We start from the raw sequence: 46,455 nt of genomic DNA on the forward strand, positions 1-46,455 counted from the left end.
GGATGATCGGGCGCTGCGGCATCGAGCTCCTCGCGGAGGGGATGGCGCCTGACATCTAGCTCGAATTGGTCATATCCCCGCCCCTGGATCCACTGTCCCGGAGGCGTGACGGCAGCACGCTCCCTAATCCTTTCGAGCAACGTGGCTAGGGTCGGCGCGGAAGAAGCACGCACATCCACATGGCCCATGATCACTCCATAGGGGAGAAGATGCATGTGGGAGTCGCACAATCCCGGAGTCGCAAGGCGGCCTGCCAGATCGATCACCTGCGTCGATGGGCCGATAAGAGGCTCCATGTCGGCGGCCGATCCCGTAGCCAAGACCTGCCCAGCCCAGAGGGCCATGGCTTCGGTCACCTGTTCTGAGATGCCGCAAAAGATGCGGCCGTTTGTGAGGACGATATCGGCTTTGGGCAGGATGGGCATGGACCACTCGCACGGCAAGGGCAGCTGCAGCAGCCGCTGCAGTTGAGGACGGGCGAGTTTGCATACCTTTTAGTCAATCAGCAAGGTCTCAGACGCCTTACGATAGGAAATTCTATCCTTGAAACTGTAGTTGTTTCGGGTCTAGCTTGATGTGTTAGCGACCAGATAAGGCGCAGGAATAGAGGGAGTCCGATGATACATTCAAAATCCATGGCCCGCTGGCTCGCGATGGGAGTCATCGCCGGCGTCACCGCCGTTTCCGCAGCGCCGGCATCTGCTCAAGCGACGCTCGATACGGTCAAGAAGCGCGGCAAAATTCTCTGCGGCGTGTCCCCGGTCGCTCCCGGCTTCTCCTATGCCGACGACAAAGGTGTCCGGCGCGGCTTCGACGTCGACATCTGCCGCGCCGTTTCAGCCGCAGTCTTCGCCGACCCTGAAAAGGTCGAATACGTTCCGCTGAACACCAATGTCCGCTTCCAGGCGGTTCAGTCGGGTGAGGTGGACATTCTATCCCGCCAGAACACCTGGAGCTTCTCGCGGGACGCGTCCCTTGGTCTCGATTTCGGGCCAGTCGTGTTCTATGACGGTCAAGGGTTGATGGCGCCAGCCAAACTCAACGTGAAGAGCGCCGGCGAGCTCGCCGATGCTGCGATCTGCCTTCTGCCCGGCACCACGACGCTCCAGAATCTCGAGGACTTCTTCCGTCCCAAGAACATCAAGTATGAATCCGTCGTGTTCGAGAACTCCGATGAGTGGCGGAACGCGTTCTTCAACGGGCGCTGCGATGCCATCACGACCGATCGTTCGGATCTAGCTTCCGTGCGCGCCATCGCCAACGATCCGTCGCAATACGTGGTCCTGCCCGAGACCATCTCGAAAGAGCCCCTCGCCCCGACCATTCGCCAGAACGATCCGAACTGGCGCGATATTCTGAACTGGTCGGTTTATGCTCTTATCGGCGCAGAGGAGAAGGGCGTTACCCAGGCCAATGTGGATGACTTTCTCAAGAGCGAGGACCCCGAGATCCAGCGCATGCTCGGCGTGAACGGCGATTTCGGCAAGATGCTGGGCCTCGACAACAAATGGGCCTACAACATCATCAAGTCGGTCGGAAACTACGCCGAAGTCTTCGATCGCAACCTCGGCCCGAAGACCCGGCTAGGCCTGACGCGCGGTCCGAACGAACTCTGGACCAAGGGCGGCCTGCTTTACGCGCCGCCGTTCCGGTAGTCTGAGATCAACGGGCGGCCATGCGGCCGCCCGTTCCACCCTCAGCATAGTCCGGAAAGGGACATCATGCGCGTCGATGCGTCGAGCGGGACGAGGCTCCTCTACAATCTTCGCTTCCGGGCGATCCTCTACCAGGTGCTCGCCGTCGGGAGCATCGTCCTTCTGGGACTTTACCTGTTTTCGAACGTATCCCAGAAGCTGGCAGAGCAGAACATCGCGACAGGCTTCGGTTACTTGAGCCGCGAAGCAGGCTTCGTCATCAGCCAGTCGTTGATAGACTACAAGCCCACTCATACCTACGGCCGCGCGATTCTGGTGGGCATCGTCAACACGGTTTGGGTATCGATCTGGAGCGTGGTGCTTGCTACCGTCATTGGCCTTTTCGTCGGCATCGCCCGTCTTTCACGAAATCCGCTGCTTGCCTTTCTGGCGTTTCTCTACGTCGAAGCACTGCGCAATGTGCCTCTCCTGCTCTATCTCTTCCTTTGGTATGCCCTGATCGTCACGGGCCTGCCGGCCGTGCGCGAAGCATGGGAAATCCTGCCGCACGTCTTCCTGAGCAACAGCGGCCTGACCGTGCCGTCCTTGGTGTGGACAAGCGCCCATACGATCATCCTCTTGGCGCTGGTTCTTGGAGGAGTTTTAGGAACCATTGTGCATCGCCGGGCAACGGCGGAGCGCATCAGGACCGGCAAGGTGCGGATGACCTGGCCGCTGGTCGTGTTGGCTCTTTTCCTCCCAGCCGTTCTCGCGATTTTGGTCGTGCAACCCGATCTTACGCTCAGCATCCCGGAGAAAGGGCGCTTCCGACTGACGGGCGGTTCTCAGCTCACCCCCGAATTCACCGCACTCCTCGTCGGCCTTGCTCTCTCGGCTTCGGCTGGCATCGCCGAAATCGTGCGAAGCGGCATTCTGTCGGTGCGCAAAGGGCAATGGGAGGCCGCACGCGCGTTGGGGCTGCGAGACAGGTCAACCATGCGCCTCGTCGTGCTGCCGCAGGCACTCCGCGTGATCATTCCGCCGCTCACCAGCAGCTATCTGAGCCTTTTCAAGAACTCGTCGCTTGCGATCGCCATCGGATATCCGGATCTCGTCATGGTGTCGAACACCACCATGAACCAGACGGGACAGGCGATTGAAGGAATCGCGATCTTCATGCTGGTCTATCTTGGCCTGTCGATCATGATTTCCATGTTCATGAACTGGTATAATAGCCGCGTCGCGCTGAAGGAGCGCTAGGCCATGACGACCGCAACCGACATTGCCGAAGCACAGCTGAAGATGCCGGTTCAGCGGGAGCCGGATGTGGAGCGTCGTCTGCTCCACCGCACCCTCAAGCCCCTCGTCGGGACTCCTGTCAATGCCTTCGTCACATTGGCTTGCCTTTGGGTCCTGTGGCTTGGCGTGAAGGGCGCTTACGGTTGGCTCGTAACCCGAGCCATTACCGAGGGTGGGGCCCAGGCCTGCAAGGTGGGCAACGGCGCTTGCTGGCCCTTCTACGAAGCGAAGCTTCGCTTCATGATCTTTGGCGTCTATCCTTATGACGAACATTGGCGTGTGGCGCTCGCGATGGTTTTGTTCCTTGGTGCTATCGGGGTCACGATGATCCCGCGATTCTGGAACAGAAATCTTTTCGTTCTCTGGGGAACAACGATCGTCGCCACGGCAATCCTGATCTGGGGCGGCGTCTTCGGCCTCCCCTATGTGCCGACAACGCAGTGGAGCGGCCTGCCCCTCTCCTTCCTGCTCTCGGCGGTCGGACTCGCCTTCGGCTTCCCTCTAGGGGTCGTTCTGGCCCTGGCGCGCTCCTCGAAGCTGCCCGCCATCCGCGTGATCGCCATCGTGTTCATCGAGGTGATTCGAGGTGTGCCCCTCATCAGCATCCTGTTCATGGCATCCGTCATGCTGCCGCTTTTCATGCCGAGCGGTATGACTGTGGACAAGCTGCTGCGGGCGCAGATCGCCATCATCATCTTCGCGGCCGCCTATATCGCAGAGGCGGTCCGTGGCGGCTTGCAGGCCATTCCCCGTGGTCAGCACGAGGCATCCAGCGCGATGGGCCTGCATTACTGGCAGTCCATGCGCCTTGTCGTTCTGCCGCAAGCTCTGAAGGTCGCCATTCCGCCGCTGGTAAACATTTCCATCGGCTTCTTCCAGGATACTACCCTTGTCACGATCATCGGCCTTCTGGATTTTCTATCCACCGTTCGCACAGCGATGACGGACCCGAACTGGGTCGGGATCGCCGTCATGGAGGGGTACGTTTTCGCGGCTGTCGTGTTCCTGATTTTCTCCTACGCGATGGGCGCCTATAGCCGGTTCCTGGAGCGACGCATGCGTCTTGGCCACGACTAGGTTGTCGGCAGAAGATTGATCAGGCGGCGCGAGCCGCCTGACGTTCCTTGGCGAGATCCATGGCTTGATAGGTCCAGTAGGTGAGCTGGGCTGCAGCAAGTCCGAAGAGGCCTCCGTTCCATACCAGCCCAAAGGGTTCGTAAAGGCGGTACCGGTCGCTTGTGCCGAGGATGCCTTCTGCGATGACGCGGCCTCCGATCGCCGTTGTGTTCATGCCACGTCCGCCGAAACCGAAGACGTACCAGACCCCTGGCCGGAGTTGCCCGATGAGCGGCATCAGGTGGCGCGCGTAGGCCATGAGACCCGACCATGCTGTCTCCAGGCGCACACCCTTGAGCTGGGGATAGGTGGAGATCATCGTTCTCTGCATCATGTCTGCGAGACGGCGTGGCTCCGTCGTCCGCGTCGTGATCCGCCCTCCCCAGAGAAGCCGCGCCCCCTCCTCGACAAGACGGTAGTAATCACCCGCACGACGGTTGTCGCTGATCGCCATTGGCGTGCGCACCGCCTCGGCGATCCTCTCCGGCGCCGCCTCCGTTAGAAGCACGTAAGTTGCAATCGGCAGGATGCTGCGGCGCAGGCGAGGGATCAGATCGTCCGTATAGCCGCCACCTGCCAGGATCACGTCGCGTGCCCTCACTTCACCACGTGCCGTCCTGACGACCTTTTCCGCGCCGTCGATCTCGCATCCGGTAACGCGGGAGCCCTCGAAGATCCTTCCATTCAGATCTTCGATTGCCGTTGCCAGAGACCGCGCGTAATTGAGGGGATGGAAGTGGAAGGAGGCAGGATCGTAGAGCGCCTGATAGTATTTCGGCGATCGCAGGACATCTCTTACGGCATCGGTAGGCATCACCTTGAGGTCGTACTCAAACTCCCTCTTCATCATCTCGCACTGCCGGGCAAGACCGTGGGGGTCATGATATCGGAGCACGCTCATCTTTCCGTAGACCCGCGTGTTATCGGTCATGCCAAGGCTGTCGATGTTGTCTTCAATGATACCTACACCCTCGATCGAAAGCCGATGCAGATCCTTCGCTCTCTGGGGCCCCACCATGCGGGTAATGTTGGCGTGACTTGTTGCATAGCCCGGCCCGACGAACCCGCCGTTGCGGCCCGATGCACCCCATCCAACCCGCTCGGCCTCCAGAACCACGACCGAACGGCCTGCTCGCGCCAGATCGAGAGCGGCCGACAGCGCTGCAAGCCCACCACCGATAACAGCAACATCGGCACTTATGGTGCCCTCAAGCGGGGAGCGTTGTGAAGAATCCGTGAGCGTACGTGTGTAGTAGGTATCTCCATAGCCGGTCATAAAGAGCCCCCAATCGTCCTCGTCTCCGCTGACCCTAGCGCATTCTCGGGAAAGAAAACCGCCTTTCAGCATAGAACACTACAGAATTGAACAGCAGGGACACATCCTTCTGAGAGGCTAGCATAACAGATGCCCATCTACGGCAACGTGCAGTTGGGCGCGTTGGACTGGACGGCAGTCTTTTCGGGAGGTGCCACGGGAGGCGATCCTTTTTACAGATTGTTCCGCCTCCCCTTCCATCGCCCGTATTTGCGGCGTAGCCTCCCGGAAAGGCAGCCTTGAACCGAGCACCGCGCGGCTCTTGCGGCTTCGACCGAAAGCAATGCGATCGGCGCGTGTGCCGAGGGCTTGGTTGTCTGCGAAAGCGCCGACGAGGAGGCAGGAACTTGAGCGAAGCACTTGGCACAGAAAAACTTGACCCAGAAGAGCTTGGCAGGATTGCGGAACAGCTTGCTGCCGAACACCGCGATGGAGTGAAATTCCACAGGTTTGATGAGATCGGCGGCCTGCCGGATGCTTACCGCGTCCAGGACGCCTACGTGGCGGCCACCATCTGCCACGATGCCTGTGCCGGCTACAAGATCGGCCTGACTTCCAAGCGCATGCAAAAGATGTGCGGCATCGATCAACCGATCTGCGGTACGATCTTCAGCCGCAACGTGTTCAGGAGCGGTGCCAGGTTGTCGATGGCCAGCTACGGCCGCCTCGGGCTCGAGTTCGAGATCTGCGTCCGTTTGGGCCGGGATCTGGATCCAGGCAGCGGGCCGTTCACGCCCGAGAAGGCCGGCGAAGCGGTCGATGCGGTTGCCGCAGCCATCGAACTCGTCGACGACCGTCATGCGGACTACAGCGCTCTCGACATCAACACGCTGGTTGCCGACAATTCCTGGAATGCCGGGGTCGTCTTGGGGGACTTCGCACCGCCCCCTGCCCGTTTGGACGATCTCGAAGGAATCGCCTACTGGAACGGCACAGAGCTTGCGCGCGGCCATGGGGCCGATGCGCTAGGCCATCCCTTCGTGCCGCTGGCATGGCTGGCCAACCATCTCGCCGCCCACGGACGCCGGCTACGCCGAGGCGACATCGTCATGACCGGCAGCATCGTGACAACGCAGTTTCCAACCGCTCCCTTCACCTACCGCTTCGATGTGGCTGGGCTCGGCAGCGTGGACATCAGCGGCAGCTAGGTTACGGCAGCGAACCCGGCATGCGTTGCTGGCTTGGTCATAGATCTGCTGTAATGACAGCCGATCCTAGGGCGCCACGGAGGCGACCATGGCCTGTGCAAGAGCCCTTCTGTCGGCGTGTATGGGCATTATCGCGTCGATACTCGCCTTCGGTGCAGAAGCCGAGCCAATCAGCCCCGAGAAGGTGCAAGCGGCACTTGAAAGGTGGCTGGCCGAGAGAGCCCCACTGGAGAAGGTCACCGGGATTGCCGCCTATCTCAGCCTTGGGGATCCCGGGCCGGCCATCGAGGCGTTCGCTGGCACCACAGGCCGAGCCCCCTCCGCCAGGCCCATCGGCCAGGACACCTTGTTCCAGATGGGCAGCACGTCGAAGTCGTTCACGGCCGCTGTGATCCTCAAGCTTGAGGCTGCCGACAAACTGTTGCTGGACGACACGATCGGCCGGTGGTTGCCGGAGTACCCTGCCTGGAAGGATGTCAGCATCCGACGCCTGCTGAACATGACCAGCGGGATTCCGAACTATTCCGAGACCGAGGCGATGTCACGCCTGTGGGCCGATGAACCCCATCGCGACCTCAGCACCGAGGAGCTTGTGAGGCTGGCATATCCCACCAGCAGCAACAGGCTCCCTGTGACAACAGGCTATCACTACTCCAACACCAACTACCTCTTGGCCAGCATGATTGCCGAGAAGGCAACCGGCAAGACATTCCAGGAACTGGTTCATGAGCTTGTGATCGAGCCATTTGGGTTGCACTCCACCTTCTACGAAAGCGGCACCTATCCTGAGGCCGTGATCCGGCGGCTGGCGCATGGCTACTTCGAGAACCCGGCCTGCACCGAATACCAGCCGAAGGATTGTACGGTGTCCTGGAACCTGCCTCTGATGGGCCGCGACATGCGTGCAATGAGTTCATCGTGGACCCAGGCCGCAGGCGGCGCCATCTCGAACGCCCGGGACGTCAGCCGCTGGATGCGCGCAGTCTTTTCAGGCCGGGTGGTGCCAGAAAAGCAGCAGGGCGAGTGGCTCCAGATGGTCTCAACCCGGACCGGAGAACCTATCGCCGGGTTGACGGCCGAGGATCCGCGCGGCTTCTCCCTTGGCCTGGCCCGTGCGATACTTGGGCCGGCGGGATCGCACTGGTTCTACGAGGGCGAGACGCTTGGCTACCGCACTCTCTACGTTTGGTTTGCAGAAGACGACATCTTGATCACAGTGCAGACCAACTCGCAGCCTGCCGACGGAATGGACCGGCTGCATGACGCGGTGACTGCAATCTACGAGGCGGTTCGACCACCTGCCTCGCCATGACCTTTCCGCCTGGATGCGATCTGGTGCCCCAAATATCGACCTGAGGAAGATCCAAGGATCCGCAATGAAGAAGGCTGGCATTCTGCATGACGGACGGACCGCGCAGCGCAGCGGTGCGCCTGCGAAATGCTCTTCTCCTCGGCATCTACGCTCCCCGCGCGCTGCTCTCGCCGTAACGATCCTTCTCACTGCATTCATCAGTTCCGCGCTCGCTCGCGCCCAAGGAGTAGGCTACCTGGTGCCGGCTCCCGCCACGGACAGTGTTCAAGCGGATCCGGAATATGGCTGCGACACCCCGGCCCTGCCCGTGATCTCCCTTGGCGTTCCAAGTAAGTACAGGCAGGACGATCCACGTCGCGCGACGCTCGATGAGTCTGCGAACGAGACCTACTCCAAGGCCGTGCAGCCACTGCGGGAGTATGGGAAGACTTTGGCGAAGATTGCGAACGCTTACGTAAAATCAAATCCGAAGAACCCCGCGGCAGCCGCTTGCGGGCTCACTTGGCTAAACCATTGGGCTGCGGCAGAGGCGATGACCGACATGCGCTCGCAACAGGCAAGCCTGAACCAGGGGCAGGCCGTTGCTGGTTTCGCGCTGGCTTATCTCCAAATCCGCAATGCTCCCGCTCTTGCGAAGGAGCAGAAAAAGCGCGTCGAGGATTGGCTGAAGGTGCTGGGCCGACAGGTTGCTGCCTCTATGGACAAGAACCGTGGAACGTCGGGCAAAAACAATCACCGTTATTGGAACGGCTTGAGTGCCATTGCGGCCGGTGTCGCGACCGGAGACAAATGGCTGATCGACTGGGGGGCCGACAGTGCCCGAATTGGCATCTCGCAGATCGCACCGGATGGGACCCTGCCGCTGGAGCTCAAGCGCGCGCAACGCGCTCGCGATTATCATACCTTCGCCACTGAGCCTCTGATCGCTATCGCCGAGTTGGCCCATACCCAGGGCATCGACCTCTACGCCGAAAACAAACATGCCTTGGCGCGGCTGGTGAGCCGGGTTGTTGAATCCTTCGGGGATCCATCTTTCTTTGAGAAGATCACAGGCTCCAAGCAGGAGCCATATCCAGGCGACGGAAGTGTGCCAGGTTATCGCATCGCTTGGCTTGAGATATATCAAAGCCGCTTCCCTTCACCCAAGAACGAGGCTCTGCTAGCCACAAAGCGGCCCGTTGCATCCAGCGGCATCGGCGGGGATATGACGCTGCTGTTTCATGACAAGGATTGACTGCTCTGCGGCAAAGCCGACGATCCGAGCCCTTGAGCTGTGCGCTCCAGCCTTGGGCCGAGTTGCCGAAGGCTGAACCCTGGAAACCATCCAGGTCGCCTGAGCCGGATGAACCGGAACGAGCATGAGACCCGCTGCGGAGCCGCCTAATCATGAGCTCCCATCATGCGCCGCCGCCAAGATGCGCATCACGGCTGGAACACCATCCGCCACCTCGGCTCACCCGGTAGGAAGGGGGCTGCTTGGCCTCTCACCCAATCCTCGTGCCCGGCCATGTAGTAGGGTGAGAGAGGATGACCGGTCTGGCTGGTCGGCATATGGAAGATGCCTGTCCCCTCGTGTCCAGGCGCAACCACAAACCGCTCCGATGCTCCCGTTGTGGGGCTTGCCACCCGGGGTTGGTAGAGGTCTCCTGGCTGCGGCTCACTCGATGGGTTCAAAAGGAGCGACAGCCCAGGCACCACTCTCGTCAGGGGGTGTCTGATCTCTGCCCGATTGGCTGCACCCCACGTGAAGGCGCCTAGCTGGCCTCCTGCTTGTGAGGCCACAGCCGACAAGGTTCTTGCAATCCCGGCGTTCACAACTGCATCCCAGCTCTGGTATCCAGCTGGCAAGAGATGAGCCGGCCGCTCCGTTATCAGGCGCCATACTGGTTCGTCCGCTTGTTTGCTCGTAATGGGACGAAGGCGCTGATCGTTGGCTTGTGCTGGCTCCCCCGCTCGCATAGGAACCGTGTAGGCATCATAGATTGCACCGATCACTTCGGCTCGAAACGTTCTGACAAGGCGGTAGCCAACCGATTCCGGGACTGCTCGCCCTCCCCAGTTCTCCACCTCGGGGATCAAAGGTGCGTACTGCGGATGCCCCGCACAGGCCCACAAGTGCTGAAGCAGAAGACCTTGCCACCGCTCCAGCAAAACCCCACGATCATCCAGTTGGATCGCCAGCATATCCCGCTCGTCAAATCTTTCCCTGGCCAACAGCTGATCGCGGATCTGGCGGGCCCGGGATCCGTGAGCATAAGCGCCAAAACCAAGCCGACCAAAGGCCTCACCGCCAACTACCCGGCTATTCGCGGTCCAGACCCTTCGGTTCTCCGGGTTGTAGACGACGGGCACCTCCTGGGGCGCCAGATAACCATTCCAACCTTTGCTGCCATCAGCCCAGGACACTGGCAGTCGTCCGTCAAATCCAAAGCGCTGCGGCAGGCCGGTGGTCACGGTCCAGCCGATGTTGCCCCGCACGTCGCCGACTACGAGGTTCTGATGCGGAATACCCAGCCGATGGGCGATACCCAGAGCATCGCGTGCTGAGCCGGTACGCTCGAGGGCCAGCATACCGCGAAGGTTCACCGCGATAGGATCGTGCGCGATCCAGCGGTACGCCAGTTTCCGTCCTTGGCGGTCGACGCCGATGACAGGCCCCCAAAGGCTCTCTTCGACCGATAGCATCTCGCATGCTGCACCTTTGGAGCAGATTTTCTCTTCTACGCGATCCAATGGCTGGGGACCCTCGGGCGTGCGATATAGGGATGAGCCTTCCTCAGCAGGCTCCAGGATCACCACGTCACTGGTATCCACATAGCTGTTGGTGAAGCCCCATGCGATCTTGCCGTTGCTGCCAGCCACGATGTTGGGAGCCCCGGGCAGGGTTACACCGGTTATGTTCAGGTGATCTCCAGTATCCTTGTCATCGAGGATAAGTCGCGCCCGGTACCAGATGTTGGGAACACGTAGGCCAAGATGCATGTCGTTGGCGACGATGGCAGAACCAGAGGTGCTAAGGGCCCCTCCCACAGCCCAGTTGTTGCTACCCAGGCTTGCGCTCTCAACGCTTCCGTCACCTGCCCGTATCGGAGGATGTGCTCCCATGGAGGAATGGCGATCTGGCATGGGCGGCGTTGGCAGGTTCGAGCTATCTAGCGGGGCATCCCACGATGTTCCCTCAGGAAAGAGGAAAGCTGCCAGTGAGGATCCCAGTGCTTCCCCGGCTTCAGCGCGCCGGCGCTCCGTCCGCCCATCGTCCTCCTGCAGATCGAAGTACATCGTGTAGACGGTCAGCACGGTGTCTTCTGCCAACCAAGGTGCAGGTGTGGAGCGCAGGAACATGTATTCGAAAGGAGGCGCCTCCAAGTCGCGCAAACCTCGGTTGACCCCGCCGGCGTAAGCGTCAAGGACGAGGCGCTCCTCCGGTATCATTGCGGCCAGCACTGCTCGGGCGCGGCTGCGGAAGCGGTGCAGGCGGCGCTCACGGTCTTGCGTCAGAGCAGCCGTTCCGGCCAGTTCTGAAAGTTCCCCTGCCGCAAGACGGCGCTGGCCATCCATCTGGAAGAAGCGCTCCTGAGCGTGGAGGTAGCCCAAGACCCATGCAAGGTCCGCACGGCTCCTTCCAGTGAGTGTCGGCACCCCATGGGCATCTCGCGCAACAGCAACGGGAGCCGAGAGACCCGGTGCCATAACAGTGCCTTCCAGGAGCGGAAGGCTGGAGCGCAACTGCGTGTAGGCCCAGAGGCTCGCAAACAGGATCGCAAGAGCGAGTGTCCCCACCGCTGCGAGGATCCGGCTCATCCAAGGTCGTCTCAGCACAATGCTTTGAGCAAACTCATTGGCCCACTCCTGCAAGGGGACGAGACACAAAGATTATAAAAGGATCGAGGCGAATTATTGGTTATGATCATCCGAGGCCAGGAAGGCTTAGAACCGTTCGAGCTCCGGCAGCATTCAGCTGTGATGTCCTCGCTCCGCACTGGCGAAGAACTCCACGTCAATCCGCCATGATCAGGTCTAAATCGCTGCCTGTGCTGGACAACTTCTTGGGCAGAAATCTCGCTTCCACCACCATCCGACCCTGAACGCCCATATGGCGGTGTCCGTGGGGCATAGGCGCCGCACGATCAGTTCACAACAGCCTCTGAAAGCTACTTTATCACCCGCAACTACTTCAAGCCTCGCGCGTTGCTTGGCCATCACTGATGCTTGGAGGGTTACCGATGCCCAACAAGAAGCGCCTTCACCTGTGCGGCAGTATAGGGTTTGCTTTAGCATCGTTTGGGCTCATTGGAGCCATTGTTGCTCAGCCACTGTTGGGTGCCGTGTGGTCGCCATCGTTCACCACTGCTCTGCTGACTAAGCCTATCTCGAAATGAGAGATGAGCGAAATATAGATTCCTTTAAGCGACTAATCTTCGCTGTAAGGAAAAGAGTTATTCAACTTCATTTTTGGACATCATTAACAAACGTTCTCATTGTGTGAATTCAGCATCGACGCAGAAGACCAAGATAACGGAACTATGCAAATCATGCACGCGTTTCACGATTTGAAATCAATGAGGTAATTCGATGCGCGTTCTGTTTTCTTCTGTTATTTTGATTGTAGCTGCCCTGCCCCTTTCTGCCCAGGCTCAGACCGCTCATGAGGCTGCTGGTGCTGGTGCGGGTCTAACTACTGGTGCTGTAGCCGGTGCGATTATCGGCGGCCCCGTTGGGGCGGCGATTGGTGGAGCAATTGGTGCTATTGCTGGTGGGGCACTTTCGAGACCTCAGGCTGCTCAGGTTCAGCAATATGTTGTGATGCAGGGAACCCCATCTGCATACGTCCAGGAGCCAGTTGTCGTGGGAAGGCCTCTGCCGCGGACAGCAGGCGTCTATGCAGTACCCTCAGGTGCGGGTGTGAACACTCAGTATCAATACTCCGTCCTCAACGAGCGTACCGTTCTGGTAGACCCCCGAACCCGACAGATCATTCAGGTCATCGAGTAGTTTGTACATTCCATAGAAAAAGAGAGGGCAGCCACCTAGGCTGCCCTTGTCATGAATAGCCAAGCAATAAAAGTGGAACCAAACTTAGCCATCGTTGGTGCATTGGCCGCAGTTGTTCTCAATACAATCGGGATTGTCCGGTCGATAGGCGTCTGTTCGGGAAAAACATCCTGGTGCGGCTTGATGAGTTTCCCGCCGCGATCCTTGATGGCAGTTGTCAGCAGGCGGGAGACGATGTCACCCGTGTTTGGTCAGGTTCTGGGCAACCAGCGGTGCGCCTAACTGCTGGAGCAGCCCGCCCTGTTTCAGTTCGCCTAATGTGATCGGTGCATAACCGAGGCGCTCGATCAGGCTCGCGATGTCAGCGTTGGCGACGGCGTCATTGCCCGAGACGAACAGAACGCGGCGTCCGCCATCCTGCGTTGGAGCGCTGGCCAGCACGGCCGCTGGAAGGGTGTTGAGGGCTTTGGCGACCCGTGCTCCCGGAACCATTTCGGCGATGACCGCCGTAGAGGAGCGACCTCCAAGATCCTTGGGCGTGAAGGCAGGAAAGTCGATGGCGTTCGTCGCATCGACAACGATCCGACCGTTCCATTGCGCAGAACCCCGGACAGCGTCAGCGACGGCCGTAAAAGGAACGGCGAGGATCACAGTATCCGCTTTCATGGCCTCGGGCAGAGCCGTCGGCGTTACGTGCGCTCCGAGCTCCGCAACCAGACCCGCAAGGGAGTCTGGTCCTGATCCGTGGGCAATGCCACCCAGCTCTGAAAGCCGAACACTGTCCCGCCGCTCGCACGTGTTGTCTCGCTGCTCCGCATCGAATGCACGATTTCCCGTCCAGCAGTCATGACGTTGACTTCACCGGGACGAATCGGTTGCACGTAGCCCTCGCTGTAGCGGTGCAGGATCTCGCCATCGATGAGGTAGGTCAGGCTTGCAAGCCCGATGTGAGGGTGAGGCCGGGTGTCGAGGCCGTCGCCTGCCTGAAAGGCCACGGGGCCGAAGCTGTCGAGAATGGAAGCAGGCCTCCAACCTATGGAGGCTAAGTCTTTGAAAAGAATGGCGCGCCCGAAAGGATTCGAACCTCTGACCCCCAGATTCGTAGTCTGGTGCTCTATCCAGCTGAGCTACGGGCGCTTGGTCGGCAGATCGTTGCGGGAAGCAACGTTGGCCGAGGCCGGTGACATAAAGGGATCTGACGCGGTTGGCAAGCCTCTTCATGCAGAAGTTTTGCCGAAAGCGTCAGATTGCGTTCTCAGGGGATGATCGATCCGGGATCGTGATCTTGAAGCAGGTTTTGTCAGGCCCTTCATGAAGCCCGATCGTTCCGCCATGCAGGTCGACAAGCTCGGCCGCAATCACCAGACCGAGGCCCGTTCCGCCCTTCTGACCCGAGCCCTGGAAAGGCGTGAAGAGATTGGCCCTGGCCCGCTCCGGAATGCCCGGGCCGTTGTCCTTGACCAGGATGACCACCGCCTTGCCCTCCCGCGATGCGCTCACGTCGATGCGCGGCCTGCCCTCGGACGTTCCTGCCTGGCTCAAGGCCTGGACGGCGTTGCGCACCAGGTTCACCAGAACCCGGGACAGCTGATCCCGATCGGCATCGATCATGAGGTCCTCAGGCACCTCGGCCTCGAAGGCGATCCCCACCTCCGGGGCGAGATCCGTCAGGTTGGACAGCTCCGCGATCAGGGGAGCCAAGGGAATGAGCCGCCGCTGCGGCAGGGGCTCGGTCGCGCGGCCGTAGGCAAGGGTGGTCTCGCAGAAGGCGATGGCCCGGTCCAGGGTGCCGACCAACCGCGGCGCGATCCGCTGGACGGACTCGTCGGTGACGCGGTCCAGGCGGTCGGTCAGGAGCTGGGCCGTGGTGAGCATGTTGCGAAGCTCGTGATTGATCTTGCTCACGGCAAGGCCGAGCTGCGCCAGGCGGCGCTTCTGGCGCAGCTCGTCGGCCAGCGTCGTCTCCATGCGGGCCAGGGCCTGCTCGGCCAGGCCGATCTCGTCGACCCGGTCCGTGGGGCGAATGACCCGCGAGGCATCCTCCGGATTGCTGGAGAACTCCGCGATGTTGCCGGTGAGCCGCCGCACGGGCCGCACGATCACCCATTGCAGGGTGAGATAAACGAGGCTGGCGGTGATGATGGAGATGAACAGCGACAGGAGCAGGATGTTGCGCGAGAACTCGACCATCGCATGACGCAGGGGACGCTGGTCGAGGATCATCTCGACGAAATCCACACCCATGCCGGAGCCGATGACCCGGATGGGCTTGTCCGCCGGGTTGAGCAGGGCGTCGAAGGCGTCGTGAACCAGGGTGTGCCATTTCGCGTCGCGCAGGTCGACGGTCTTGCTGACCTCGGGCGGCACGTCGCCTGTGGCCAGAAGGCTCCTTCGTCCGCCCCCGCGAAGGGCGATGGCCCTGGCGCCGACGCCGTGCAGCAGGCGCATCTCCAGTTCCTCGGAGAGGCTTTCCTCAGGGGCCGCATCGAGAACCATGGCGGCGATCTGCGCGGCCGCCAGCCGGTCGTTCAGCCAAGTCAGCCTGAAATTGGCGACCGAGGGCACATAGATGAGCACCTCCGCCAGCATCACGAACATGACCGTCAGCAGCAGAAGGCGCGCCGAGAGCCCGAACTGGCTCAAGATGCGTCCTGCAAGCGACTGTGTCCGTTCCAGGCTCATAGGGGCCTCATCCCAAGCGGCTGACGAAAGAAACCAAGCGCCGCACCCAGGGGTTCTGGGCTGACGGCTTCAGAAACTCCACCGCCGCGCTCTTCGTCACCTCGGAGAAAGTCGGGTAGGGATAAACCAAGCCCGCCAGATCCGAAACCTTCAAGCCCTGTGTCATCGCCAGAACCCAGGGCATGATCAATTCACCCGCATGGGAGCCCGCAATGGAGCAGCCCAGGATTCTGCCGCGGGGCGTCACGATGGCCTTGATATGGCCTTCCGTCGCCTTCTCGGCCCGCGCCCGGTCGTTGTCCGCGAAGGTCCAGCGCAGGATTCGAACCGTCGCGTGCCCCGCCCTGGCCTGGGCTTCCGTGAGACCCACCGAGGCAAGCTCCGGCACGGTGTAGACGACACGGGGGATGGGTGCACGGCCCAGGCGGACGGGCAACCGAAACAGGGCGTGACGGATCACGAGGCCCGCATGGTGATTCGCCACATGGGTGAAGCGGGCTCCCGCCCCTGCCCCGCCCGCGCAATCGCCGATGGCGTAAACACGGCGGTTCGCCGTCCGTAAGCCCCGATCCACCACGATGCCCGATGCGTCGGCCGCGATCCCCGCAGCCTCGAGCCCCAGATCCTCCACCCGAGGCCGGCGACCGGCGGCAACGAGCAGGTGGCTTCCCTCGATCCTTTCCCCTTCTGCAAGCACGGCAGCGAACCGCCCCGGCCCTTCCTGGTCGATCCGCGCGATGGACGCGCCCGTTCGAACAGTGACGCCCTCCCTCGCCAGGGAACGGTGGACCACCGTCGTCATCTCGGGATCCTCCCCGGCCAGGATGCGCTCTCCCGCCTCGAGAAGGCTGACCCTGACGCCCAGGCGCCGATAGGCTTGGGCGATCTCGACCCCAACAGCCCCACCTCCGATCACCACCAGGTGCTCCGGCTTCTCCGTCAGGTCGAAGACGGTCTCGTTGGTGAGATACGAAACCTGATCGAGCCCCGGGACAGGGGGTACAGCCGGCCGGGAGCCGGTTGCGATCACGAAGCGCCGCGCCTCGATCGTCAGGCCGCCCGCCATGACGGTTCGCGGGCCTGTAAAGAACGCTTCTCCCTGGATCACCCGCACGCCCATGGCCTCATAGCGCTCCATGGAGTCCATGGGAGCTATGGTGGCAACCACCTCCTTCACATGCGCTTGAACCCTGGCATAGTCGATCTCCGGCTCGGCCTCCTGGAGGCCGAAACGTCCCGCTTCACGAAAATCCTGCGCGCGGCTTGCGGCGGCGATCAGGGCCTTTGACGGGACACAGCCGACATTGAGGCATTCGCCCCCCATCCTGTGCTTCTCGACCAGCACCACGGATGCGCCGAGGGAGGCCGCGATCGCCGCAACCGACAACCCGGCCGATCCCGCGCCGATCACGCAAAGATCCGGCCGCAGCAGCCCGGCCACGCCCTCGTCCGTCCGTTTCACTGCTTGCCCTCCTCGGCGTTGCGCCCGCGCCAGAATTTGATCGCGATGGGGATCAGAGCCAATACTCCCAGGATGCCGAGAGCGATCATCAGCTCGGGGGTCAACAGGCTTTTGGGGTCGAAATCGACGGCGCAACCGCTGCGTCCCGTGGCCAAGCACTCGGCATGCTGCTTCTCATGCCTGGCGATGATGTCGTCGAGGCCGGAGCCTGCGAAGGCGAAAGCGAAGGAGGCCGGGAGCATGCCGAATTGGGTCGCCAGCACGAAATGCCTCAGACGCATGCCGAAAAATGCGGCGGCCAGGTTCGTGAGCCAGAACGGCATGACGGGAATGAGCCGCAAGGACAGGAGATAGAAAAAAGCCTGCCTCCGGAAGCCGTCCGCAAGGCTCTGAATGCGGGAGCCTGCCCGCCGCAGAAGGGGCCTTCCCAAGGACGTACGGGCGATCAGGAAGATGTTGGTGGCTCCGAGGGTGGCCGCCATGGAGGCGACGGTGCCGCCCAGGGCCCAGCCGAACAGGTAGCCCCCGATGGCGGTCAGGAAAGCCGAGACCGGGAGCGACAAGGTCACGGCCGCCACATAGACCAGCCCGTAGATTCCGAGCATTTTCAGGCGATCGGCGGCGACAAGCTCCTGAAGCCAGTTCTGATACCGGACGAAGGTGTCGAAGGTCAGGGATCGGTGGAGGCCGGTTGCGAAGACGGCTCCCACGGCCCCCAGCAGGAGAACGAGAGGCAATATGCGCCAGAGGCGGCTCTGCGCTCCCGAATGCCCAGGCTTCTGCTGCTTTTCGCCCACGTGGCCTCCTTGTTGTCCTGCATGGTATGTAGCGCCCGACACGGTCAAGCCTACGGCCCGTCCGCACGCGTGAGCGCCGGTCCTCATTGCCGCATAAAGGCCAGAGCGGCGTTGACTTTGCCCCGGCCTTCCGTCATAAGCCCGCAAGCTGACAGCGCTCTTCTTGGGGCGCTGATCGTTTTTTCAGACAGTTTTGGGGCAACCCATTCTAACCAGACGGGCGCGAGCCATCGAGCACCGCTGCCCCATTCGACCGGAGATGTGCCGTGAAGAGGACGTATCAACCGAGCAAGCTGGTTCGCAAGCGCCGCCACGGCTTCCGTGCGCGCATGGCGACCAAGGGTGGCCGCAAGGTCATTGCCGCTCGCCGCGCCCATGGCCGCAAGCGCCTTTCGGCGTAAGCAGCCTGTAAGGATAGCCCGATGCGCGAGCCTCGCGCCGCGTCAAGCCTCGGGCGTCTGACGAAAAGACCTGACTTCGTCGCGGCGGCCTCCGGCCGCCGCTTTCATACCGAGCGGATGACGGTCCAGGCTCGATTGCGCGAGGGTTCCGGCCTCGGCCTGCGCTTCGGCCTCACGGTAACGAAGCGGGTCGGCCACGCCACCGAGCGCAACCGGATCAAGCGCCGGCTTCGGGCTGCCCTTCCCCCGGCAGGCCAGGATTACGCCAGGATCGATGCGGACGTCGTCATCATCGGGCGGCGTGACATCCTGAGCGCCGATTTCAGCGTGCTCATCGACGATCTCCGGCGCGCGCTCAAGGCGGTCACCAAGCCGAAAAGCGCGCCCCCCGCAGAGCGTCCCCTCTCCTCCTCACCTCCCCCCAACGGCGAGCGTCGCGGACATCCCAATGCGTGAAGACAACAGAAACCTCATCATCGCCATCGCGCTGTCGCTGGCGGTCTTGCTAGGCTGGCAATACTTCTTTGCGGCTCCCCAGGCCGAAAGGCAGCGCCTGGCGGCCCAGCAGCAGCAATCCACGCAGGTCAATCCCAACGCGCCAAATCCGCCGGCAAGCCCGAGCCAGGCCGGCGGCGCCGCTCCCACGGTGCCCGGAACCGTTCCGAGCACCCCGGCGGCGCCTGCCGTCGAAACTCGCGAGGCGGCCCTTGCCCGCTCGCCGCGCATTGCCATCGACACGCCTGCCATCGCGGGCTCCATCAACCTGCGCGGCGGCCGCATCGACGACGTGGCGCTCAAGAACTACCGCGAGACGGTCGACCCCCGGAGCCAGAACATCGTGCTCCTGTCGCCCGCCGGCACCCAGAACCCCTATTATGCCGAATTCGGCTGGCTCGGCGCGCAGGCGGGCAGCCTGCCCAACGCCAACACGGTGTGGACGGCCGACAAGCCCACGCTGACCCCCGGCAGCCCCGTCACCCTGACCTGGCAGAACGACCAGGGCCTGGCCTTCCGCCGCACGATCTCCGTCGACGACAAGTTCATGTTCACGGTGAAGGACGCGGTCGAGAACCGCGGCTCCGCTCCCGTGACGCTGCAATCCTACGGCCTCGTCTCGCGCTATGGGACGCCGGTCACGCTCGGCTATTACGTGCTCCACGAGGGCATGATCGGCGTGGTGGGTGATGAGGGCCTCCAGGAGATCACCTACGCCAATCTCGACAAGGCGGATCCCGTGGCCGGCTCGAGCGCCGTCGGCAACATCTGGAATTCGGCGACCGGCGGCTTCCTCGGAATCACCGACAAGTACTGGGCCGCCGCCGTCATCCCGGATCAGGCGCAGCCCTATCAGGGCTCCTTCACCTCCCAGCAGGGCCAGACGGCTCGCACCTACCAGGCGACGGTGGCCGGCACGGCGCAGACCCTCCAGCCCGGCGGCACGACGGAAGTGACCCAGCGTCTCTTCGCAGGCGCCAAGGAGGTTGGAACCGTCGATGCCTATCAGGGCACGCTCGGCATCAAGAACTTCGACCTCCTGATCGATTGGGGCTGGTTCTACTTCATCACCAAGCCGCTCTTTAAGGTCCTGGACTTCTTCTTCCATCTGTTCGGAAACTTCGGCATCGCGATCCTGCTCGTCACGGTGCTGCTGAAGATCCTGTTCTTCCCGCTGGCCAGCAAGTCCTACGCCTCCATGGCCAAGATGAAGGCCGTGCAGCCGGAGATGACTTCGATCCGCGAGCGCTATGCGGACGACAAGATGAAGCAGCAGCAGGCGCTGATGGAGCTCTACAAGAAGGAGAAGATCAATCCGGTGGCCGGCTGCTGGCCGGTGCTGATCCAGATCCCGGTGTTCTTCGCGCTCTACAAGGTGCTCTTCGTCACCATCGAAATGCGCCACGCGCCGTTCTTCGGCTGGATCCGCGACCTCGCCGCTCCCGATCCGACCTCCATCTTCAACCTGTTCGGCCTCCTGCCCTACAACCCGGGCGCCGTGCCGGTGCTCGGACAGTTCCTCATGCTGGGCGTGTGGCCGATCCTCATGGGCATCACCATGTGGCTGCAGATGAAGATGAACCCGGAGCCGCCGGACCCGGTCCAGAAGCAGGTCTTCGCCTGGATGCCGGTGATCTTCACCTTCATGCTGGGCTCCTTCCCGGCCGGTCTCGTGATCTACTGGGCCTGGAACAACCTGCTCTCGGTCACCCAGCAGGCCTTCATCATGCGCAAGAACGGCGTCAAGATCGAGCTGTGGGACAACCTGCGCAAGACATTCGCCCGCAAGAGTCCCGCCAGGGGCTGAGCGGCAACCAACCAGAAACGATCATCCCCGGGCCCCGTCCCGGGGATTTTGTTTGGACGATACGGCAGGACGAAAATGACAGCCTCCGGCCCCGATCCCCTGAACCCTCATCCGCTCCCCGGCCATCCCCGGGTGGGGTTCCTCAAGGCCTTCGTGAAGCAGGCGAACATCGAGATCGGCGAGTTCACCTATTACGATGATCCGCTCGGCCCAGAGGGATTCGTCGAGCGGTGCGTCCAGCACCACTACGATTTCATGGGCGACAGGCTCGTCATCGGCAAATTCTGCGCCATCGCGGCTGGAACCGCCTTCATCATGAACGGCGCGAACCATGCCATGACGGGCTTTTCCACCTATCCCTTCAACATCTTCGGCCAGGGCTGGGAGCAGGGATTCGATTGGGCTACCATTCAGGCGGGCTTCAAAGGCGACACCACGGTGGGCAACGATGTGTGGATCGGCCAGGAGGCGACGATCATGCCCGGGGTCGCGATCGGCGACGGAGCCATCATCGCGGCGAAATCCGTGGTGACGGCCGATGTGCCGCCCTATGCCATCGTCGGCGGCAATCCGGCCAAGCTCATCCGCCGGAGGTTTGCGGATGATGTCATAGCCGAACTTCTCGCCATCCGCTGGTGGGATTGGAGCGTGGACAGGATCACCCGCAATCTCGATGCCATCCGAGGGGCGGACCTGGAGGCCCTGCGCAGAGCCGTCTGATGGCGCCGGATCGAGGCCGATCTAAGCCTCCATCAGCCCCTTGAGCTTGATGTGCTGCAGCAGCATGATCGTCTTGCCATCGACGATCCGCCCCTGGTCGATCATCCCGAGGGCTTCATCGAGGGCGATCTCCAGGACCTCGATGTCCTCGCCCTCGTGGCGATCCCCGCCGCCCTGGCCGATCCGGTCGTCCGGCGAGTAGCGGCCTAAAAAGAACATGAGCCTTTCGGTCACGCTGCCGGGGCTCATGAACGCGTGAAAGACCTTCTCGATATGGCGGAGCCTGTAGCCGAGCTCCTCCTCGGCCTCCCGGCGGATGCAGGTTTCCGGGTCGTCCCTGTCGAGAAGGCCGGCGCAGGCTTCGACAAGCGGCTCGGAATGGCCGCTCACATAGGCGGGAAGCCGGAACTGCCTGACGAGCAGCACCGTGCCGCGCTCCGGATCGTAGGGCAGGATCACGGCCCCATGGCCCCGGTCGTAGGTCTGCCGGACCTGCCTTTCCAGGCTGCCGTCCCGGCGCCGGTAGTCGAAGGTGTATTTCTTCAAGGTGGCCCAGTCGTCGGAGAGCACCTCGACGGAGCGGATCAGGATGACGGCGTCGGTCATGTCAAAGCCTTGGTGGCGCCTGCCCAGGGCAATCCCGGGCGCTGCGACCAATCGGCTTGAAACTGGCAGATACGGGATCGAATGCACTCCTGCGGTTTTGTAGAATGGCAGGACAATTCTGAAGAGCGGCCGGCGCTCCGAGGATGAAAGCTGGGGATCGCCTTTCCGCGCCGAGCCGCTATAAGAGGCCATGACCGACACAAGCCCCCAAGACCAAGACCTGGATCCTTTCCTGGAAATCGGCCGCAAGATCTTTGCCGGCGAGGCGGATTTCATCTGGGCCGCGAACTCCCTGAAGAACCTGCCGCCCATGAGCAAGGTCGAGATCGCCTTTGCCGGACGCTCGAATGTGGGCAAGTCGAGCCTCGTCAATGCGCTGACCGGGCGCAACACGCTCGCACGCACCTCGCACACCCCGGGCCGGACGCAGCAGCTCAACTTCTTCAACATCAACAACCGATTCCATCTCGTCGACATGCCCGGCTACGGCTACGCCGCCGTCGAGAAGCAGAAGGTGCAGGCCTGGACGCAGCTGATCCACGACTACCTGCGCGGACGGGCGAGCCTCGCCCGCGTCTATGTGCTGATCGACGCGCGCCACGGCATCAAGCCGGTGGACGAGGCGGTGTTGGAGACCCTCGGCACCGCCGCCGTCTCCTACCAGATCGTTCTCACCAAGGCGGACGAGCCGAAGAAGGACGAGCTCGAGAAGCGCATCGCCGAAACGCAGCAGAAGATCGCAAAGCGCGCCGCCGCCTTCCCCGAAATCCTCACCACGTCGAGCCGTTCGGGCCTCGGCATCCCGGAGCTGCGCGCCGGCATCGCCCGCCTCCTCAGCGAAAGAGGCGCGGGATGAGCCTCGCCGCCCGGATCCTGATCGTCCTCGCCTCCCTGTCCGGGCTGCTCGGGGTCGGCCTCTCCGCCGCCGCAGCCCATATTGCCGGCGGCAATCTCACCACGGCGGCGCAGTTTCTCCTGTTTCATGCCCCTGCCCTGCTCGCCCTCGTGGCCCTGATGGCGGCTGGCGCCGTGAACCCCATGCTGGCGCAGATCGCGGGCTACATTCTCGTTCTGGGACTGATCCTGTTCTGCGGCGATCTCTCCCGCCGCGCCTTTTCAGGGGTGGCGCTTTTCCCCAGGGCTGCGCCCACAGGGGGCATCCTCCTGATGCTGGGCTGGCTTCTGGTGGGGGTCTCGGCTCTTCTTCGCCTGCGAGCCTGAAGTCCCTGTTTGCACGGGCCCATCCTTGGGCTAGAAGGCAGGCCGTTTCGTCTTGATCACCGCGCCGGAGCCGTCCATGTCCGATCCATCCACGTCCCTCCCCGACGTTCATGTGCAGGCCGAGGTGCTTGTGCAGGCCCTGCCGCACATGCAGCGCTACGACCAGCAGGTGGTGGTGATCAAGTATGGCGGCCACGCCATGGGCGACCGCGCGGCAGCCGAGGATTTTGCCGAGGACGTGGTTCTGCTCGAGCAGTCGGGCATCAAGCCCATCGTCGTCCATGGCGGCGGGCCGCAGATCGGCAGGATGCTGGACAAGCTCGGCATCAAGTCCGAGTTCAAGGCGGGGCTTCGCGTCACGGACGAGGCCACTGTCGAGGTGGTCGAGATGGTGCTCGCCGGCTCCATCAACAAGCAGATCGTCGGCTGGATCGGCACCGAGGGCGGCAAGGCCGTGGGCTTGTCCGGCAAGGACGGCAACATGGTCACGGCCCGGAAGGTCACCCGCACGGCCGTGGACCCTGAGTCCAACATCGAGAAGGTGGTGGATCTTGGCTTCGTGGGCGAGCCGGAGTCGGTAAACCGCGAGGTTCTGGACCAGGTTCTGAGCGCCGAGCTCATCCCGGTCCTCGCCCCCGTGGCCATCGGCCAGGACGGCCAGACCTACAACGTCAATGCCGACACCTTCGCGGGCGCCATCGCCGGCGCCATGACGGCCAAGCGCCTCCTGCTCCTGACCGACGTGCCCGGCGTTCTCGACAAGAACAAGAACCTGATACCGGAAATGACCATCGAGGATTGCCGCCGCCTCATCGCCGACGGCACCATCACCGACGGCATGATCCCGAAGATCGAGACCTGCATCTATGCCCTGGAGCGGGGCGTGGAGGCCGTGGTCATCCTCGACGGCAAGGTGCCCCATGCGGTGCTCCTGGAGCTGTTCACGGATCACGGCGCAGGCACCCTGATCCGCAGGGGGTAAGGCCCGGGGCCTTCCCGAAGCAGCCAGAATACCTATATCATCCTCAGTGGGGCCGCACGGCCCCATTGTCGTCTTTGAGATCCATGAACGCGAAGCCAGCCACCCAGAGCCACCTGTCGGCCCCCGACTCCCGTCCGTTCTCGCATGTGGAGACGTGGGTCTTCGACCTGGACAATACGCTCTACCCGCACACCTCGCGGGTTTGGCCGCAGGTCGATCAGCGCATCACCCTCTACATCTCGGACCTTTTCGGCCTCGATGGCCTGTCCGCCCAGGCGCTGCAGAAGTTCTTCTATCACAAATACGGCACGACCCTTAAGGCGCTGATCGACGAGTACGACATCGATCCGCACGACTTCCTCGATTTCGCCCACGACATCGACCACACCGCTATCGAGCTGAACGCCAGTCTCGGCGAGGCGATCGAGAAGCTTCCAGGCCGCAAGCTCATCCTCACCAACGGCTCCCGCAAGCACGCGGAGAATGTCGCGAAGAAAATCGGCATCCTCGATCACTTCGAGGACGTGTTCGACATCGCCGCCTCCAACTTCGTGCCGAAGCCGGACCGCCGGGCCTACGAGATCTTCCTGGAGAAGCACGGGGTGGAGCCTGCCCGCTCGGCCATGTTCGAGGACATCGCCAAGAACCTGACCGTGCCGCACGAACTCGGCATGACCACCACCCTGATCGTGCCGAAGACCATCGATCCCTTCCGCGAGAGCTTCGAGCAGGAGGCGGTCAAGACGCCTGACATCGACTACATCACCAACGATCTGGCGGATTTCCTGCGCGCTTACGCCTTGCCGGAAAAACAGCACTCCCGCCCATAAAAATGGCCTCCTTTCGGAGGCCATTCGTGTTCGACGGAGCAGGGACCGTTACGCGGCCTGAGTGTTGATCTTGCTCTCGGCGATGCGGCTGAGCTTCTGGTCGGTGGCCTTCTCCTGATCCAGGATCTGGTGCAGGACGCCGGCGCAGTCTTCGCGACCCAGCTGCTTGGCCCAGGCAACGAGGGTGCCGTAGCGGGTGATCTCATAATGTTCGACGGCCTGAGCGGCGGCCAGCAGAGCGGCATCGAGAACCTGCGGATCTTCGATGTCGCCGGCGATGTCCTGCGCCTCGCTGATGATGCCGTCGATGGCCGGGCAGGTTACGCCCTTCGGATCGTGGCCGTGCATCCGGAACACCTGCTCGACCATCTGGATCTGCTGCTGGGTTTCACCGAGATGCGTCTGGAACGCCTGCTTCAGCTGAGGGTCCGTGGCCTGCTCCATCATCTGGGGCAGGGCCTTCGTGATCTGTTGTTCGGCGTAGTAGATGTCCTGCAGGGTATGGACGAAGAGGTCGTCCAACGACTTGATGTCCTTTGACAAAAGGCCCATAGCGCAATCCTTCCCGAGTTCTGAGACGTGCCGGCATGCGAGCGCCATCATCTGCGTGGCGCGTCGTGCAGCGTGGGGAGAACGTCGCGGGTTCGAAGGCGGTTCCCGCCTATTCCACGGCCCGGAGGTTGCGGCCCTGGAGGCGCAGCCACTCGGCGCGGGCTTCCGCCTCGCTCTCGTCGAAATCGAGCGTTTCGATCTTCTGCCCGCGCTTCACGATCTTGTCGGCCGAGACCCTGATCTGGGACACGTCGTCCTGCGCCTGGCGGAAATGGCTATCGAGCTTCGCCACCCTGGCATCCAGGCGCTCCACGTCCTCCAGGAGCTTCTGCACCTCGACCTGGATCACCTGCGCCTCCTCGCGAATCCGCGCATCGCGGACGATCGCCTGCATGACCTGAATGGCAAGCGTCAGGAGGGAGGGTGACACGATGACGATGCGGGCCCGATGCGCCTTCTGGACCACGTCGTCGAAATGCTCGGAGAGATCGGCATAGATCGACTCCGCCGGCACGAAAAGCATGGCGATGTCCTGGGTCTCGCCGGGGATGAGATATTTCTCGGCGATGTCCTTCACGTGCACGAGCATGTCGTTGCGAACCTTGCCGGCCGCGCGGCTGCGGGCCTCCTCCCCCTTGGCGTCGCGAAACAGGGTGAAGCCCTCCAGGGGAAACTTGGCGTCGATCACGAGCCTCCTGTCGTCGCCGGGCAGGCGCACCAGGCAATCGGGCCTGGTGCGGTTCGACAGGGTCGCCTGGAACTCGAAGGCGCTGGGCGGCAGCCCGTCGCGGATGATGGCCTCCATCCGGCCCTGGCCATAGGCGCCCCGGGCCTGCTTGTTGGAAAGGATGTCCTTGAGCCCCACGATCTCGCCGGTGAGGTTCGTGAGGTTCCGCTGGGCTGCATCGATCACGGCAAGGCGCTCGTTAAGCTTGGACAGGTTTTCGTTCTGGTGGCGGGTGGATGCGTCGAGGCCCTGCCCCACCCGGTGCTGCAGCCCGTCGATCCGCTCCGAGATCATGCGCACGAAATCGCTCTGGCGGGTGCCGAACACCTCCGCGATGGTGCGCATCCGCCCGGTCATCTCGGACTGGATGCGGGTGAGCTCCGCCACCTTGTCGTCCATCTCCCGGGCCCGCTCGGCCGCGATCGCGGCCTCGAACGCCCTCTCCCGGCGTGTGCGCAGGAGCAGAACGGTGACGAGCAGGAGGAGAACGAGGCTCAATCCCGCCATCCCCATGACGGCCTGCCCCCAAGTCACGTGGGTCTTGCCGAGGATCAGGACGACATCGTTCATGGGAAATGAGGTTCCGGTTGACGGATGCATCCGAACATAAGTGCCTCGTGTGGAAAAGTGGATTCCACTTTTCCGTGAAAACGATGCACTCATGAATGATAAGCATCGGATTAGGCCCAAAAGTGGGCCCACTTTTGGGTCCGATGCCTGAGACGAACGATTTGACCATCCCGACCCGAGCGCTTATCTCCCGCGATCATGAGCATCAGACCCCTCGTCATCATCCCCGATTCCAAGCTCCGTCTGACGTCCGAGCCCGTCAAGGACATCACGGACGAGATCCGCCGGCTGGCGGACGACATGCTGGACACCATGTACGACGCCCCCGGCGTCGGCCTCGCCGCCATCCAGATCGGCGTGCCCGTTCGCATGGTCACCATGGACGTGTCGAAAACAGACGACGAGCGTCAGCCCCTGGTGCTCATCAATCCCGAGATCCTGTGGACCTCGGAGGAGAGGCGCGTCTATGAGGAAGGCTGCCTGTCGATCCCCGAATACTACGAGGAGGTCGAGCGGCCGGACCGGGTGCGGTTCCGCTACATGAATCTTCAGGGCGAGACGGTCGAGCAGGATGCGGACGGGCTGATGGCCACCTGCGTGCAGCACGAGATCGACCATCTCAACGGGGTCCTGTTCATCGACTACCTGTCGAAGCTCAAGCGCGACCGGGTCATGACCAAGTTCAAGAAGGCCGCTAAGCGTGAGGCCGGCGCATGAGCCTGCGGGTCGTCTTCATGGGCACTCCCGATTTCGCGGTGCCCACCCTGTCGGAGATCGTCGGCCAAGGCCATGACGTGATCGCCGTCTATACCCGGCCGCCAGCCGCCGCCGGGCGCGGCATGGAGCTGAAACCCTCCCCCGTCCACACCATGGCGGACCGATTCGGCATACCCGTGCTGACGCCCAAGACCCTGCGGACGGAGGAAGCCGCCGAGATCTTCCGCAGTCATGAGGCCGATGTGGCCGTGGTGGTGGCCTACGGCATGCTTCTGCCGAAAGCAGTCCTCGATGCGCCGGAGCTCGGCTGCCTCAATCTCCACGGCTCCCTCCTGCCCCGTTGGCGCGGGGCGGCTCCGATCCAGCGGGCCATCATGGCGGGCGACCGGGAAACCGGTGTCGCCGTCATGAAGATGGAGGAAGGGCTCGATACCGGCCCCGTGGCGATGGTCGAACGGATCGCGATTTCCCCCGACATGAATGCGGGCGAGCTGCACGACAGCATGATGGTGCTCGGCGCTGACCTCATGGTGCGGGCGCTCGCCGCCCTCTCCCGTGGGGGGCTTGGCTTCACGCCTCAGCCCGAGGAAGGCGTCACCTATGCCCATAAGCTCATGAACGAGGATGCCCTGATCGACTGGTCGAAGCCCGCGCAGGCGGTTCACGACCACATTCGTGGTCTCTCCCCGTTTCCCGGAGCCTTCTTCACCGCCGATTTCGGCAAAGGACGGGAGCGGGTGAAGGTGCTGCGAGCTGCCTTGGGAAAAGGTCAAGCTGAGCCTGGGACATTGCTCGACAATAATGGTATAATATCCTGCGGCGACGGGGCCGTTCGTCTGCTGCAGGTTCAGCGGGCGGGCAAGGGACCTGTGGCCTTCGACGAATTCCTGCGCGGCGTGAGGCTAGGTCCGGGCGCCCGCTTTGCGTGAGGTCCGGGATGAGTGTTCGCCTGGAGGAGACGACCGACTGGCCTGCACTTTACGCCATCTATGCTGCCGCCTTTGGGCAACTGGCCGAGGCCGACCTCGTTCGGCACATGCACGATGACGGCGACCTCATCCTGTCGGTGACCGCCTATACGGACGAGCCGGTTGGCCATATCGCCTATTCCAAACTGTCCCTGCACGAGACCTCCGCCATCAAGGCCTGCGTGCTGGCGCCCCTGGCGGTATGTCCCCTGTTCCAGAAGCAGGGCATTGGAGCGGCTCTCGTCCGGCACAGTCTCAAACGCCTTACGGAAACCGGCCATGATCTCGTCGTGGTGCTGGGGGAGCCGCATTATTACGGCCGCTTCGGCTTCACCTCCCGGCTGGCGGAAAGGCTGAAAACCCCTTATGACGGGCCGTATCTCCAGGCCCTCGCGCTTTCCGACCAAGGGAAAGACGCCCATGGTTCGGTCTCCTATGCCCGGGCCTTTGCAGAACTGAAGTAGACATGCCTCGCTACAAGCTTGTCGTCGAATATGACGGCACGCCGTTCACCGGCTGGCAGCATCAGACGAACGGCCTCTCCGTGCAGCAGGCCGTCGAGGATGCGATTGCGCGTTTTGCCGGAATGCCCGTCCGCGTTCATTGCGCCGGCCGCACCGATTCGGGCGTTCACGCCACCCATCAGGTCGTGCATGTGGACTTGGAGAAGGAATGGCGGCCGGACACGGTGAGGGATGCCACCAACGCGCATCTCAAGCCTGCCCCCGTGGCGATCCTCGCGGCTCAGATGGTGCCCGAGACCTTCAATGCCCGTCTGTCAGCGGTGAAGCGCCATTATGTCTACCGCATCCTCAACCGCCGGGCTCCGCCGTCGCTCGACGCGAACCGGGTCTGGCACGTGGCTTGGAAGCTTGACGCAACCATCATGCATGAAGCGGCCCGGACCCTGATCGGGCGGCACGACTTCACCACGTTCCGGGCCGCCGAGTGCCAGGCGAACAGCCCCATCCGGACGCTCGACCGCCTCGACGTGGAGCGGATCGGCGACGAGATCCGCATCTACGCCTCCGCCCGCTCGTTCCTGCATCATCAGGTGCGCTCGATCACCGGCACCCTTGAGCGGGCCGGCGCCGGCCGCTGGTCGGTGGAGGACGTGCGCGCGGCTCTCGACGCGCGGGACCGCAAGCGCTGCGGCCCGATGGCTCCGTCCACCGGGCTTTACCTGATCGGCGTCGATTACCCGGACTTAGCCTAGCAGGCCCCGCATCGCGGTTCCCACAAAAGCATTGAGCACGATGCCGAGCACAACGATCCCCAAAGCCGCAACACTTGGGAGGCCCAATGTCGTCTTGGTGGCGAACCATTGCAGCCGCACGATGATGATCGCGAAGGCGAGGCTGACGAGGCTGGCCAGCGCCGGCGGCGTCCAGCCTAAGAGCATGAGCATGGCCGGAAGGGACAGAACCAGCATGCCGATCACGGAAATCCAGTTCGTCACGATCACGAAGGGCACATAGGCCTTCTCGAGGCGAAACCACCGCGCAATCCAGATCATGGCGACCGGCAGGGCTATGAATCCCGCCACATGGCCGAGGGCCACGACGAAATCGACCCAGAGATTGTCCAGGAGCGACCCGTCCGGCTGCAGCGAGCCGAGACGCAGGCGTTCGAAAGCCAGGGACACGATGTAGGCCGGAAGGGTCAGCCAGAGCGCCATGAAGGAGCGCCAGAAGCCCCGCTCGCTCATGTCGAAGGAGCGTAGGCCCTCGGTCCTGCTGTTGAGCAGGTCGAGCGTTCCCTTGAACGAGCGATTGACCTCATCAGCCGTGACGATCATGGGCAGCCTCTTCGAGCGCGGGGTGCACACAGGAACAGGCGGAAGCCCTAAAACGTTCCGGCCGATGCTCGACTTTGGTCGAAGGCAGATACGCTTGGAAATTCAGCGCCTAGCCGGCGAAATAGGCGTCCAGCACCTTGCGGTAAATCGTTGCCAGACGGTCCAAATCGGCCACCGCCACCCGCTCGTCGATCTGGTGCATCGTTTGCCCGACGAGGCCGAACTCGACCACCGGACAGTCCTTCACAATGAAGCGAGCATCGGACGTGCCGCCCGTGGTGGACAGCTTGGGGCGCAGCCCCGTCTCGGCCTCGATGGCCTGGGCGATGAAGCCCACGAACTCGTTGGGCGGCGTGAGGAAGGCCACCGCATTGGTGGGCTCCATTCTGAGGGTGTAGCGGACCGTGTTGCCGGCGGCCTCCCGCAGACGGCGCGCAATCTCCTCCTCCAGGCTTTCGGGCGTCCAGAGATCGTTGAAGCGGATGTTGAAGGTGGCCCTTGCCTCGGCCGGAATCACGTTGGCGGCAGGGTTGCCCACATCGACCGTGGTCACTTCGAGATTCGAGGCGTCGAAATGCTCGGTGCCCCGGTCGAGCGGCTCGCGCAGGAGCCCGTCGACGAGGCGCAGCAGGCCGGGGATCGGGTTGTCGGCCAAATGCGGATAGGCCACGTGCCCCTGCTTGCCCTCGACGACGATCCTGCCGGTGAGGGAGCCGCGCCGACCGATCTTGATCATGTCGCCGAGCTGGTTCGGGTTCGTGGGCTCTCCCAGGATGCAATGGCTGAAGCGCTCCCCCCGCGCCTTCGCCCATTCGAGCAGCTTGACCGAGCCGTTGATGGCAGGACCTTCTTCGTCCCCCGTGATCAGGAAGCCGATAGAGCCCCTGAAGTCCGGGTTGCTGCGGATGAAGTCGAGGGCTGCCGCCATCATGCAGGCGATGCCGCCCTTCATGTCGACCGCGCCGCGCCCATAAAGCTCGCCGCCGTCGATCTCGCCGCTGAAAGGGTCGTGCCGCCAGCGGCTCGCATCGCCCGGAGGCACCACGTCGGTGTGGCCGGCAAAGAGCAGATAGGGCTCTCCCCTGCCATAGCGGGCATAGAGGTTTTCCACGTCCGGCGTGCCGGACTCCGAAAAGACCGGACGATGGACCCCGAACCCCGCCTCCTTCAGCACGCCTTCGATGAAGGCGAGAGCCCCGCCCTCCTCCGGCGTTACGGACGGGCAGCGCAGGAGTGATTGGGCGAGGAAAAGAGGCGAGGCATCCATCGGATCAATCCCGCAACAGCTCGTTGATCCCAGTCTTCGCCCGCGTCTGGGCATCGACGCGCTTCACGATGACGGCGCAGTACAGGGACGGACCGGGGGTGCCGTCCGGCAGCGGCTTGCCGGGAAGCGAGCCGGGCACGACCACGGAATACGGTGGTACGCGGCCCACGAAGACCTCGCCGGTGTTGCGGTCGATAATCTTGGTGGAGGCGGACAGGAACACGCCCATGGAGAGCACCGAGCCTTCGCCCACGACGACGCCTTCCACCACCTCGGAGCGGGCGCCGATGAAGCAGTTGTCCTCGATGATGGTGGGGTTGGCCTGGAGCGGCTCCAGCACACCGCCGATGCCGACGCCGCCGGACAGGTGCACGTTCTTGCCGATCTGGGCGCAGGAGCCGACCGTCGCCCAGGTGTCGACCATGGTGTTTTCGTCCACATAGGCGCCCAGATTGACGAAGGACGGCATCAGCACCACGCCGGGCGCGATATAGGCGCCGCGGCGCACGGTGCAGTTCGGCACCGCCCGGAAGCCTGCTGCCCGAAAGCGGTTCTCACCCCAGCCGGCGAACTTGGACGGAACCTTGTCCCACCAGGCAGCTTCGCCCGGACCGCCGCCGATGACTTCCATGTCGTTGAGGCGGAAGGACAGGAGCACGGCCTTCTTCAACCATTGATGCACCTGCCACTCGCCGCCTGCGGTCTTCTCGGCCACGCGAGCCTTGCCGGAATCGAGCAGCTCCATGGCCTGCTCCACCGCCTCGCGCAGCGCACCTGTGGTGGAAGGGCTCACATTGGCCCGGTCTTCCCAGGCGGCATCGATGGTGTGGGCAAGGTCAGTGGACATGAGAAGCTCGAAGCAGGGGTTTCACTGCGGCCTGATTAACAACGCCGCTCAGGCCTGTCACCTGATCATATGTTGTGGACACCGCCGAACAGCCTGGCATAGGGTCCCTCATGCTCTCGATCCATCAGACCGCTGCCCCGAAGACCCCTTTGTCATGATCCCGGTCCGAGACATGCGCAGCGTTCTGTATGCCACGGCGGTTCTGTTCGCAGTCGCCGTTATCGGCATCCGCGGCGTGTTCCTATGGCTCGACTACGACAGCGCCCTCGATCGGGCGCGGGGCGCCACGCAGGATCTGGCGCTTCTCATGGAGGAATATACCAAGCGGAGCCTGGAAACGAGCGATCTGCTCCTGGGCGAGATCATCGCCTTCGTGCGGCTCAGAGGCGGCGTTGGCGCCTTGAGCGAAACGGGCGACGCGCATCAGTATCTCGCCGGGCTGACGCAGAAATCTCCCGCCAGCGATCTCTTCCTCGTCATCGACAAGGATGGCGACTTGGTCGGTACGTCGAATGCGACGCAGAGCACCTCTGTCAATTTTGCCGACAGACCGTGGTTCAAAGCCCATCGGGCAGGAGCCGAAGCCTTTGTCGGCGGGGCAATCGTCGGTCGCATCACCCACGACCTCATCTACACCTACTCGCGACGCATTCCTGATTTGAACGGCGACCTCGACGGCATTGCCCAGGTCGCCCTGCGGCCGGCCTTTCTTCAAGAGATTTCACGGCCCGAAGCTGATGCGGGCAATGTCGTCCTCGGCCTATGGGGCCGCGACGGACGCGTGATCGCCCGAACGGGGCTCACTCCAGGCCAGATCGACACCGGTGTCGGTCACACGATGCTCTTCAACGAGTTGGAAGCGCAACGGGCCGGGACTTATCGGGCCGGCGATACTCCGGACGGCGTTGAGCGGATCGTCTCCTTCCGAAGACTGGAGCGCTGGCCGGTCACGGTGACCGCCAGCATTCCCGTTGCGACCGCCCTCGCCGCCTGGAGGGCCGGCTTTTACTGGAGTGCCGGAATCACATCCATCTTCCTCGTCGCCCTCGGCTGGCTCACCTGGATCGGCGTGCGGCTCAGCCAGCAGACGGAGGCCACCCAAAGCCAGCTGCAGCAGGCCAACGAGAGCCTCGGCAAAGCCCTTTCGGACAAGGTCATGCTGCTCCAGGAGATCCATCATCGGGTGAAGAACAACCTGCAGGTGACCTCAAGCCTGCTGCAGATGCAGTCGCGCCGTTTCACGGATCCGAACGTGAAAGCCGCATTTCAGGAAACCCAGGACCGCCTGCGCTCCATCGGCCTCATCCACGACATCCTCTACCGCAAGGACGCCGGCCGGACGATCGATCTTCAGGATTATCTCGAGCGCCTGATCACCGAATTATCGGCCACCTACGGCGCATCGGCCCGAGGCATCACGGTCGACCTCGATGCGGAACCGATCATGATCGACCTGGACCGCGGCACGCCGCTCTCGCTCGCCGTCACGGAAGCGATTTCCAACGCGTTCAAACACGCCTTCGGGCCGGGCGAAGGCGGGCGCATCCTGGTCTCGGCACGGCAGATCGACGGGCGAATCGAGGTGACCGTCCGCGACACGGGCAAGGGCATATCCGGGCCGCAGGAAAACGGCTCGTCGCTTGGCATGAAGCTCATCCGGTCCTTCGCGCAGCAGCTCGGCGGGCGCTTCAGCCTCGAGTCCGACGGCGGCACGGTGTTCCGGCTCGACATTCCGGCGTAGAGCGACGCCGTCATGGCCGGGCTTTGTCCCGGCCATCTCGCTTCGACGGAGCGCCGCACCTCTCCCAATCGGGATTACCGGCACAAGGCCGGTGATGACGGGAGGACGGATCGAACCCTTAAAAAGACGTGCGCTGCCGGATCGCTGCCGAAAGCGTGCCTTCATCGAGATAGTCGAGCTCGCCGCCGACCGGAACCCCGTGGGCGAGCTTCGTCACCTTCATGGGCAAATGGCCGAGAAGCTCGGTGATGTAGTGGGCCGTGGTCTGCCCGTCGACCGTGGCGTTGAGCGCCAGGATCACCTCCGCGACGCCGGGTTGCGACACCCGTTCGACGAGGCGCTCCAGGTTCAGGTGCTCGGGGCGCACGCCGTCGAGGGGCGAGAGCACGCCGCCGAGCACGTGATACTTGGCGCTCACGGCCCCGGAGCGTTCGAGCGCCCAGAGATCGGACACGTCCTCCACCACCACGAGGATCGACGGATCGCGCTTCGGGTCGCGGCAGACGGTGCAGGGATCCGAGGTATCGACGTTGCCGCAGGACGAGCACACCACGATGCGTTCGTTGGCAACGCGCATGGCATCGCTCAACGGGTTGAGCAGGGTTTCCCGCTTCTTGATCAGGTGAAGCGCCGCGCGGCGCGCCGAGCGGGGCCCAAGGCCCGGCAGGCGGGCGAGCAGCTGGATCAGGCGCTCGATTTCAGGACCGGCAACGTGCTGAGCCATTCGACCTTCTTTTTCTTTGTGGCATCGCCTGATGCGAAGAACCGGAAGCCGCTTCTCCGGTCGATGCTCAGAACAGCTTCAGGCCAGGCGGCAGCGGAAGGCCCTTGGTGAGGCTCTCCATGCGCTCCTGGGTCACCCGCTCGGCCTTAGCCCTGGCGTCGTTCATGGCGGCCACGATGAGATCCTCCAGGATCTCCTTCTCGTCCGGATTCATGAGCGAGGAATCGATGTTGATCGACTTGAGGCTGCCCTTGCCGGTCACCTTGACGGTCACGACACCGCCGCCGGCCGTGCCGTCGACTTCAAGGTTTTCGAGTTCGGCCTGGGCATCCTGCAGCTTCTGCTGCATGGCCTGCGCCTGCTTCATCAATCCCATGATGTCTTTCATGAACGCATTCCTCGCTTAAAATAAATCGTCGTCTTCTTCCGTCTCGTGCGCGGCGGCTGCATCGGCCTCCCCGAGGATCTCGGTTTCGGCGTCGTCGCCCGCCTTCTCGGCGCGCTCGACCACGTTCACGATCTGCGAGCCGGGGAACTTGGACAGAACCGCCTGCACCAGCGGATGGTTGGCCGCCCCCTCCTTGCGCTCGCGCTCGGCGGCCACGGCCTTCTCGTGCAGGGTCGGGGCCCCCTCCTCGGAGGAGAGCGCCACCATCCAGCGCTCGCCGGTCCATTGCTGGAGGGCGCGGGTGAGATCGTTGGCGATGGTGCGGCTGCCGGTCTCGGTGAGGCTGAGCTCGATGCGGCCCTCCTCGAAACGCACGAGGCGCACATCCCGCTCGAGCGCCGCCTTGAGCACGATCTCGCGCTTCTCACCGGCGAGCGCCACCACGTCCTCGAAGCGCCGCAGCCGCATGGTCGGCTCAGTCTGCGCGGCCTGAGGGCGCGGCTGCGGCTGGGCCTGGGAGGTGGCGAGCGCCATATTGCCGGAGGTGGCGGGTCCGGAGGGCCGCGAAGGCGCGGGGGCCGGGCCGCCTGCGGGCAACGGCGCGCCGTCCTTCAGGGCCCGCAGGGCCTCGTCCGGCGTCGGCAGGTCGGCCGCATAGGCAAGGCGCACCAGCACCATCTCGGCTGCCGCAATCGGGCGGTTCGAGGCCTGGACCTCGGGAATCCCCTTCAGGAGGATCTGCCAGGCGCGGGACAGGGTCCGCACGGAAAGCTTCCCGGCATAATCCGTGCCCCGCGCCCGCTCGACCTCGGACAGGGCGGGGTCCTTTGCCGCTTCCGGGATCAGCTTGAGGCGGGTGACGATATGGGAGAAAGCGGCGAGATCCGACAGGATGACGGCCGGATCGGCGCCTGCATCGTATTGCGAGCGAAGCCCCTCGAAAGCCGCCGGCACATCGCCGCGCATCACAGCCTCGAACAGATCGATCACCTGGGTGCGGTCGGCAAGCCCCAGCATGTCGCGCACGGTGTCGGCGGTGACGACCCCCGCCCCATGCGCAATCGCATGATCCATGAGGGACAGGGAGTCGCGGGCCGAGCCCTCCGCCGCCCGGGCGATGGCGGCGAGCGCCTCCTGGTCGGCCTTGACCCCCTCGGCGTCGCAGATGCGGCCGAGGTGACCCACGAGCTTGTCCGCCTCGATGCGGCGCAGGTCGAAGCGCTGGCAGCGGGACAGGATCGTGACCGGGACTTTACGGATCTCGGTGGTGGCGAAGATGAACTTCGCGTGCGGCGGCGGCTCCTCCAGGGTCTTCAGGAAGGCGTTGAACGCCTTCTCCGAGAGCATGTGAACCTCGTCGATGATGTAGACCTTGTAGCGGGCCGACACGGGCGAATAGCGGATGCCGTCGATGATCTGGCGGACGTCGTCGATGCCGGTATGCGAGGCGGCGTCCATCTCCAGCACGTCCACGTGCCGCGATTCCATGATGGCCTGGCAATGAACGCCAAGCTCCGGCATGTGGATGGTGGGCGCGCCGGCCCCGTCGGGCTTCTGGTAGTTGAGGCCGCGGGCCAGGATCCGGGCCGTGGTGGTCTTGCCGACGCCGCGAACGCCGGTGAGCATCCAGGCCTGCGGGATGCGGCCGGTCTCGAAGGCGTTCGAGAGGGTGCGGACCATCGCCTCCTGACCGATCAGGTCGTCGAAGGTGCGCGGGCGGTATTTTCGGGCAAGAACGCGGTAAGGAGACGCCGGCGCTGCGGGAGCCGGCGCGGCAGGGAAACCCGGCAGGGCCGGCTCGTCGTTCAGGGGCGTGCCGGCTGTGGTATCGTCCATCGACTGCAAAGGCTTTGGAGAATCTTGAGGTGGGAGGCTGGACGAAGACCCGTTCGGTCTCGTTAGGGCTGCTTCCTTCCGGACCTGACCCGGTTGGCGAGTGAGACGTCCCTCGCCAACCTCCCGTCCGCTATATGAGCGCTCCGGCCGGGAAACGCAAGCGCGATTGAAGGCCGGCCTACACCGGGAGAAGCCCGAAAAAGTGGCCGTGCGGGGAAACACATTCTCTTACAAGCCTTTCCACCAGGCTTTATGCGGGATCAAAGGCACGTGGCTTGCCTCCGCGGTAATATTGTCTCAATATTTTGGACAGAAGCCCTTTTCTCAGCGTCCCGTATGACATCCCATTCGAGCGACAGGCCTGGTTCATGACCGCGTATTCAGAGCGTGCGGGGCGGCGCGTTACGCTCATGCTGATCGCGGGATCCGGCTTCGTCACCATCGCCAAGGGGATGAGCCTCACCTTCATCGCCATCCGGCTCCAGCGTGACTTCGGGTTGGGGCCAATGGCCGTCGGCGCATTGATTGGAGCAGGGCCTCTCCTGGGCGCCATTGCCGCCCCCATGGCAGGCGCTCTCTCCGACCGGATCGGGCGAAAGACCGTTCTCGTCGTCGCCCTGTTTCTCACATCGCTCGCGCTGGCGGCCCTCGGACTTGCCTCATCCGTCGCCATGTTCGCTGCAGCCCATATCGTCTCGGCCGTGGCCGGGTCCGTGTACGAGCCCGTTTCGCGGGCGCTCATGAGCGACGCGTCGCCTGAGCATCTGCGCTTGCGCGCCTTTTCATGGCGGTATCTGGCCATCAATCTAGGCTGGGCCGTCGGGCCTATGATCGGCATTGCCGTGGGAGCAGCCTCTTCCGCTCCCTTCATCGTTGCCGGTGTCATGCACGCGGTGTTCGCGATCCTGATCGCCTGTGTGGTGGCTTCTCCAAAGGCCGACACGCAAGCCCCTGTGCCCAGCTTCGTCGGCTGGCGCCGCCTCGGCTTCGCGCTCCAGGATCGACGCCTCCTGTTTTTCGTGGGCGGCGGCACCCTTCTGCTCGCCGTCCACGGCCAGTGGTCCATCACGCTATCGCAGTATCTCGGGAGCAACTTCGAGGATGGGATCAATCTCTTCGCGCAGCTCGTCACCACCAATGCCCTGACCGTGCTGCTGGCGAGCACTCCTGCACGTTTCCTGATCGAACGCATTGGGGCTCGCAACGCCATCGCCCTGGGATGCATCCTGTTTCTGGCCGGGGAGGTTGGATTTGCCGCCTCTTCCGCGCACGCAGCCCTCATCCTTTCCATGATCGTCTTCACATTGGGAGAGGTGCTGGTGGTTCCATCGGAATATCTGCTTGTCGATGGCATCTCGAACGCACGCAACAGGGGAACCTACTTCGGGGCTCATTCTCTTACGTCGGTGGGCAACTTTCTTGGCCCGATGCTCGGAGGCGTCGCTCTGGCCACCTTCGGGGGTGCCGGCATGTTCTTCCTTTTCGCGGTTTTCGCAGGAGCAAGCGCCGTCATGTTCCTGATCGGCCACACCATGCCGCCGCCGCATTGTCGCAGCCGCCGCCAGGACGACGCTGCCCCGCTGGCATCAAGGGCGGACTTTCAGCGCCTCGGCTTGGCCTTATAGGCGACGCGAAGTTGGACGCTCCGTCTCCCATCGACGTTTGCCCGCCGATGAGTTGGAGCATCGAATAGATCCCAAAGCGGAGTCCACTTTTGGGTCCGATGCTCTAGGCACCGGGCGGCAGGGTCGGCTAACGTGCGGCCATGACCCCTGCCTTCCAGCTCGATTCCCGCCTCGAAGCCGACACCATCCCGGTCGGCGACCTTGCTCTCTCATCGGTCCTGCTTCTGAACGACGCACGCTTTCCCTGGTTCGTGCTGGTGCCGCGCATCCACGGCCTGAGCGAATTGACGGACCTTTCGGACGAGAAGTCCGCACAGCTGATGCAGGAGATCAGGATCGCGACCCGGGTCATGCTGGAGCTGTCCGGGCCCGACAAGGTGAATGTGGGCGCGCTCGGCAACATCGTGACGCAGCTTCATGTCCATGTGATCGGGCGCTTCCGCTCGGATCCGGCCTGGCCCGGCCCCGTCTGGGGCCACGGCACCCGGACACCTTATCCCAGCCATGCGGCAGCAGCCCTGATCGAGCGCGCCGCCACTCTTTTCGCGGCGGCCTGACCCATGACCCGACCGATCGGCTACATCACGAACCCTCTCGTTCGCCACAGCGCCGAACGGGACCCGGAAGCGCTTGCCAACGCCATCCGCAACCCGCAGGCGGCGATGGTGATCCTGGCAGGCGACCTGCCGGTGCTCCAGACGGGAGAGCCGGGCACGAGCCTCCTGACCGCCTCCGTCCTCGGCCGCATCCCCGGCCTCCAGGAACAGGTTCTCCTGGGCACCTTGGGAGAGCGCCCCGTCGTGGCGACCTTGGCCCCACCGGAAGCGGCGGAGCTGTTCCAGGACGACCCGGCCTATGCGGCCGTGGATCTGCGGTCGATTGCGGTGCGGGGCCTCGTGCCGGCAGAGGAGCTCGGCCTTCTGGCCATGGCGAAATCCATGCTCGACTGGCACAGGCGCCACCGCTTCTGCGCCAATTGCGGCGCCCCGACCGAGGCTTCCCAGGCCGGCTTCCGGCGCGACTGCTCCGCCTGCGGCACCCAGCACTTCCCCCGCACGGATCCCGTCGTGATCATGCTGGTCACCCATGGCGACCGGTGCCTCATGGGCCGCCAGCCGCGCTTTCCCGAAAAGATGTATTCCTGCCTCGCCGGCTTCCTGGAGCCCGGGGAGACCATCGAGGATGCGGTCAGGCGCGAGACCTTCGAGGAGGCCGGCATTCGGGTGGGCAAGGTGCGCTACCTCGCCTCCCAGCCCTGGCCCTTCCCGTCGAACATCATGATCGGCTGCATCGGAGAGGCGCTCACCGAGAAGATCGATTTCGACGGGGAGGAGCTGGAGGACGCCCGCTGGTTCTCCAAGGACGACGTCCGGCGCATGCTGGAAGGCGCGCACGAGGATTTCGCCGCCCCCTCTCCCATCGCCATCGCAAACCTTCTCATCCGTGAATGGGTGAAGGAGTAAGCTCCTCTTACCGGAACGTCATCCCGAAGGTTGCACAGCAGAACCCGGGATCGGTTGACGAGTGCAGCGCGGGTTTCCCCTTGTGGGGAGGAGGGCTCCCGCGAGATAGCTGTGATGCGCTCCCGGATCTTCGCTCATGCTTCATCCGGGGGGATGCTGATAGCCTGCTTGTCAAAGATCCAGCGCCTTCGGGCCCGCAGCCTTGGGCTGCGAGCCTGAAGAGCACACGAGGGTGGCGCGCGATGCAGCCCGGCTCGCTGTGGTATGAAAGGGAAGAGCCGAACTGCCTCTTCGCGCACGGTTCTTTTCAGGCGGACTGGTGCGACCGGTGCGGCGCTGGCCCAAGGCGGCCATGCTGGAGGCCCTGGGCCCAACCCGCTTCCGGCCCCTCACCAGGGCCTCTCGCCAAACCCGCTTGCGAGGCGGGCTTACGAGACCGTGCCTGCTCCCACACTGCGACGCCTCGCGAGCGCGCCCCTCGTCAGGACCAGGCTGTGCAACGATATAGCCAAGGTTGCAGCAGAAGTCAAGAACAAAGTAAGAACATTGCACCGGCCACGACCTGTCGTGCCTGGGCAGGCGGGGAGCCGGAACCAGGATGGTCGCAGGAGATGGCGGCGCGCCCTGCTCTTGTTCTGCGCCGTCAGCGGTTATGGATCCCCTTCCCTCGCTGCGCTCGCCGGGGATGACAGCGGAGCGATGGCCTCGGGGTCGAACCGGTAGGCGATCTCGGTGACCGTTTGGCCGCGCAGGTCGAAGGCCTGCTCGGGGCCGGGCGTTCCGCCCAGGGCCTCGTAGAACCGGCGAGCCGGGAGGTTCTCCTTCAGGACCCACAAGCCGACGGATCGAAAGCCCTGGGAGCGGAGGTGGTCGAACACGCCGTTCATGAGCCGGCGGCCGATGCCCTGCCGCTTGACCCTGTCGAGCAGGTAGATGGCAAAGATTTCGGCCTCGGTGCCAAGCAGCACCGGCTCCTTGCTCCTGATCGGCCCGCCGCGCGCAAAGCCGACGATCTCGCCGTCACGAGTTTCCGCGACCAGAAGCTTCGACTGCGGGTCTGCCCGATCCAGAACCCTTTGCCACATCATCATCCGTTCTTCGACAGACAGTCCGGCAAGAGCGTCGGGAGACAGGAAGTCCTTGTAGGACTCCCGCCACCCTTGAACATGGACCCTTGCAATGCCCTCGATGTCGGCCTCACTCCCGTCGCGGATGCGAACCGTCACTCGGCCGGTTCCCTGATCTTCTCGCGGAAGGGATCGGCCGGGTACACGCCGAGGATGCGCAGCTCGCGGGAGAAGAACTCCAGCTCCTCGAGCGCTCGCCTGAGGTTCGCGTCCTCCGGGTGGCCGTCCACCTCGGCGTAGAACTGCGTCGCCAGGAACTCGCCTTCGAGCATGTAGCTCTCCAGCTTGGTCATGTTGATGCCGTTGGTGGCAAAGCCGCCGAGCGCCTTGTAGAGCGCGGCCGGCAGGTTGCGGACGCGGAACACGAAGGACGTGACCACGGGCCCCTGCCCCTTGGGGGCCCATTGCGGCTTCTTGGACAGGATCACGAAGCGGGTGGTGTTGTGCGTCTCGTCCTCCACGTTCTCCGCCAGGATCTTCAGGCCGTAGATGTCGGCCGCCATGCGGGGCGAAAGGGACGCGCGGGTCGGGTCCTTCCACTCGGAGACCTCCCGGGCGGAGCCTGCGGTATCGCCGGCCACGTGGGCTTTGAGCCCGAGCTTGCGGATGATCTTGCGGCACTGGCCCAGGGCATGCACGTGGCTGTACACGTCCTTGATGGTGCCGATCTCGGCGCCCGGAACGGCCATGAGATGAAAATGGATCGGCAGGAAGTGCTCGCCGATGATGTGGAGGCCCGAGGTCGGCAGGAGGTGATGGATATCCGCCACGCGCCCGGCAATCGAGTTCTCGATCGGGATCATGGCAAGGCCCGCCTGGCCCTCGTTGACGGCCGCAAACGCATCCTCGAAGGTCGGACAGGGCAGCACCTGCCAGTCGGGCAGCGCCTCGGAGCAGGCGGTGTGGGAATTGGCCCCCGGCTCGCCTTGGAATGAAATGAACTTGCTCATGGATGCCTCCGGGCCACGATGATCTCCCGCGCCCTTTCCAGATCGTGAGGGGTGTCGACGCCGAGCGGCACATCGTTCACCACGACGGCGTCGATGCGCATGCCGGCCTCGATCGCCCGCAGCTGCTCCAGCTTCTCGCGGGTCTCCAGCGGCGAAGGCTGCAGGCTGACGAAGCGCTGCAACGCCCGGCGGCGGTAGGCGTAAAGGCCGATGTGGTGATAAAGCGGGCCGTCCCCGTAAGGTGCGGTCGCGCGGGTGAAGTAGAGGGCGCGGAACCGGCCGGGGGAGATCGGGCTTCCCACCATCTTCACCACGCTCGGGTTGGTCTTCTCCTCCTCGCGCTCGATGACGGCCACAAGCGTCGCAAGATCGACGGCCGCATCCGACAGGGGGGCGATGGAGGCCGCGATCGCCGCGGGGTCGATGGTCGGCAGATCGCCCTGGACGTTCACGACCACGTCGTGCCGTCCTTCCGGGTCGAGCTTTTCCACAGCCTCGAAGATCCGGTCCGAGCCGGAAGGATGGTCGTCCCGGGTCATCACCGCCCGGCCGCCGGCCCTGGTCACGGCCTCGGCGATCTCGGGCGCATCCGTCGCCACAGCCACGGGCCCGATCCCGGCCTCCACGGCCCGGCGCCACACATGGACGATCATCGGCTCGCCCGCGATATCCGCCAGGGGCTTGTTCGGCAGGCGGGTCGCGGCAAGGCGGGCGGGGATCAGGACGAGGGGGTCGGACATGGTGCGCTCTTTGCGGAGAAGCTGAGGGCTCTTAGCAAGGCAGGCTCCGTTTGTCATGGGCTCTGCGGCAACCGATCCATGAACCTCGAGCGGCCTTTAGGCGTTGCAAACCCGTGCTGCGACCACGAGAACGGCGAAAACTCCTGAAAACCCCATTGTCAAAACCCTATCTCTACGGCTAAGCAACGCCCCTATCGCGGGCACCCGCCCGCGGATCCGTTCTGCTGCGCTGGTTTCGCCGCTTGTACGAAGGCGAGGAGAGCCTCACTGATGAATATCGAGACCAATAAGATCATGGGCGCCGTTTTCGGCTCGCTCCTCTTCGTGGTCGGCGTCAACGTTATCGCCGGCGGCCTCTTTTCGCCCCATAAGCCAGCCGTTCCGGGCTACGACCTCCCGGCGCCCGAAGAAGGCGCTGCCGCCGATGCCGGCGCCGCCGCTCCGGCCGAGCCGCTTCCCGTTCTTCTCGCCAGCGCCGACGTCGCCAAGGGTCAGGCCTCGGCCAAGAAGTGCGCCTCCTGCCACACCTTCGAGGAGGGCGGCCCCAACAAGGTCGGCCCGAATCTCCATGGAGTCGTCGGACGTCCTCTCGCGTCCCACGCGGGCTTCAACTACTCGGGAGCCCTCAAGGGCAAGGGCGGCGAATGGAATTACGAGGCCCTGAACGCCTTCATCCAGAACCCCAAGCAGGCCGTTCCCGGCACCATCATGGCCTTCGCGGGCATCGCCCAGGCCAAGGAGCGGGCCGATCTCATCGCCTATCTGAAGTCGGTCTCCCCTAGCGCTCCTGCGTTCCCCGAGGCATCCGCGGCCGCAGCCCCTGCTGCCGCTCCTGCGGCGCCGGCTGCCGGAGGTGCTCCCGCGGCGCCCGCCGGCGGCGCTCCCGCCGCTGGCGGCGCTCCTGCCGCTCCTGCCGCTCCTGCCGCTCCTGCGGCCCAGTAAAGCGCATCCTCTCACATTCGAGCGAGCCGGGCCGAAAAGCCCGGCTTTTTCGTTTGTGCCGCCTCTCCTTTCATGCGTTGTCCCTTGCGCTCGCCCGGGAGCGCCCAAAAATGTAACCTGACGAAAGACGCCTCGCCCCATCAGGAGACGCCTTGTGATCCGCATCCTTCTGCCGAGCTTTCTGGCGGCCTTCCTTGCCTTCACCCCTGTCACGGCCCAGGAGGCCCGGTGGCGGCATGGAGCCGGGCTTCTGGAAGAGGCGAAATACCCCGAAGGCTTCAAGCATTTCGACTACGTCAACCCGAACGCCCCGAAGGGCGGTCTGGTGCGCTTGGGAGCCCAGGGCACCTTCGACAGCTTCAACATCGTGGTGGCCGGCGTGAAGGGCACGCCCGAGCAGGGCCTGGGCCTCGTCTACGAGACCCTGACCACCTCGGCCCTCGACCAGTCCAGCTCGTCCTACGGCCTCTTGGCCGAGGCGTTCTCGTATCCGGAGGATTTCTCCTCCGTCAGCTTCCGCCTGCGGCCGGAGGCCCGCTGGCACGACGGGCAGCCGGTGACGGTGGAGGATGTGATCTACTCCTTCCAGGTGCTGAAGGAGAACAGCCCGACCTACGCCTTCTACTACGCCAACGTCACGGGGGCCGAGAAGACGGGCGAGCGCGAGGTCAAGTTCACCTTCGACGAGAAGGGCAACCGCGAGCTGCCGCAGATCATGGGACAGCTGATCGTGCTGCCCAAGCACTGGTGGGAAGGCACGGCGCCGGACGGCCGCAAGCGCGACGTGACGCAGACCACCCTGGAGCCGCCGCTGGGCTCCGGCCCCTACCGCATCAAGGGCTTCGAGGCAGGACGCAACGCTTCCTACGAGCGCGTGAAGGATTATTGGGGCGCGGGTCTCAACGTGAATGTGGGCCAGAACAACTTCGACGAGATCCGCTACGAATATTATCGCGACGCAACGGTGCTGCTTGAAGCCTTCAAGGGCGACCGCATCGATTTCCGCGCCGAGAACAGCGCCCGCAACTGGGCCGTCGGCTACGACTTTCCGGCGCGCCAGCAGGGCCGCGTGGTTCTGGAGGAATTTCCACTGCGGGCAACCGGCGTGATGCAGGCCTTCGTGCTCAACCTGCGCCGCGACAAGTTCAAGGACGAGCGCGTGCGCCGGGCCTTCAACCTCGCCTTCACCTACGAGGAGCTGAACAAGACGCTCTTCTACGGCCAGTATGAGCGGGTCGGCAGCTACTTCCATGGACTCGAGCTCGCCTCCTCCGGCCTGCCGGAGGGCCAGGAGTTGGCAATCCTCGAATCCATCCGCGACAAGGTTCCGGCGGAGGTTTTCACGACCCCCTACAAGAACCCCGTCAACGATACGCCGGACGCCATCCGCAACAACCTGCGCGAGGCCGACAGGCTCCTGCGCGAGGCGGGCTGGGAGGTGAAGGGCGGACGCCGGGTCAACGCCAAGGGCGAAACGCTGACCGCCGAGCTTCTCGCCGACAGCCCCAACGACGAGCGGGTCTTCCTGCCCTACAAATCCGCCCTCGACCGCTTGGGGATCGCCACCTCCGTGCGGACCGTCGACGAAGTGCAGTATGTGAACAGGACCCGCTCCTTCGACTTCGACATCGTCTCCGGCATCTGGCCGCAGTCCCTGTCGCCCGGCAACGAGCAGCGCGAGTTCTGGGGCTCGCAGGCGGCCCGGCGCGAAGGCTCCCGCAACTTGGCCGGGATCGCCGATCCCGGGGTGGATGCCCTGATCGAGAAAGTGATCTTCGCGCGTGACCGCGCCGAGCTGGTGGCCGCGACCAAAGCCCTCGACCGCGTTCTGCTCGCCCACGACTATGTGGTTCCGCAATGGACCTCGCTGAAGAGCCGCACCGCGCGCTGGGACCGCTACAGCCATCCCGAGACGATGCCGCGCTATGGCGGCTCCGCCTTCCCGACAGTCTGGTGGTACGACGAGGCCAAGGCCGCCAAGACCGGAGCACCACGATGAAGGGCATCAGCCGCCGCGGCATCCTCAAGACCGGGGCGGCGGCGGCCGCTCTTTCCGTTCTTCCCAGAGCCACGCCGGCTCAGGAGACAGGCGAGGTCGAGACCCACGGCCTCTCCAGCTTCGGCGATCTGAAGCATGGTCCCGACTTCAAGCATTTCAGCTTCGTCAATCCGGATGCGCCGAAAGGCGGCAAGCTTGCGGTTCAGATCAAGCAGACCATCGGCAACCAGAACTTCGACACGTTCAACACCCTCAACATCTTCGTGCTGAAGGGAGATGGCGCCGCCGGGATGAGCCTGACCTTCGACAGCCTGATGACGGCCTCGGGCGAGCGGATCGGCCTCCTCGGCGACGAGCCGGACGCGCTCTACGGGCTTGCGGCAAAGAGCGTGCGGGTGTCCGGGGACAAGCTGACCTATCGCTTCATCATGCGCCCTGAAGCGCGCTTTCACGACGGCTCGCGGCTGACCGCCAAGGATGCGGCCTTCTCGCTGAACATCCTGAAGACGAAGGGGCATCCGCTCTTCAGCCAGCTGCTGACCCAGATGGCCTCGGCCGAGGCGGAGTCCGACGAGATCCTGCGCGTGCGGCTCACGCCCCAGCGCAGCCGCGATCTCCACCTCGTCATCGCGGGATTGCCGATCCTGTCCGAACG

Annotated in this window: 46 protein-coding genes, 1 tRNA gene and 1 other RNA gene; 26 read left to right on the top strand and 22 right to left on the bottom strand. The window is 63.7% G+C overall.

Annotated elements, in window-relative coordinates; genetic code table 11:
• A partial coding sequence (locus JKG68_RS20640; protein ID WP_202063247.1) for an amidohydrolase family protein occupies nucleotides 1-425 on the bottom strand: 425 nt, incomplete at its 3' end.
• A 210-nt stretch (nucleotides 426-635) separates the two neighbouring features.
• On the opposite strand from JKG68_RS20640, the gene JKG68_RS20645 reads away from it, so the two are divergent.
• The 3 genes from JKG68_RS20645 to JKG68_RS20655 all read left to right on the top strand — a co-directional run bounded on the left by JKG68_RS20645 (nucleotide 636) and on the right by JKG68_RS20655 (nucleotide 4,010).
• Complete coding sequence (locus JKG68_RS20645) at nucleotides 636-1,655, top strand: amino acid ABC transporter substrate-binding protein (protein ID WP_202063285.1); 1,020 nt, start codon at nucleotides 636-638, stop codon at nucleotides 1,653-1,655.
• Nucleotides 1,656-1,889: 234 nt separating this feature from the next.
• Entirely contained in the window at nucleotides 1,890-2,894 is a 1,005-nt protein-coding gene (locus JKG68_RS20650) for an amino acid ABC transporter permease (RefSeq protein WP_246515673.1), read from the top strand.
• Nucleotides 2,895-2,897: 3 nt separating this feature from the next.
• Complete coding sequence (locus tag JKG68_RS20655; RefSeq protein ID WP_202063249.1) at nucleotides 2,898-4,010, top strand: amino acid ABC transporter permease; 1,113 nt, start codon at nucleotides 2,898-2,900, stop codon at nucleotides 4,008-4,010.
• Nucleotides 4,011-4,029: 19 nt separating this feature from the next.
• On the opposite strand, the gene JKG68_RS20660 is transcribed toward JKG68_RS20655, so the two are convergent.
• A complete protein-coding gene (locus JKG68_RS20660) occupies nucleotides 4,030-5,325 on the bottom strand; it encodes an NAD(P)/FAD-dependent oxidoreductase (protein WP_202063250.1) in 1,296 nt (431 codons plus the stop codon).
• 386 nt (nucleotides 5,326-5,711) lie between these two features.
• On the opposite strand from JKG68_RS20660, the gene JKG68_RS20665 reads away from it, so the two are divergent.
• The 3 genes from JKG68_RS20665 to JKG68_RS20675 all read left to right on the top strand — a co-directional run bounded on the left by JKG68_RS20665 (nucleotide 5,712) and on the right by JKG68_RS20675 (nucleotide 9,058).
• Complete coding sequence (locus JKG68_RS20665) at nucleotides 5,712-6,512, top strand: 2-keto-4-pentenoate hydratase (RefSeq protein ID WP_202063251.1); 801 nt, start codon at nucleotides 5,712-5,714, stop codon at nucleotides 6,510-6,512.
• 88 nt (nucleotides 6,513-6,600) lie between these two features.
• Complete coding sequence (locus JKG68_RS20670; RefSeq protein ID WP_202063252.1) at nucleotides 6,601-7,824, top strand: serine hydrolase domain-containing protein; 1,224 nt, start codon at nucleotides 6,601-6,603, stop codon at nucleotides 7,822-7,824.
• A 307-nt stretch (nucleotides 7,825-8,131) separates the two neighbouring features.
• A complete protein-coding gene (locus tag JKG68_RS20675; protein WP_376773179.1) occupies nucleotides 8,132-9,058 on the top strand; it encodes an alginate lyase family protein in 927 nt (308 codons plus the stop codon).
• A gap of 188 nt (nucleotides 9,059-9,246) precedes the next feature.
• Here JKG68_RS20675 and JKG68_RS20680 read toward each other — a convergent pair whose 3' ends face one another.
• Nucleotides 9,247-11,625, bottom strand: a complete 2,379-nt coding sequence (locus JKG68_RS20680; RefSeq protein WP_202063254.1) for a penicillin acylase family protein — start codon at nucleotides 11,623-11,625, stop codon at nucleotides 9,247-9,249.
• Between the two features lie 771 nt (nucleotides 11,626-12,396).
• Between JKG68_RS20680 and JKG68_RS20685 the strand changes: the two genes are divergently transcribed.
• Nucleotides 12,397-12,816: a DUF1236 domain-containing protein gene (locus tag JKG68_RS20685; RefSeq protein WP_202063255.1), complete on the top strand. Its 420-nt coding sequence runs from the start codon at nucleotides 12,397-12,399 to the stop codon at nucleotides 12,814-12,816.
• 237 nt (nucleotides 12,817-13,053) lie between these two features.
• On the opposite strand, the gene JKG68_RS20690 is transcribed toward JKG68_RS20685, so the two are convergent.
• From JKG68_RS20690 to JKG68_RS20715, 6 genes are all read right to left on the bottom strand, one after another.
• Nucleotides 13,054-13,578, bottom strand: a complete 525-nt coding sequence (locus JKG68_RS20690) for an NADPH-dependent F420 reductase (protein ID WP_202063287.1) — start codon at nucleotides 13,576-13,578, stop codon at nucleotides 13,054-13,056.
• Nucleotides 13,506-13,913 carry a pirin family protein gene (locus tag JKG68_RS34770; RefSeq protein WP_202063286.1) on the bottom strand — a complete coding sequence of 136 codons (408 nt, stop codon included), beginning with the start codon at nucleotides 13,911-13,913 and terminating at the stop codon, nucleotides 13,506-13,508. Before JKG68_RS34770 ends, JKG68_RS20690 begins: the two co-directional genes overlap by 73 nt.
• A tRNA-Arg gene (locus tag JKG68_RS20700) sits at nucleotides 13,877-13,953 on the bottom strand. Before JKG68_RS20700 ends, JKG68_RS34770 begins: the two co-directional genes overlap by 37 nt.
• Before the next feature lie 105 nt (nucleotides 13,954-14,058).
• Nucleotides 14,059-15,498: a sensor histidine kinase gene (locus JKG68_RS20705; RefSeq protein ID WP_202063256.1), complete on the bottom strand. Its 1,440-nt coding sequence runs from the start codon at nucleotides 15,496-15,498 to the stop codon at nucleotides 14,059-14,061.
• A gap of 7 nt (nucleotides 15,499-15,505) precedes the next feature.
• Nucleotides 15,506-16,960 (bottom strand): dihydrolipoyl dehydrogenase family protein, encoded by a 1,455-nt coding sequence (locus JKG68_RS20710; protein ID WP_312890896.1) that lies wholly within the window; start codon nucleotides 16,958-16,960, stop codon nucleotides 15,506-15,508.
• Nucleotides 16,957-17,757 carry a TVP38/TMEM64 family protein gene (locus JKG68_RS20715; RefSeq protein ID WP_202063257.1) on the bottom strand — a complete coding sequence of 267 codons (801 nt, stop codon included), beginning with the start codon at nucleotides 17,755-17,757 and terminating at the stop codon, nucleotides 16,957-16,959. Before JKG68_RS20715 ends, JKG68_RS20710 begins: the two co-directional genes overlap by 4 nt.
• A gap of 266 nt (nucleotides 17,758-18,023) precedes the next feature.
• On the opposite strand from JKG68_RS20715, the gene rpmH reads away from it, so the two are divergent.
• From rpmH to JKG68_RS20735, 4 genes are all read left to right on the top strand, one after another.
• Nucleotides 18,024-18,158, top strand: coding sequence for a 50S ribosomal protein L34 (rpmH, locus tag JKG68_RS20720; protein WP_027314822.1), 135 nt, complete (start codon nucleotides 18,024-18,026; stop codon nucleotides 18,156-18,158).
• 21 nt (nucleotides 18,159-18,179) lie between these two features.
• Nucleotides 18,180-18,614: a ribonuclease P protein component gene (gene rnpA, locus JKG68_RS20725; RefSeq protein WP_202063258.1), complete on the top strand. Its 435-nt coding sequence runs from the start codon at nucleotides 18,180-18,182 to the stop codon at nucleotides 18,612-18,614.
• Entirely contained in the window at nucleotides 18,607-20,460 is a 1,854-nt protein-coding gene (gene yidC / locus JKG68_RS20730) for a membrane protein insertase YidC (protein WP_202063259.1), read from the top strand. Before rnpA ends, yidC begins: the two co-directional genes overlap by 8 nt.
• A 75-nt stretch (nucleotides 20,461-20,535) precedes the next feature.
• The gene (locus tag JKG68_RS20735) at nucleotides 20,536-21,180 is read left to right on the top strand and encodes a CatB-related O-acetyltransferase (protein ID WP_202063260.1); all 645 of its coding nucleotides are present in this window, start codon (nucleotides 20,536-20,538) and stop codon (nucleotides 21,178-21,180) included.
• A 21-nt stretch (nucleotides 21,181-21,201) separates the two neighbouring features.
• On the opposite strand, the gene JKG68_RS20740 is transcribed toward JKG68_RS20735, so the two are convergent.
• A complete protein-coding gene (locus tag JKG68_RS20740; protein ID WP_202063261.1) occupies nucleotides 21,202-21,786 on the bottom strand; it encodes an NUDIX domain-containing protein in 585 nt (194 codons plus the stop codon).
• 190 nt (nucleotides 21,787-21,976) lie between these two features.
• Between JKG68_RS20740 and yihA the strand changes: the two genes are divergently transcribed.
• From yihA to JKG68_RS20760, 4 genes are all read left to right on the top strand, one after another.
• Nucleotides 21,977-22,642: a ribosome biogenesis GTP-binding protein YihA/YsxC gene (yihA, locus tag JKG68_RS20745; RefSeq protein ID WP_202063262.1), complete on the top strand. Its 666-nt coding sequence runs from the start codon at nucleotides 21,977-21,979 to the stop codon at nucleotides 22,640-22,642.
• A complete protein-coding gene (locus tag JKG68_RS20750) occupies nucleotides 22,639-23,007 on the top strand; it encodes a DUF423 domain-containing protein (protein WP_202063263.1) in 369 nt (122 codons plus the stop codon). Before yihA ends, JKG68_RS20750 begins: the two co-directional genes overlap by 4 nt.
• A gap of 76 nt (nucleotides 23,008-23,083) precedes the next feature.
• Complete coding sequence (gene argB, locus JKG68_RS20755; RefSeq protein ID WP_202063264.1) at nucleotides 23,084-23,989, top strand: acetylglutamate kinase; 906 nt, start codon at nucleotides 23,084-23,086, stop codon at nucleotides 23,987-23,989.
• An 83-nt stretch (nucleotides 23,990-24,072) separates the two neighbouring features.
• Nucleotides 24,073-24,819, top strand: a complete 747-nt coding sequence (locus tag JKG68_RS20760) for a pyrimidine 5'-nucleotidase (RefSeq protein ID WP_202063265.1) — start codon at nucleotides 24,073-24,075, stop codon at nucleotides 24,817-24,819.
• A gap of 48 nt (nucleotides 24,820-24,867) precedes the next feature.
• Here JKG68_RS20760 and JKG68_RS20765 read toward each other — a convergent pair whose 3' ends face one another.
• On the bottom strand, nucleotides 24,868-25,371 hold the full coding sequence (locus JKG68_RS20765) for a YciE/YciF ferroxidase family protein (RefSeq protein ID WP_202063266.1): 504 nt from the start codon (nucleotides 25,369-25,371) through the stop codon (nucleotides 24,868-24,870).
• Between the two features lie 109 nt (nucleotides 25,372-25,480).
• Nucleotides 25,481-26,668, bottom strand: coding sequence for a DNA recombination protein RmuC (locus JKG68_RS20770; protein ID WP_202063267.1), 1,188 nt, complete (start codon nucleotides 26,666-26,668; stop codon nucleotides 25,481-25,483).
• Nucleotides 26,669-26,866: 198 nt separating this feature from the next.
• Between JKG68_RS20770 and def the strand changes: the two genes are divergently transcribed.
• The 4 genes from def to truA are packed head-to-tail and all read left to right on the top strand — an operon-like array spanning nucleotide 26,867 to nucleotide 29,569.
• Nucleotides 26,867-27,385 (top strand): peptide deformylase, encoded by a 519-nt coding sequence (gene def / locus JKG68_RS20775; RefSeq protein WP_202063268.1) that lies wholly within the window; start codon nucleotides 26,867-26,869, stop codon nucleotides 27,383-27,385.
• Nucleotides 27,382-28,314, top strand: a complete 933-nt coding sequence (gene fmt, locus JKG68_RS20780; RefSeq protein WP_202063269.1) for a methionyl-tRNA formyltransferase — start codon at nucleotides 27,382-27,384, stop codon at nucleotides 28,312-28,314. The genes def and fmt overlap by 4 nt, the downstream gene beginning before the upstream one ends.
• Nucleotides 28,315-28,322: 8 nt before the next feature.
• Entirely contained in the window at nucleotides 28,323-28,817 is a 495-nt protein-coding gene (locus JKG68_RS20785) for a GNAT family N-acetyltransferase (protein WP_202063270.1), read from the top strand.
• A 2-nt stretch (nucleotides 28,818-28,819) separates the two neighbouring features.
• Entirely contained in the window at nucleotides 28,820-29,569 is a 750-nt protein-coding gene (gene truA / locus JKG68_RS20790; protein ID WP_202063271.1) for a tRNA pseudouridine(38-40) synthase TruA, read from the top strand.
• Here truA and JKG68_RS20795 read toward each other — a convergent pair.
• The 3 genes from JKG68_RS20795 to dapD form a co-directional block, all read right to left on the bottom strand.
• Nucleotides 29,561-30,151 carry a hypothetical protein gene (locus tag JKG68_RS20795; RefSeq protein ID WP_202063272.1) on the bottom strand — a complete coding sequence of 197 codons (591 nt, stop codon included), beginning with the start codon at nucleotides 30,149-30,151 and terminating at the stop codon, nucleotides 29,561-29,563. The two genes, truA and JKG68_RS20795, sit on opposite strands and share 9 nt — an antisense overlap.
• Nucleotides 30,152-30,260: 109 nt before the next feature.
• Entirely contained in the window at nucleotides 30,261-31,418 is a 1,158-nt protein-coding gene (dapE, locus tag JKG68_RS20800) for a succinyl-diaminopimelate desuccinylase (RefSeq protein WP_202063273.1), read from the bottom strand.
• A 4-nt stretch (nucleotides 31,419-31,422) separates the two neighbouring features.
• Nucleotides 31,423-32,265 carry a 2,3,4,5-tetrahydropyridine-2,6-dicarboxylate N-succinyltransferase gene (gene dapD, locus JKG68_RS20805; protein WP_202063274.1) on the bottom strand — a complete coding sequence of 281 codons (843 nt, stop codon included), beginning with the start codon at nucleotides 32,263-32,265 and terminating at the stop codon, nucleotides 31,423-31,425.
• Nucleotides 32,266-32,419: 154 nt separating this feature from the next.
• On the opposite strand from dapD, the gene JKG68_RS20810 reads away from it, so the two are divergent.
• On the top strand, nucleotides 32,420-34,006 hold the full coding sequence (locus JKG68_RS20810) for a sensor histidine kinase (RefSeq protein ID WP_202063275.1): 1,587 nt from the start codon (nucleotides 32,420-32,422) through the stop codon (nucleotides 34,004-34,006).
• A 118-nt stretch (nucleotides 34,007-34,124) separates the two neighbouring features.
• Here JKG68_RS20810 and recR read toward each other — a convergent pair whose 3' ends face one another.
• The 4 genes from recR to ffs all read right to left on the bottom strand — a co-directional run bounded on the left by recR (nucleotide 34,125) and on the right by ffs (nucleotide 37,079).
• A complete protein-coding gene (recR, locus tag JKG68_RS20815; RefSeq protein WP_202063276.1) occupies nucleotides 34,125-34,730 on the bottom strand; it encodes a recombination mediator RecR in 606 nt (201 codons plus the stop codon).
• Nucleotides 34,731-34,797: 67 nt separating this feature from the next.
• Entirely contained in the window at nucleotides 34,798-35,118 is a 321-nt protein-coding gene (locus tag JKG68_RS20820; protein ID WP_202063277.1) for a YbaB/EbfC family nucleoid-associated protein, read from the bottom strand.
• Nucleotides 35,119-35,133: 15 nt separating this feature from the next.
• Nucleotides 35,134-36,954: a DNA polymerase III subunit gamma/tau gene (locus JKG68_RS20825; RefSeq protein WP_202063278.1), complete on the bottom strand. Its 1,821-nt coding sequence runs from the start codon at nucleotides 36,952-36,954 to the stop codon at nucleotides 35,134-35,136.
• Between the two features lie 28 nt (nucleotides 36,955-36,982).
• Nucleotides 36,983-37,079: signal recognition particle sRNA small type (gene ffs / locus JKG68_RS20830), an RNA gene on the bottom strand.
• A gap of 243 nt (nucleotides 37,080-37,322) precedes the next feature.
• Here ffs and JKG68_RS20835 point away from each other — a divergent pair.
• The 3 genes from JKG68_RS20835 to nudC all read left to right on the top strand — a co-directional run bounded on the left by JKG68_RS20835 (nucleotide 37,323) and on the right by nudC (nucleotide 40,042).
• The gene (locus JKG68_RS20835) at nucleotides 37,323-38,579 is read left to right on the top strand and encodes an MFS transporter (RefSeq protein WP_202063279.1); all 1,257 of its coding nucleotides are present in this window, start codon (nucleotides 37,323-37,325) and stop codon (nucleotides 38,577-38,579) included.
• Between the two features lie 140 nt (nucleotides 38,580-38,719).
• Nucleotides 38,720-39,136 (top strand): HIT domain-containing protein, encoded by a 417-nt coding sequence (locus JKG68_RS20840; RefSeq protein ID WP_202063280.1) that lies wholly within the window; start codon nucleotides 38,720-38,722, stop codon nucleotides 39,134-39,136.
• A 3-nt stretch (nucleotides 39,137-39,139) separates the two neighbouring features.
• The gene (nudC, locus tag JKG68_RS20845; protein ID WP_202063281.1) at nucleotides 39,140-40,042 is read left to right on the top strand and encodes an NAD(+) diphosphatase; all 903 of its coding nucleotides are present in this window, start codon (nucleotides 39,140-39,142) and stop codon (nucleotides 40,040-40,042) included.
• 650 nt (nucleotides 40,043-40,692) lie between these two features.
• Here the strand turns inward: nudC and JKG68_RS20850 are convergent.
• Genes JKG68_RS20850 through JKG68_RS20860 form a run of 3 tightly spaced genes read right to left on the bottom strand, consistent with a single transcriptional unit; the run spans nucleotide 40,693 to nucleotide 42,859 of the window.
• Entirely contained in the window at nucleotides 40,693-41,268 is a 576-nt protein-coding gene (locus JKG68_RS20850; protein ID WP_202063282.1) for a GNAT family N-acetyltransferase, read from the bottom strand.
• On the bottom strand, nucleotides 41,265-42,119 hold the full coding sequence (locus JKG68_RS20855; RefSeq protein ID WP_202063283.1) for a prephenate dehydratase: 855 nt from the start codon (nucleotides 42,117-42,119) through the stop codon (nucleotides 41,265-41,267). Before JKG68_RS20855 ends, JKG68_RS20850 begins: the two co-directional genes overlap by 4 nt.
• A complete protein-coding gene (locus JKG68_RS20860; RefSeq protein WP_202063284.1) occupies nucleotides 42,116-42,859 on the bottom strand; it encodes a 3-deoxy-manno-octulosonate cytidylyltransferase in 744 nt (247 codons plus the stop codon). The genes JKG68_RS20855 and JKG68_RS20860 overlap by 4 nt, the downstream gene beginning before the upstream one ends.
• A gap of 270 nt (nucleotides 42,860-43,129) precedes the next feature.
• Here JKG68_RS20860 and JKG68_RS20865 point away from each other — a divergent pair, with 270 nt between their 5' ends.
• The 3 genes from JKG68_RS20865 to JKG68_RS20875 form a co-directional block, all read left to right on the top strand.
• Nucleotides 43,130-43,801, top strand: coding sequence for a c-type cytochrome (locus JKG68_RS20865; protein WP_246515675.1), 672 nt, complete (start codon nucleotides 43,130-43,132; stop codon nucleotides 43,799-43,801).
• Between the two features lie 154 nt (nucleotides 43,802-43,955).
• Entirely contained in the window at nucleotides 43,956-45,800 is a 1,845-nt protein-coding gene (locus JKG68_RS20870; protein ID WP_312890897.1) for an extracellular solute-binding protein, read from the top strand.
• Nucleotides 45,797-46,455: ABC transporter substrate-binding protein (locus JKG68_RS20875; RefSeq protein ID WP_246515677.1), on the top strand; the 659-nt coding region annotated here is incomplete at its 3' end. The genes JKG68_RS20870 and JKG68_RS20875, both read left to right, overlap by 4 nt.

Source organism: Microvirga aerilata (assembly GCF_016743775.1).
GTDB classification, from domain to species: Bacteria; Pseudomonadota; Alphaproteobacteria; order Rhizobiales; family Beijerinckiaceae; genus Microvirga; species Microvirga aerilata.

What these genes read in the sequence shown, in the direction of transcription:
- JKG68_RS20645 (WP_202063285.1), top strand. Translation starts at nt 636, where the DNA reads ATGGCCCGCTGGCTCGCGATGGGAGTCATCGCCGGCGTCACCGCCGTT.
- JKG68_RS20655 (WP_202063249.1), top strand. Translation starts at nt 2,898, where the DNA reads ATGACGACCGCAACCGACATTGCCGAAGCACAGCTGAAGATGCCGGTT.
- JKG68_RS20660 (WP_202063250.1), bottom strand. Translation starts at nt 5,325, where the DNA reads ATGACCGGCTATGGAGATACCTACTACACACGTACGCTCACGGATTCT.
- JKG68_RS20670 (WP_202063252.1), top strand. Translation starts at nt 6,601, where the DNA reads ATGGCCTGTGCAAGAGCCCTTCTGTCGGCGTGTATGGGCATTATCGCG.
- JKG68_RS20680 (WP_202063254.1), bottom strand. Translation starts at nt 11,625, where the DNA reads ATGAGCCGGATCCTCGCAGCGGTGGGGACACTCGCTCTTGCGATCCTG.
- JKG68_RS20685 (WP_202063255.1), top strand. Translation starts at nt 12,397, where the DNA reads ATGCGCGTTCTGTTTTCTTCTGTTATTTTGATTGTAGCTGCCCTGCCC.
- JKG68_RS20705 (WP_202063256.1), bottom strand. Translation starts at nt 15,498, where the DNA reads ATGAGCCTGGAACGGACACAGTCGCTTGCAGGACGCATCTTGAGCCAG.
- rnpA (WP_202063258.1), top strand. Translation starts at nt 18,180, where the DNA reads ATGCGCGAGCCTCGCGCCGCGTCAAGCCTCGGGCGTCTGACGAAAAGA.
- yidC (WP_202063259.1), top strand. Translation starts at nt 18,607, where the DNA reads ATGCGTGAAGACAACAGAAACCTCATCATCGCCATCGCGCTGTCGCTG.
- JKG68_RS20735 (WP_202063260.1), top strand. Translation starts at nt 20,536, where the DNA reads ATGACAGCCTCCGGCCCCGATCCCCTGAACCCTCATCCGCTCCCCGGC.
- JKG68_RS20740 (WP_202063261.1), bottom strand. Translation starts at nt 21,786, where the DNA reads ATGACCGACGCCGTCATCCTGATCCGCTCCGTCGAGGTGCTCTCCGAC.
- yihA (WP_202063262.1), top strand. Translation starts at nt 21,977, where the DNA reads ATGACCGACACAAGCCCCCAAGACCAAGACCTGGATCCTTTCCTGGAA.
- JKG68_RS20750 (WP_202063263.1), top strand. Translation starts at nt 22,639, where the DNA reads ATGAGCCTCGCCGCCCGGATCCTGATCGTCCTCGCCTCCCTGTCCGGG.
- argB (WP_202063264.1), top strand. Translation starts at nt 23,084, where the DNA reads ATGTCCGATCCATCCACGTCCCTCCCCGACGTTCATGTGCAGGCCGAG.
- JKG68_RS20760 (WP_202063265.1), top strand. Translation starts at nt 24,073, where the DNA reads ATGAACGCGAAGCCAGCCACCCAGAGCCACCTGTCGGCCCCCGACTCC.
- JKG68_RS20765 (WP_202063266.1), bottom strand. Translation starts at nt 25,371, where the DNA reads ATGGGCCTTTTGTCAAAGGACATCAAGTCGTTGGACGACCTCTTCGTC.
- JKG68_RS20770 (WP_202063267.1), bottom strand. Translation starts at nt 26,668, where the DNA reads ATGAACGATGTCGTCCTGATCCTCGGCAAGACCCACGTGACTTGGGGG.
- def (WP_202063268.1), top strand. Translation starts at nt 26,867, where the DNA reads ATGAGCATCAGACCCCTCGTCATCATCCCCGATTCCAAGCTCCGTCTG.
- fmt (WP_202063269.1), top strand. Translation starts at nt 27,382, where the DNA reads ATGAGCCTGCGGGTCGTCTTCATGGGCACTCCCGATTTCGCGGTGCCC.
- JKG68_RS20785 (WP_202063270.1), top strand. Translation starts at nt 28,323, where the DNA reads ATGAGTGTTCGCCTGGAGGAGACGACCGACTGGCCTGCACTTTACGCC.
- truA (WP_202063271.1), top strand. Translation starts at nt 28,820, where the DNA reads ATGCCTCGCTACAAGCTTGTCGTCGAATATGACGGCACGCCGTTCACC.
- JKG68_RS20795 (WP_202063272.1), bottom strand. Translation starts at nt 30,151, where the DNA reads ATGATCGTCACGGCTGATGAGGTCAATCGCTCGTTCAAGGGAACGCTC.
- dapE (WP_202063273.1), bottom strand. Translation starts at nt 31,418, where the DNA reads ATGGATGCCTCGCCTCTTTTCCTCGCCCAATCACTCCTGCGCTGCCCG.
- dapD (WP_202063274.1), bottom strand. Translation starts at nt 32,265, where the DNA reads ATGTCCACTGACCTTGCCCACACCATCGATGCCGCCTGGGAAGACCGG.
- JKG68_RS20810 (WP_202063275.1), top strand. Translation starts at nt 32,420, where the DNA reads ATGATCCCGGTCCGAGACATGCGCAGCGTTCTGTATGCCACGGCGGTT.
- recR (WP_202063276.1), bottom strand. Translation starts at nt 34,730, where the DNA reads ATGGCTCAGCACGTTGCCGGTCCTGAAATCGAGCGCCTGATCCAGCTG.
- JKG68_RS20820 (WP_202063277.1), bottom strand. Translation starts at nt 35,118, where the DNA reads ATGAAAGACATCATGGGATTGATGAAGCAGGCGCAGGCCATGCAGCAG.
- JKG68_RS20825 (WP_202063278.1), bottom strand. Translation starts at nt 36,954, where the DNA reads ATGGACGATACCACAGCCGGCACGCCCCTGAACGACGAGCCGGCCCTG.
- JKG68_RS20835 (WP_202063279.1), top strand. Translation starts at nt 37,323, where the DNA reads ATGACCGCGTATTCAGAGCGTGCGGGGCGGCGCGTTACGCTCATGCTG.
- JKG68_RS20840 (WP_202063280.1), top strand. Translation starts at nt 38,720, where the DNA reads ATGACCCCTGCCTTCCAGCTCGATTCCCGCCTCGAAGCCGACACCATC.
- nudC (WP_202063281.1), top strand. Translation starts at nt 39,140, where the DNA reads ATGACCCGACCGATCGGCTACATCACGAACCCTCTCGTTCGCCACAGC.
- JKG68_RS20855 (WP_202063283.1), bottom strand. Translation starts at nt 42,119, where the DNA reads ATGAGCAAGTTCATTTCATTCCAAGGCGAGCCGGGGGCCAATTCCCAC.
- JKG68_RS20860 (WP_202063284.1), bottom strand. Translation starts at nt 42,859, where the DNA reads ATGTCCGACCCCCTCGTCCTGATCCCCGCCCGCCTTGCCGCGACCCGC.
- JKG68_RS20865 (WP_246515675.1), top strand. Translation starts at nt 43,130, where the DNA reads ATGAATATCGAGACCAATAAGATCATGGGCGCCGTTTTCGGCTCGCTC.